The sequence below is a fragment of the Anoxybacillus flavithermus genome (assembly GCF_002742685.1).
Lineage (GTDB): Bacteria > Bacillota > Bacilli > Bacillales > Anoxybacillaceae > Anoxybacillus > Anoxybacillus flavithermus_E.
On record NZ_PEDM01000014.1, the window covers coordinates 1 to 57,671 of the forward strand.

The window sequence follows — 57,671 nt, forward strand, 5'->3', positions numbered from 1 at the left end:
TTGGTATCAAGGGATTAGAGGCATTTTGTTTGCCTAGTCACTGTCGAACTCGGGATTCAGTTTCATCGAATAAACATCAGTATACCGCACGAGTTGCATCATGGATAAGCAAGCTGAGTGCGGGACGACAAAGCCTTCTAAACCGTCGGTCGGGAGTTCGAATCTCTCCTAGGACGCTAAGACCCTTTGTGCAGGCAATTTTCTTTGGTCAAAAAATGTTCAAAAATTTTTACATCTTTTCTTTTCCTTGATATATCAATTATGTAAGCGGATACAAAGTATTTTAACTAATCTAAATAATCAAAAAATTCAATGAAATAGTATTGACTGTTTTGGTAAATGGGCGTATGATAATTTTCAAATAAATCTAACAAAATTCGCAATCAACAGAAGAAGCAAGAGACGGCGAACAGGGGAAGAGGGGAAAAACATTGAGTGAACAGTGGATTTTTCTAAACGATGAATTTGTGACGAAAGAAAACGCAAAAATCTCTGTATATGATCACGGTTTTCTTTATGGGGATGGGGTGTTTGAAGGCATTCGTGTGTACAGCGGCAACGTGTTTCGCATGAAAGAACATATTGACCGCTTATACAATTCAGCGAAATCCATTTTATTAAACATTCCGTACACAAAAGAAGAATTAACAAATATTATCGTTCAAACGGTGCAAAAGAACGGCTTTGAAGATGCGTATATTCGCGTCGTTGTATCGCGTGGAGTTGGCGATCTTGGACTCGATCCGTATAAATGTCCAAAGCCACAAGTCGTTGTTATTGTCGAACCGTTAGCAATCTTCCCAAAACATTTATATGAAACGGGCATTGAAGTGATCACTGTAGCAACACGACGAAACCGTCCGGATGTATTAAGCCCGAAAGTAAAATCATTAAACTACTTAAACAACGTATTAGTGCGAATTGAAGCGCATTTAGCAAACGTCAGTGAAGCGCTTATGCTTAACGACCAAGGTTATGTCGCTGAAGGATCAGCAGATAACGTGTTTATCGTCAAAAATGGCGTGTTATATACACCACCAGGATATGTCGGGGCGCTTGAAGGCATCACGCGCGATGCGATTATCGACATCGCCAAAGAACTCGGCTATGTCGTCAAAGAAGAACCGTTCACTCGTCATGATGTGTACACAGCAGACGAAGTGTTTTTAACAGGAACCGCAGCAGAAGTCATTGCGGTTGTTAAAGTCGATGGTCGTGTGATTGGTGATGGGGTACCAGGTGAACATACGAAACGATTGTTAGAACAGTTTCGAAAACGTGTTGTTTCTGAAGGGGTAAAAGTATACGCTACACAAAATGTAAATGCTGGATAACAAATCAATAAAGAAAAAGCGTTGAAGAGGACAAGTAGCGAGCGGGTTAGGCATCCACAGAGAGCCGGGGGAGCTGGAAACCGGTGATGTCTCCGTTCGTGAACTCCCCTCGGAGCGCCGTCCTGAACGATTTCTAGTAGGGACGGACGGGTGCACGTCACTCGTTATTAAAACGAGCGCTGCGACGATCGTCGCGTGCTCCTGAGGTGGCTTTGCCACGAAAAAGGGTGGTACCGCGGGAAGGATGCAAGCCTTTTCGCCCCTTTGGTCCACGTGGACCGATGGAGGGGTGAGAAGGCTTTTCTTATTTCACATTTCTTTTAGGGGTGAAAAAATGGCAGCGAATATGAAAGTGAAAGAAAGAGTAGCAAAAAAGCAAACGTTATGTGGAGCGCTTATGTTAATTGAAGCGCTCAAAGCAGAAAACGTAAAAGTGATTTTCGGTTATCCAGGAGGTGCTGTGTTACCGATTTACGACAAGCTTTATGAGTCAGGCGTATTCCACGTGCTAACACGTCATGAACAAGGCGCTATTCATGCAGCGGAAGGATATGCCCGCATTTCAGGAAAACCTGGTGTCGTCATTGCCACATCTGGACCGGGTGCCACAAATATTGTGACAGGTTTAACGGATGCGATGATGGACTCCATTCCGCTTGTCGTTTTCACAGGACAAGTAGCATCGAGCGTCATCGGTTCAGATGCCTTTCAAGAGGCGGATGTGTTAGGAATTACAATGCCTATTACAAAACATAGTTACCAAGTACGCGACATACACGAGCTGCCAAAAATCATTAAAGAAGCGTTTCATATTGCAACAACGGGGCGCCCAGGTCCTGTATTAATCGATATTCCAAAAGATATGGCCGTCGCTGAAGCGGAGTTTGATTACGAACAGGACGTACAGTTGCCGGGTTATCAGCCGACAACAAAACCGAACCATTTGCAAATTCGCAAGCTTGTTGAAGCCGTTAGCCAAGCAAAACGCCCGGTCATTTTAGCTGGAGCAGGTGTTCTCCATGCGAATGCCCATGAGCAGTTAAAACAATATGCCGAACAACAAAATATTCCTGTGATTCATACGCTTTTAGGACTTGGTGGATTTCCTGCCGACCATCCGCTATTTCTCGGAATGGCAGGAATGCACGGAACTTACACAGCAAATATGGCATTGTATGAGTGTGATTTGCTCATTAATGTCGGCGCAAGATTCGATGATCGGGTGACTGGAAATTTAGCTCATTTTGCACCAAAAGCAACGGTCGCTCATATCGATATCGATCCAGCAGAGATTGGAAAAAATGTGCCAACAAAAATTCCGATCGTTGGGGATGCGAAAGAAGCACTCATTCAATTAATTGAACAAAATGGAAAGCGACCAGATGTATCAGAGTGGCTGAACAAGTTAAATGAATGGAAAAGAGAATATCCGCTTATGTACAAGCGCGAACCGGGCGTACTAAAACCGCAGCGACTCATTGAAATGATTCATGAATATACAAACGGTGAGGCGGTTGTCACGACCGATGTAGGTCAACATCAAATGTGGGTGGCTCAATATTATAAATTTAAACAGCCGCATCGTTGGGTCACATCAGGCGGACTAGGAACGATGGGATTTGGGTTGCCAGCGGCAATCGGAGCGCAATTGGCACAGCCAGAAGCAACGGTCGTATCGATCGTTGGTGACGGTGGGTTCCAAATGACGTTGCAAGAACTGTCTGTCATTCAAGAGCTGAATTTGCCAATTAAAATCGTCATTGTCAACAATCAAGCGCTCGGTATGGTTCGTCAATGGCAAGAAATTTTTTACGAAAAACGATATTCTCATTCACTCATTCCGAATCAACCGGATTTTGTCCGTTTAGCGGAAGCATACGGCATGAAAGCGATGCGCGCAACGACGGAAGAAGAAGCAGAATACGTATTGAAAGAAGCATTTGCGACAAATGCACCGGTTTTACTTGATTTTCACGTTTGTCCAGGTGAAAACGTATATCCGATGGTGGCGCCCGGAAAAGGGCTACATGAGATGGTGGGGGTGAAATGGTGAAGCGAATTATTACAATGACAGTAAACAACCGTCCGGGTGTATTAAATCGCATTACAGGTTTATTTACGAAGCGACATTACAACATTGAAAGCATTACAGTTGGTCATACCGAAGCGGAAGGCATTTCACGCATGACGTTTGTCGTCAATGTAGATGATGAACGCATTGCCGAACAAATTACAAAACAACTAAACAAACAAATTGACGTGTTAAAAGTAGTTGATATTACCGATCAAGCGATTATCGTTCGAGAGCTGGCTTTAATTAAAGTGGCGGTCACGCCAGCAACGCGCGGGGAAATTTATACGCTTATTGAACCGTTTCGTGCCGCAATTGTCGATGTGGCGCGCGATAGTCTCGTCGTTCAAGTAACAGGGGAGCCGGAAAAAATTGATGCGCTCATCGACTTATTAAAACCATACGGATTAAAGGAAGTTGCAAGAACAGGAACAACAGCGTTTCCGCGCGGTTCACAACGCGCATCATCAACAAATAAATCACTATTCATCATTTAAATTAAGGAGAGGATTTTATTATGGTAAAAGTATATTACAATGGCGATGCAAACGAAGCTTACATTCAAGGGAAGAAAGTAGCGATTATCGGATACGGATCTCAAGGTCATGCCCACGCGCAAAACCTTCGCGATAGCGGCGTTGATGTTATCATTGGATTAAGAAAGGGGAAATCGTGGGAAAAAGCAGAGCAAGATGGATTTGTCGTCTTGCCAGTGGATGAAGCGACAAAGCAAGCGGATATTGTAATGATTTTACTTCCAGACGAACATCAGCCGAAAGTATATAAAGAAGAAATTGCACCAAACTTACAGCCGGGCAATGCGCTCGTGTTTGCACACGGGTTTAATATTCATTTTAACCAAATTGTCCCACCGAGCGATGTGGATGTCTTTTTAGTTGCACCGAAAGGACCAGGTCATTTAGTTCGTCGCACATATACAGAAGGAGCAGGTGTACCAGCGTTAATTGCTATTTATCAAGATGTGACTGGTGAAGCGAAAGAAACAGCACTTGCATATGCGAAAGCGATTGGTTCCGCTCGGGCAGGTGTGATTGAAACGACGTTTAAAGAAGAAACAGAAACCGATTTATTTGGCGAACAAGCGGTTCTTTGCGGTGGGTTAACTGCACTTGTCAAAGCGGGATTTGAAACGCTTGTTGAAGCAGGATACCAACCAGAAATTGCATATTTTGAATGTCTACATGAATTAAAGCTGATCGTTGATTTAATGTACGAAGGCGGTTTGGCAGGTATGCGTTACTCCATTTCTGATACAGCACAATGGGGCGACTTTGTGACAGGGCCACGCATCATTAACGATGCGGTAAAAGCAGAAATGAAAAAAGTGCTCGAAGATATTCAAACAGGAAAGTTTGCGAAAGGTTGGATTTTAGAAAACCAAGCGAATCGCCCAGAGTTTAACGCGATCAATCGTCGGGAAAACGAGCATTTAATTGAAGTGGTTGGTCGAGAATTACGAAAAATGATGCCGTTTGTCAACGCTAAACAGAAAGATGTGGTGACGGTCGGTGCGAAAAATTAACATTTTTGATACGACGTTGCGTGATGGCGAGCAGTCGGCAGGAGTCAACTTAAACTTAAATGAAAAGCTAGAAATTGCCCGGCAGTTAGAACGCCTCGGTGTAGATATCATCGAGGCGGGATTCCCTGCCGCATCAAAAGGTGATTTTCAAGCTGTTCAAGCGATCGCGCAAACGGTTCGTAACTGTTCAGTCACAGGTCTTTCTCGCTCTGTTCAATCCGATATTGATGCAGCATGGGAAGCGTTAAAGGACGGAGCAGAGCCGCGTTTACACGTGTTTATCGCAACATCGCCTATTCATATGCAATATAAATTGCGCATGACACCCGAACAAGTCATTGAAACAGCTGTAGAGTCTGTTCGTTACGCCAAAAAATATTTTCCGATTGTACAATGGTCAGCAGAAGATGCATGTCGGAGTGATCTTCCGTTTCTTGCTACGATTATTGAGAAAGTCATTGAAGCTGGCGCAAACGTCATTAACATCCCAGATACAGTCGGTTATATTACTCCAAAACAATATGGTGACATATTCTCTTTTTTAAAGAAAAATGTTCGTAATATTGAGAAAATTAGTCTGTCTGCTCATTGTCATGATGATTTAGGTATGGCGGTCGCCAACTCGCTCGCGGCCATTGAAGCAGGGGCGACACAAATCGAAGGAACGATTAATGGCATTGGCGAGAGAGCAGGAAATGCTGCAATTGAAGAAGTGGCGGTCGCGCTTTATATTCGTAAAGATTACTACCAAGCTGAGACGCGCTTGAACTTGCAAGAAATTAAACGTACGAGCAATTTAGTAAGCAAGTTAACAGGGATGGTTGTTCCACCAAATAAGGCGATTGTCGGTAAAAACGCTTTTGCCCATGAATCAGGCATTCACCAAGACGGAGTATTAAAAGAAAAAACAACGTATGAAATTATATCTCCGCAACTTGTTGGCGTGCAATCGAATTCGATGGTGCTCGGAAAACATTCGGGACGCCATGCGTTTCGCACGCGCATTCACGAGCTTGGCTATTCGTTGACAGAAGAAGAAGTGAATCGTTTATTTGTTCGTTTTAAAGATTTAGCAGATAAAAAGAAAGACATTACCGACGATGATTTAATTGCGCTCATTTTAGATGAAAGGCTAGATACGTATAAAAACTTTTATCAGTTATGTTCGATTCAAGTACAATACGGTACAAATCAAATTCCAACGGCAGTTGTTGTATTAAAAGATGGAGAAGGAAACGACATTCAAGAAGCAGCGACAGGGGCTGGCAGCGTCGAGGCATTATATAACGCTTTAGAAAAAGCGTTGCAATTGCCGGTGACGTTGCTTGACTATCGCATTGAATCCGTTGGAAGCGGACGTGATGCGTTAGCGCAAGTATATGTGAAAGTATCGCTCGATGGGAAAGAAGCAAGCGGTCGAGGAACAGCACAAGATGTGCTAGAAGCATCAGCAAAAGCATATATTCATGCGGTCAATCGCATGTTTGTCATCGAAAAAATGAGAGAAGAACAAGCGCTTGCCGCGCAATAACGAAGGGGGATGTCTTATGTATCGTATCGCTGTGTTACCTGGCGATGGTATTGGAAAAGAAGTGACAAAAGGAGCGGTAAAAGTTTTGCAAGCAATTGGTGATCGTTTCGGCCATACGTTTCATTTTTCATACGGTTTGATCGGTGGAGAAGCGATCGACCGTGAAGGAACACCGCTTCCAGAACAAACGCTTCAAATGTGCAAACAAAGCGATGCGGTATTGCTTGGTGCTGTTGGTGGACCGAAATGGGACAGTAATCCACCGCACGTCCGTCCAGAAAAAGGATTGTTACAAATTCGAAAAGAAATGAATTTGTTTGCCAATGTTCGCCCCGTTACGTTTTATGAGAGTTTAGCAGCTTCTTCTCCGCTTAAGCCACATGTTATTGAAGGAGCAGATTTTGTCATCGTTCGTGAGTTAACCGGCGGCTTGTATTTTGGAAAACCAAGTGAACGACGAGTAGAGAAGGGAGAAGAAGCTGTTGTTGATACGTTGTTTTATAAACGAGCAGAAATCGAGCGGATCATTACGTTTGCTTTTACACTTGCGCAAAAACGAAAGAAAAAAGTGACGTCGGTCGATAAAGCAAACGTGTTAGAATCAAGCCGCATGTGGCGAGAAGTAGCTGAGCAAGTGGCTAAACGTTTCCCAGACGTTCAACTTGAACATATGCTCGTCGATAATGCTGCGATGCAGCTCGTCCGCTCGCCAAAACAATTTGACGTCATTGTAACAGAAAATATGTTTGGCGATATTTTAAGCGATGAAGCATCGATGTTAACAGGATCGCTCGGCATGCTTCCGTCGGCAAGCTTGTCTGTTGACGGACCGGCATTATACGAACCGATTCACGGTTCGGCTCCAGACATTGCAGGGCAAAACAAAGCGAATCCGCTTGCAACGATTTTATCAGCAGCGATGATGCTTCGTTTATCGTTCGGCCTTACAGAAGAGGCGGATGTCATCGAACGAGCAGTGAAACAAGTGTTAAATGCTGGGTATCGTACCGCAGACATTGCCCAACAAGGTGATTGTGTATTATCGACAACAGAAATGGTCGAAAAAGTAAAAGATGCCATTTTAGACGATGTAGCAATTGAACGAATCATGCAAGTGTATGTGTAGGAGGGATTGAGGTGGCGCCAAAGACGATTATTGAAAAAATTTGGGATGAGCACGTTGTATACCGTGAAGATGGAAAACCGGATTTATTATATATTGACTTACATCTCGTTCATGAAGTGACATCGCCGCAAGCGTTTGAAGGATTGCGTCAAAAAGGAAGAAAAGTGCGCCGCCCAGATTTAACGTTTGCAACGATGGATCATAACGTTCCAACGGTCAATCGGTTTGTCATTGAAGATGAAGTGGCAAGAAATCAAATGACGGCATTGGAGCGGAACTGTCATGAATTTGGCGTTCCGCTTGCCGATTTAAACAGTCCAGAACAAGGCATTGTACATGTCATCGGTCCCGAACTTGGATTGACGCAGCCGGGAAAAACAATCGTGTGCGGGGATAGTCATACGTCGACACATGGTGCTTTTGGGGCGTTAGCGTTTGGCATTGGCACGAGCGAAGTGGAGCATGTGTTGGCGACGCAAACATTATGGCAACATCGTCCGAAGACGATGCAAGTGAACGTCACAGGTGCATTGGCACCGGGTGTATCAGCAAAAGACGTCATTTTAGCGATTATCGGAAAGTTTGGCGTTGATTTCGGAACGGGGTATGTGCTTGAGTTTACGGGTGATGTCATTCGTCGTTTGTCGATGGAAGAGCGGATGACGATTTGCAACATGTCGATTGAAGCGGGCGCGCGCGCGGGGTTAATTGCTCCAGATGATGTGACGTTTGCATATTTGCGCGGGCGAAAATATGCTCCAAAAGGAGAAGCGTTTGAACAGGCAGTTGAAAAGTGGAAACAGTTATGCACAGATGAAGGAGCGGTATATGACCGTGTCGTTCATATTGATGGAAATGAAATTGCTCCAACGGTTACATGGGGCACGACGCCTGCGATGAGTTCTCCGATTGATGGAACCGTGCCTCACCCAGAAGAGTTTGCGACAGAAACGGAGAGAAAGGCAGCTCAGTTAGCGTTGCAATATATGGGGTTAAAGCCAGGAATAAAAATGACAGATATTGCTATTCAACATGTGTTTATCGGATCGTGTACGAACTCACGCATAAGCGATTTAAGAGAAGCGGCACGAATTGTGAAGGGAAAAAAAGTTGCACCGGGCGTGAGGGCGCTCGTCGTTCCGGGCTCACAACAAGTGAAAAAACAAGCGGAAGAAGAAGGAATTGCTCAAATTTTTATTGATGCAGGTTTTGAATGGCGTGATTCTGGCTGTAGCATGTGCCTTGGCATGAATCCGGATACTGTGCCAGCAGGTGAGCATTGTGCTTCAACGTCAAACCGCAATTTTGAAGGGCGGCAAGGAAAAGGAGCGCGCACGCATCTCGTCAGTCCAGCGATGGCAGCTGCGGCTGCGATTTACGGACATTTTGTTGATGTGCGCACATTGTATAAAGAAGCGGTACGATAGGAGGAGAACGCGTTGGAACCATTCATTATTCATAAAGGAAAAGTAGCTGGTCTAGATCGTGCCAATGTGGATACGGATCAAATTATTCCGAAACAATTTTTAAAACGAATTGAGCGCACCGGATTTGGTCAATTTCTTTTTTATGATTGGCGCTATCTTCCAGACGGGACGCCAAACCCGCATTTTGAGTTAAATCGCCCTGAAAATGAAGGAGCAACGATTTTAGTGGCAAATGAAAATTTTGGTTGCGGTTCATCGCGTGAACATGCACCTTGGGCGCTTGCTGATTACGGATTTCGTGCCGTTATTGCTCCTTCTTTTGCGGATATTTTTTATAACAATTGTTTAAAAAATAGTTTACTTCCAATTAAACTTCCAAAAGAAGATGTCGTGTATTTATTAAAACAAGCGGAGCGGCCAGATTATGAACTAACTATTTCTCTTGAACAACAAGTCGTTTTTGACGACGAAGGATTTACAAGCGCGTTTGACATCGACCCGTACCGAAAACAGCTTCTTCTAAAAGGATGGGACGAAATCGACTTAACGTTCGTATATGAACCATATATTATCGCCTATGAAAAAGCACGCTCTTGACGATTTGTCGAGGGCGTTTTTCGTTGAGTTTGTTCAAAAACATTGTTAAACTTAAAGGCAAATGTAAGCGAAGGTGAACGAATATGAAAAAACGAAAAGTCGTTCCACATCCATATGTAAAAGAGCGGTTGTTAACAGAAGGGATGAATGCGTTAAAAGAAAAGCGATATAAAGAAGGGTATACGTATTTAACACAATTAAAAGAGCTGCAACTTCACGATGATGATGTAGAAATGGCACTTGTCGTCTGTTTATTTGAAATGGGACATGTAGGAGAGGCAAAAGAAAGATGTGAACAACTGTTAGAGCGCGGCAAAGGGGATTGGGCAGTATACATTTCTATGCTCGTTCATTTACAACAATACGATGAAGTTGTCGCAGTCATTCATAAACTCCAGCGAAAAGGAATCGATTGCACGCCTTTTTTACCACTTTTACAGTTTAGTGAAAAAATGATTCGGTCTCAGCACGAACAACGGGCAAAACAATACGAATCGATTTTTCAAGGCAATGAATGGGCGAAACAACTTCGTATCCTTCAGCAACTTGATTTTCGTCTCGTTTCACACCTAGTGCCAATATTCGTTCGTTATTTGCGTGATGAAACGAAACACTCGATTGTGAAAACGACAATGTTACACATATTAAAGAAAGAACAAGTGACAGAGCCAATGATCGTTAAAAAATTTGGTCAAACGATGACCGTTATTCCAGCCGAGCTCGATGAACAACAACAAAAGCGTTGGATAGAACAAGTGCTTGACATTGTTGAAAAAACGTGGGCGAAACAAAATCCAACAATGTATGAATGGTGTGAACAAATATGGTTTCGTTACATGTTTGCGATGTATCCATTTCTTCCAACAGAGCCGGTACAACAATGGGCGAATGCGCTATACACATATGTTGAGCAATGTGAAACAGGACAAACGATATGGACAAGTCCGCTCGTTTCCAAACTTTATGAAGCAGAAAAATTATGGCTCTCTGTTGAAAGTATATGATTGTATGGTATAATATAGTGGTTGTATTACACATAAAACCGTGTATGCCTACATATATGTAGTTCATTTACATGAATTTTTGAAGTTGGAGGGAAAGAAGCATGTCGGCGAAATGGGAAAAACTCGAAGGCAACCAAGGCGTTCTTACAGTAGAAGTAGACGCTGAAAAAGTGAATGAAGGATTAGATGAAGCGTTTAAAAAAGTAGTGAAAAAAGTACAAATTCCAGGATTCCGTAAAGGTAAAATTCCTCGCTCTTTATTTGAAAAACGTTTCGGCGTTGAATCATTATACGCAGATGCGTTAGATATTTTATTGCCAGAGGCATACGCAAAAGCTGTTGAAGAAACAGGCATTGAGCCAGTCGATCGTCCAGAAATCGACGTCGAGCAAATGGAAAAAGGAAAAAGCTTAATTTTCACTGCGAAAGTGACTGTGAAGCCAGAAGTAACACTTGGCCAATATAAAGGGCTTGAAGTTGAAAAGTTAGATGACACTGTAACAGACGAAGACGTCGAACAAGAATTAAAACGTTTGCAAGAGCGTCATGCGGAGCTTGTTGTGAAAGAAGAAGGAACAGTAGAAAACGGTGATACAGTTGTCATCGATTTCGAAGGATTCGTTGACGGTGAAGCGTTTGAAGGCGGAAAAGCAGAAAACTATTCTCTTGTTATCGGTTCAGGTACATTCATCCCAGGATTTGAAGAGCAATTAATCGGCATGGCGGCTGGGGAAGAAAAAGACATTGAAGTGACATTCCCAGAAGAATATCATGCAGAGCAATTAGCTGGTAAACCAGCTGTGTTCAAAATTAAATTGCACGAAATTAAAGCAAAACAACTTCCTGCGCTTGATGACGAGTTTGCGAAAGACGTAGATGAAGAAGTCGAAACGTTAGATGCGCTAAAAGAGAAAATTAAAGAGCGTTTAACAAAAGAGAAAAAAGAAGAAGCCGAAGCAGCACTTCGCGATGCGGTTGTTCAAAAAGCAACAGAAAACGCACAAATGGACATCCCAGAAGTGATGGTGAAAAACGAAACAGACCGTATGCTTCGCGAGTTTGAGCAACGTTTACAAATGCAAGGGTTAAACCTTGACTTATACTATCAATTCTCTGGACAAGATGAAGCGGCACTTCGCGAGCAAATGAAAGAAGAAGCCGAAAAACGTGTTCGTGTCACATTGACGCTTGAAGCGATCGTAAAAGCAGAAAACATTGACGTAACAGAAGAAGAAGTAGAAAAAGAACTAGAGGAAATGGCGAACCTATACAGCTTATCGGTCGATAAGTTAAAAGAACTTTTAGGTACATTAGGTGGCTTAAAAGAAGACTTAAAAATGCGTAAAGCAATCGATTTCCTTGTTGAAAACAGCAAAGTTGTTGCATAATGAGAAGAGAAAGAACAAGGTGCATCATGTGCCTTGTTCTTTCCACATATAGTTGCAGTAATAAAAGTTTTCTAACTTTTCGCGCACATTTGCGTTTTTATTGGCATACTTTTAAAGATTTATGATAAAATGACGAATACATAACGTTTTTCTTTTTCGTGTACATATGAACGTAGAGAAATAAGGGGTGAAATCATGTTTAAATTTAATGATGAAAAAGGGCAGTTAAAATGCTCGTTTTGCGGCAAAACGCAAGAACAAGTGCGCAAACTTGTTGCTGGCCCAGGTGTATACATATGCGATGAGTGTATTGAATTGTGTACAGAAATTGTGCAAGAAGAGCTTGGATCGGAAGAGGAAGTGGAGTTCAAAGACGTACCGAAACCAAAGGAAATTCGCGAAATTTTAGATGAGTACGTCATCGGGCAAGACGAAGCGAAAAAAGCGCTTTCTGTAGCGGTATATAACCATTACAAACGCATTAATTCAAACAGCAAAATTGATGATGTCGAGTTAGCGAAAAGTAATATTTTAATGATCGGACCAACGGGAAGTGGAAAAACGTTGCTCGCTCAAACGCTTGCCCGCATTTTAAACGTGCCGTTTGCAATTGCAGACGCAACATCGTTGACAGAAGCAGGGTATGTTGGTGAAGACGTAGAAAACATTTTATTAAAGCTCATTCAAGCTGCCGATTACGACATTGAACGTGCAGAAAAAGGAATTATTTATATCGATGAAATCGATAAAATTGCGCGCAAATCAGAAAACCCTTCCATTACGCGCGATGTATCGGGGGAAGGTGTGCAACAAGCGCTATTGAAAATTTTAGAAGGAACAATTGCAAGCGTGCCACCACAAGGAGGACGAAAACATCCGCATCAAGAGTTCATTCAAATTGATACAACGAACATTTTATTCATTTGTGGTGGGGCGTTTGATGGTTTAGAACCAATTATTAAGCGCCGTCTCGGTAAAAAAGTGATCGGTTTTAGCTCTGATGTGCAAGCCGAAGTCGAAGAAAAAGATTTATTGTCCAAAGTGTTGCCAGAAGACTTATTAAAATTCGGATTAATTCCAGAGTTTGTTGGACGTCTTCCTGTTATTACAAGCTTACAGCCGCTTGACGAAGACGCACTTGTTGATATTTTAGTCAAACCGAAAAATGCGCTAGTGAAGCAATATCAAAAAATGCTCGAACTTGACGATGTCGAACTTGAATTTGAAGAAGAAGCACTTCGAGAAATTGCAAAACGTGCGATTGAACGAAAAACAGGAGCGCGCGGTTTACGCTCGATTATTGAAGGCATTATGCTTGACGTCATGTTTGAATTACCGTCGCGTGAAGATGTGAAAAAATGCGTCATTACGGCAGAGACGGTACGCGGAGAAAAAGCGCCGCTTCTCATTTTACACGACGGAACAGTTATCGAATACGAGAGAAAAACATCAGCGTAAATGGAAAAAGATCGATTTTCCGAATCGGAAAGTCGATCTTTTTTTGTTTATTTCCTTGTTTGCTCGGAGATACTATGCGTACAGTACATATGCAGGAGGAACGGCCATGAATTGGACAAATATTGCACTACTTATTCAGTTGTTTTTCGGGATTATTATCGGCCTATACTTTTTGAATCTATTGAAAAGCCAACGGACGCAAAAAATTTCGATCGATAAAGAAGCGAGAAAAGAGATGGAACAACTTCGGAAAATGCGCTCGATTTCACTCACGGAGCCGCTTGCTGAAAAAGTGCGTCCAAAAACGTTTGATGATATTGTTGGGCAAGAAGATGGCATAAAAGCATTAAAAGCGGCATTGTGTGGACCGAATCCACAACATGTCATTATTTACGGACCACCTGGTGTCGGAAAAACAGCAGCCGCTCGCCTCGTATTAGAAGAGGCGAAAAAAAATCCGTTATCTCCGTTTCGAAAAGATGCTGTTTTTATTGAGTTGGATGCAACAACAGCACGCTTTGATGAGCGAGGTATTGCTGATCCGCTGATTGGTTCTGTGCATGATCCGATTTATCAAGGAGCGGGAGCGATGGGGCAAGCAGGCATCCCGCAACCGAAACAAGGGGCAGTGACGAACGCGCACGGTGGCGTATTATTTATTGACGAAATTGGTGAATTACATCCGATTCAAATGAACAAGTTATTAAAAGTGTTAGAAGACCGAAAAGTGTTTTTTGAAAGCGCATATTATAGCGAAGAAAATCCAAATATTCCAAACCATATTCATGACATTTTCCAAAACGGGTTGCCCGCTGATTTCCGACTTGTTGGTGCCACAACGCGAACACCGAACGAAATACCGCCCGCGATTCGTTCACGTTGCATGGAGGTGTTTTTTAGGGAGTTAGAACAAGAAGAAATTGCTCAAATTGTGAAAAAAGCAGCAGAAAAAATAAACCTTTCGATTGAAGAACAAGCGGTTGATGAACTGGCGATGTATGCTCGCAACGGAAGAGAAGCGGTCAATACGTTACAAATCGCAGCTGGCATTGTGATCTCAGAGAAACGTTCTAAAATTTTACGTCACGATATGGAATGGGTCATTCAATCAAGTCAATTATCGCCACGCTATGAGAAAAAAGTGGGACAGGAACCGAAAGTAGGATTAGTGAACGGATTAGCGGTTTACGGTCCGAATAGCGGAGCGTTGTTAGAAATTGAAGTTGTAGCATTGCCAACAAAAGAAAAAGGGACGATCAACATAACGGGCATTGTCGAAGAGGAACAGATTGGTGGACAAGGAAAGTCGATCCGTCGAAAAAGTATGGCGCGCGGTTCGATCGAAAACGTCATTACTGTTTTACGTTCACTTGGTGTGCCTGCAGATCAATATGATATTCATGTAAACTTTCCAGGTGGTGTCCCGATAGACGGCCCTTCTGCTGGTGTAGCAATGGCGGTTGGTATTTACTCTGCTATTTATCATTTACCAATTGATCCAACAATGGCGATGACAGGGGAAATTGGGGTGCATGGGAATGTGAAACCGGTTGGCGGTATTTTCCCGAAAGTAAAAGCAGCAAAACAAGCTGGAGCGAAAACGGTCATTATTCCACGCAGCAATATGCAGTCGATTTTAAGACAAGTGACAGGCATTGAAATTGTTCCAGTCGATCACATTGGCGACGTCCTTTCTTTTTTATTTCACGAACACGTTCGTTCTGTTCCGATGCGCCATCATTTACCGAAAACAGAACTGATGTAAAAGCAATCGGCTTCAACTGAGCGTTGAAGCCGATTTTTTACGATGAAAGATTTTACAAACGCCATAATGTACTATACAATAGGGCAATAGAAGTATGATGGAGGTGCGGGGTTGTGGCGAGAAAGAAAAATAAAGTCATTCCACTCTTGCCGTTAAGAGGATTACTTGTGTTTCCGACGACAGTATTACACCTAGATGTTGGACGTGAAAAATCCGTACAAGCGTTAGAAAAAGCGATGGTTGAAGAAAATCTCGTGTTATTAACATCGCAAAAAGATGTACAAATTGATGATCCAGAACTTGAAGATGTATACGAAATGGGAACGATTGCACGTGTGAAGCAATTGTTAAAGCTACCGAACGGAACGTTTCGTGTGCTCGTTGAAGGGGTCTCGCGCGGAAAAGTAGTGAAGTGGATAAGCGAAGAGACGTGCTACGTTGTTCAAGTTGAACCGTTCGCCGATCAAGAAAAAGAAGATATTGAATTTGAGGCGTTACGTCGCACGATGCTGGAGTATTTTGAGCAATACATAAAACTGTCGAAAAAATTGTCTGCAGATATTTATACGTCTGTGATGGACATTCAGCAAGCAGGGCGAATGGCGGATATTATCGCTTCCCATTTGCCGTTAAAGCTTGAAGAAAAACAAAAATTGCTTGAAGCGATTGATGTGAAAGAACGCGTTCATCAAATTATTCAAATTCTTCATAACGAAAAAGAAATTTTACATTTAGAAAAACGAATTAGCCAGCGCGTCAAACAATCGATGGAGCGCACCCAAAAAGAATATTATTTGCGCGAACAGATGAAGGCGATTCAAAAAGAACTTGGTGAAAAAGAAGGAAAGGCAAGCGAAATCGAGGTGTTGCGTGAAAAAATTGAGCAAGCAGGCATGCCAGAGCATGTGAAAGCTACGGCGTTAAAAGAACTAGAACGCTATGAAAAAGTGCCTGCTGCTTCGGCAGAAAGCGGGGTCATTCGCAACTATTTGGATTGGTTGCTTGCATTGCCATGGACGAAACAAACAGAAGATATTCACGATATTCATCGGGCAGAAAAAATTTTAAACGAAGAGCATTACGGACTTGAAACGGTAAAAGAGCGCGTGTTGGAATATTTAGCTGTTCAACAATTAACAAATTCGTTACGCGGACCGATTCTTTGTTTAGTTGGGCCACCGGGTGTTGGGAAAACATCGCTTGCTCGTTCGATTGCAAAAACGTTAAACCGACATTTCGTTCGCATTTCGCTCGGTGGGGTGCGAGATGAATCAGAAATTCGTGGTCATCGCCGCACGTACGTCGGTGCTTTGCCAGGTCGTATTATTCAAGGAATGAAAAAAGCAGGAACGATTAACCCTGTATTTTTGCTCGATGAAATTGATAAAATGTCAACCGATTTTCGCGGTGATCCGTCTGCTGCACTATTGGAAGTGTTAGATCCAGAACAAAACCATTCGTTTAGCGATCATTATATTGAGGAGCCATATGACTTATCTAAAGTCATGTTTATTGCAACAGCGAATACGCTCGCGACAATTCCGCGTCCGTTGCTCGACCGAATGGAAGTCATCACGATTCCAAGCTATACAGAAATTGAAAAGTTGCATATCGCAAAAGAACATTTATTACCGAAACAAATGGAAGCACACGGCTTGCAAAAGCGTATGCTTCACATGCGCGATGAGGCGATTATGCAAGTGATTCGCTATTATACACGGGAAGCAGGTGTGCGCAACTTAGAGCGCCAACTTGCATCGATTTGTCGCAAAGCCGCAAAAACGATCGTGTCAGAAGGACGAAAGCGCATCGTAGTCACAGAAAAAAATGTAAGTGAATTTTTAGGAAAACCGAAATATCATTACGGGCAGGCAGAGAACGAAGATCAAGTCGGAGTAGCAACGGGCCTTGCTTATACGGCAGCTGGCGGAGATACACTAGCGATCGAGGTGTCAATTGCCCAAGGAAAAGGAAAACTGACGTTGACGGGTCAATTAGGCGATGTGATGAAAGAATCTGCTCAGGCAGCATTTACATACATTCGCTCAAAAGCAAAAGAACTTGGCATTGATCCAGAGTTTCATGAAAAACTAGACATTCACATTCACGTGCCAGAAGGAGCGGTACCAAAAGACGGTCCATCGGCAGGGATTACGATGGCGACAGCACTTATTTCTGCATTGACAGGAAAACCAGTCAGTCGCTTCGTCGGCATGACAGGAGAAATTACGTTGCGCGGTCGTGTACTTGCGATTGGTGGTGTGAAAGAAAAAGTGTTAAGCGCCCATCGTGCGGGGTTAAAGAAAGTTATTTTACCGAAAGAAAACGAAAAAGATTTAGAAGATATTCCAGAGGTCGTAAAAAAACAATTGCAGTTTGTTCTCGTTTCACATATTGATGATGTACTTGAACATGCTTTGGTAGGTGGAGAAAAATGAAAATTACAAACGTAGAAATGGTCATTAGCGCTGTGAAGCAAGAACAATATCCAGCAGGCCAGCTCCCAGAGTTTGCGCTTGCTGGGCGCTCAAATGTCGGGAAATCATCATTTATTAACAAAATGATTAACCGAAAAAATTTTGCGCGCACATCATCTAAACCGGGAAAAACACAAACATTAAACTTTTATCGAATTAATGATGCGTTATACTTTGTCGACGTACCGGGATATGGATTTGCGAAAGTATCAAAAACCGAACGTGAAGCGTGGGGAAAAATGATTGAAACGTATTTTACGACGCGCGAACAATTGAAAGCGGCATTGTTGATCGTTGATTTGCGTCATCCCCCGACGAAAGATGATGTGATGATGTATGAGTTTTTAAAGCATTACAACATTCCAACGCTCGTCATTGCGACGAAAGCGGATAAAATTCCGCGCGGAAAGTGGCAACAACATGCGAAAGTCGCCAAAGAAACATTGCGTCTTATTTCAGATGACGAACTGATTATTTTTTCGGCTGAAACAGGACAAGGGAAAGATGAAGCATGGGGTGCGTTACAAAAATGGATATAAATAAAAAATGTGGGTGAGTGACCCACATTTTTGTATATTTACCCCTTTTTTACGAACAATAAGTACAATCCAAGCAAAACGAATGCGATCGGCCAAATGTGAATGAGTGAATCAAACGTTACGGATGTAAATACTTGTTGAAGCCGATGTGAAAATAAAAAAATAATGGATAGCGTAAATAATAAAACGGTAGGAAGCAATGCTTGCTTTGTTTTTACATATTGTAACAACAATCCGAGGGCGATAATGAACGTCAATGCGCTTATATCATCTGGCCACGCTGAAAGGTGCGAAGCGAGATGAAAATGAACGCCAATTCCTGTGAACACAACACCGGATAAAATAGCGGAGTAGTCTTTTCCGATGTACGCTTGACCTAAAAAAGCGATTCCAGTAATGAACAACAACGTTGGCCACGTATGGAAAGATGGAAAAAGTGAAAATCGCTCAAGTAAAAAATACATCCCAAAACCGATTAAAATGATGCCAGAAAAAATACCACGTTTTTTCATTGAAAATCCCCCAATTCCATGCGACACTTAAAACAGCATCTGTTCCTAGTTTACTAAATGGACAGCATTTAAGAAAGATCGAAAGTTGTCAAATTGTATTCACAGTTTATAAGGAAAAAACAATATAGACGTGCTATAATGAAATGAGATGACTTTAAACTTCGGGGTGATGGGAAATGTATGTCGTCGTTGTCAGCGTGAACTATCGTACAGCCCCTGTCGAAATTCGTGAGAAATTGACGTTTAATCAAACGGAACTTGCTGAAGCGATGAAAGCGCTACAAAAGCAAAAAAGTATGTTAGAAAACGTCATCGTATCGACGTGTAACCGCACAGAAATTTATGCGGTTGTTGATCAATTGAACACAGGGCGTTATTATATAAAAACATTTTTAGCGGATTGGTTTGGCCTTGATAAAGAACAAATCGCTCCGTATTTACGCATTTATGAAGAACGTGAGGCGATTGAACATTTGTTCCGCGTTGCTTGCGGTCTTGATTCGATGATTTTAGGTGAAACGCAAATTCTTGGGCAAGTGCGCACAAGTTTTCTTTTAGCGCAACAAGAAAACACAATAGGCACGGTGTTTAAACAACTATTCAAACAAGCGATTACATTAGCGAAGCGTGCCCATGCGGAAACAGAAATCGGCGCCAATGCCGTATCTGTCAGCTATGCAGCGGTGGAACTGGCGAAAAAAATTTTTGGTGATTTAAAAAATAAACATGTGCTTATATTAGGTGCTGGAAAAATGGGAGAATTGGCGCTACAAAACTTGTACGGAAGCGGCGTCAAACGCGTGACAGTTGTGAATCGCACGTTTGAAAAAGCGCAACAACTTGCAGAACGATTTAACGGGGATGCTAAGCCGTTATCCCAATTGCAATGTGCGCTGTTAGAAGCGGATATTTTAATTAGTTCGACGGGCGCAAAGCAATACGTCATCACAAAAGAAACGATGGCAGTGATTGAAAAAATGCGCAAAGGTCGTCCATTTTTTATGATTGATATTGCTGTACCACGCGATTTAGACCCGGCGCTTGCTGAATTAGATAGCGTCTTTTTATACGACATTGACGACTTGCAAGATATTGTTGAAGCGAACTTGGCGGAGCGAAAAAAGGCAGCGGAGCAAATTGAGCGCATGATTGCTGAGGAAATGGACGAGTTTCAACAATGGCTGCATATGCTTGGTGTCGTTCCTATTATTGCAGCTTTGCGTGAGAAGGCGATGCTCATTCAAGAAGAAACGATGAAAAGTTTAGAACGAAAATTGCCACATTTATCAGAACGAGATAAAAAAGTATTAAACAAACATACAAAAAGCATCGTCAATCAATTGTTGCGCGATCCGATTTTGCGCGCAAAAGAATTGGCTGCAGAGGACAATGCAGAAGAAGCGCTTCAGTTGTTTATGAAAATTTTCAATATTGAACAACAAGTGAAACAGCAACAAAAAGAGATGAGCTGTGTTCACGAGCGAGCAACAGAACCATCTTTTCAATCGTAAGGAAGGTCATATATGTTTGATATGACGAGATGGTACGAACTCTCGCTTCTTTTACATGCATCGTCCGTTTTATTTTATTTTATCGACTTTCTTCACCACAACCGGAAGGCAAATCGCATTGCTTTCGGGTTGCTTTCTGTTGTTTGGGGGATGCAAACGTTTTTCTTTTTCGCGAGAATGGTCGAGACAGGAAGATTTCCTGTTTTAACGCTTGCGGAGGGGCTGTCGTTTTACGCGTGGCTACTTATCACGTTGTCGCTTGCGATTAACGGATGGCTACGCGTTGACTTTCTCGTCTTTTTCACAAACGTATTAGCGTTTTTTATTCTTTCATTGCATACGTTCGCACCGACGCCGTACACTGTTGGCATCGCGGAGCAATTGATGTCTGAACTGTTGTTTATCCATATTACGATGGCCATTTTATCGTACGGGGCGTTTTCGATTTCATTTATGTTTTCGCTTTTATACTTGCTTCAATACGAGTTATTGAAGAAAAAAAAATGGGGGAAGCGGTTATGGCGGCTTGGCGATTTAGCGAAGCTTGACGATCTTTCCTATGTGTTAAACGGTGTCGGTGTGCCGGTATTATTATTAAGTTTAATTTTAGGTATTGTTTGGGCATACATGAAAGTAGATCATTTCGTTTTATATGACGCAAAAGTACTCGGTTCGTTTACTGTATTTGCAACATACAGTTTTTATTTATATAAGCGAGCTGTCAAAGGAATACAAGGAAAAGAAATGGCGCTTTGGAATATCGGATCGTTTCTAATTTTGCTTATTAATTTCTTTTTGTTTGGCACTTTATCACAATTTCACTTTTAGCGACTGTTGGAGGAAGCATGATGAGAAAAATTATTGTTGGTTCGCGCCGAAGTAAGTTAGCGCTAACTCAAACGAATTGGGTCATTGAACAACTGAAACAACTTGGTGCCCCGTTTGAATTTGAAGTAAAAGAAATTGTCACAAAAGGTGATCAAATTTTACATGTGACGTTATCGAAAGTCGGAGGTAAAGGGCTGTTTGTAAAAGAAATTGAACAGGCGATGTTAGACGGAGAAATTGATTTTGCCGTTCATAGTATGAAAGACATGCCTGCTATTTTGCCTGACGGATTAATGATTGGATGTGTACCGAAGCGTGAAGATCATCGCGATGTGCTTATTTCAAAAGGACATGTTCCGTTTGAACAATTACGAAGTGGAGCGATTGTTGGAACGAGCAGTTTACGCCGCTCGGCACAACTGTTAGCCGTTCGCCCAGACTTGACAATCCAATGGATTCGCGGCAACATTGATACTCGTTTAGCAAAGCTACAAACAGATGAGTACGATGCGATTATATTGGCAGCTGCTGGATTGCATCGCATGGGCTGGGCGAAAGAAGTAGTGACACAATATTTACCGACCGACATATGTGTCCCAGCCGTTGGACAAGGAGCATTGGCTATTGAATGTCGAGAAGATGATGCAGAGTTATTGCACTGGTTAAACAAGTTGACTGACGAGCAGACAGAACGCGCTGTTCGTGCAGAACGCGCATTTTTACAGCGCATTGAAGGTGGTTGCCAAGTTCCTGTGGCTGGGTATGCGTACGTTGATGGGGAGATCGTCGTCCTTACAGCGCTTGTTGCGACGCCGAATGGAACAGAAGTGTTAAAAGAAGTTGTGCGAGGAACAGAACCAGAAGAAGTAGGCATGGAAGCGGCACAGCGATTAATCGAACGAGGAGCGAAACAGCTCATTGAACGTGTGTTAAAGGAGCTGGGGTAAATGCTTCGGGGGAAACGGGTGCTTGTGACGCGCGAGAAAGCGCAAGCAAAAGCGTTATCGCAAACGTTAGAACGATACGGTGCAATTCCTGTGGAACTGCCGTTAATTCGCATCGTACGAGCGGAACAGACGAATCAGGAATTGTTGCATAAGTGGCATACGTTTGATTGGATCGTATTTACGAGTCAAAACGGCGTCAAATACTTTTTCGAGCACATTGGCGAAATGAAGCCGCCAACGTGGCCAAAAGTGGCGGTGGTAGGAGAAAAAACAGCAAAAGCATTGCAAAAACGAAACGTCGTTGTTGATTTGATTCCAAATGAGTTTGTGGCTGAAAGTTTGGCCGAAGCGTTAAAGCCGTTGCTTTCAGCGAATGCGCGCGTTTTGCTTGTGAAAGGAAACTTAGCGCGCGACACGTTGCGCGAGCAATTAAGCAACATAGCGAACGTGACCGATTGGATTGTATACGAAACGACATACAACGAAGAAGCAAAACCACAACTCATTCATTTTCTTCAGCAACGAATGATTGATGCGATCACGTTTACAAGCTCATCGACGGTACATAGTTTTGCACAAGCGATCGCAAGGGAAAACGTTGACTTGTCTTTCGTCACAATCGCATGTATCGGTCCGATTACCAAACAAACTGCACTTCAGCTTGGACTTCCTGTTCACGTTTGTCCACATACATATACAATCGACGAGATGGTTGAACAACTTCATCAATATTTTACAAGGAGTGAATAATATGCAATTTGCACGTCATCGACGTTTGCGCCAAACGGCCAATTTGCGAGCTATGGTACGTGAAACACATCTCCATACGGAAGATTTCATTTATCCGATTTTTGTCATCGAAGGAGAAAAAATAAAAAATGAAGTGCCATCCATGCCTGGTGTGTATCAGCAGTCGCTCGATTATGCGCTTGAAGATGTGCGCGAAGCTGTTGACTTAGGCATTCGTTCCATTATCGTGTTTGGTGTACCAAATGAAAAAAATGACATCGCTTCGCAAGCATATTGTGAGCACGGCATCGTTCAACATGCTATTCGTGCGATAAAGGATGCGTTTCCTGAACTTGTTGTTATTGCTGATACGTGCTTATGCCATTATACAAGCCATGGCCATTGTGGTATCGTAGAAAACGGGACGATTATTAATGACGATACGCTCGAATTGTTAGCGAAAACAGCAGTAAGTCAAGCGAAAGCCGGAGCGGACATCATCGCACCGTCCAATATGATGGATGGGTTTGTCACAGCGATTCGGCAAGCGTTAGATGAAGAAGGATTTACATATGTCCCGATTATGTCTTATGCGGTCAAATATGCTTCTGCATTTTACGGACCGTTTCGTGATGCCGCGCATAGCGCACCACAATTCGGGGATCGTAAAACGTACCAAATGGATCCTGCCAATCGTCTAGAAGCGTTTCGTGAAGCGCAAGCAGATGTGGACCAAGGAGCCGACTTTTTAATGGTGAAACCGGCACTGTCTTATTTAGACATTATTCGCGACTTGAAAAACCATTTCCATTTGCCGATCGTCGCTTACAACGTGAGCGGGGAATATGCGATGGTGAAAGCAGCGGCACAAAACGGTTGGATCGATGAAAAAGCAGTTGTACTTGAAATGTTAACGAGCATGAAGCGAGCCGGAGCGGACTTAATTTTAACGTATTTTGCGAAAGATGTTGCTCGTTGGCTAAAGGGGGAAAAGTGATGCGTAGCTATGAACGTTCCAAAGCGGCATATGCTGAAGCAGTGAAACTGATGCCTGGTGGGGTAAATAGCCCGGTGCGCGCATTTAAATCGGTGAAAATGGATCCGATTTTTATGGCGCGAGGAAAAGGATCAAAAATTTACGACATTGATGGAAACGAATATATTGATTACGTTTTATCGTGGGGACCGCTTATTTTAGGTCATGCGAACGACCAAGTAGTCGAGGCGTTAAAACGAGTAGCAGAAACAGGAACAAGTTTCGGGGCCCCAACGTTAATCGAAAATGAACTCGCTAAACTTGTGATGGAGCGCATGCCGTCCATTGAAATCATTCGCATGGTTAGCTCAGGAACGGAAGCGACGATGAGCGCTCTTCGTTTAGCGCGGGGGTATACAGGACGAAATAAAATTGTGAAATTTGAAGGGTGTTATCATGGACATGGTGATTCGCTTTTAATTAAAGCCGGATCAGGTGTCGCGACGCTCGGCTTGCCAGATAGCCCGGGAGTGCCAGAAACGATTGCTCAACATACGATTACCGTCCCGTACAACGACTTACAAAGCGTACGTTATGCGTTTGAAAAGTTTGGAGAAGATATCGCAGCTGTCATTGTAGAACCTGTCGCTGGAAACATGGGAGTTGTTCCACCAGAGCCTGGTTTCTTACAAGGATTGCGCGATGTGACGAACGAATACGGTGCACTTCTTATTTTTGATGAAGTGATGACGGGTTTCCGTGTAGACTATTATAGCGGTCAAGGATATTACGGTGTCACTCCTGATTTAACATGTCTTGGAAAAGTCATCGGTGGTGGACTACCAGTTGGCGCATACGGTGGTCGTGCCGATGTTATGGAGAAAATTGCGCCAAGCGGTCCAATTTATCAAGCGGGCACGTTATCGGGAAATCCGATGGCGATGACAGCAGGTTATGAAACGTTGCGTCAATTGACGCCAGAGACATACGAAACGTTCAAGAAAAAAGCGAATCGGTTAGCGGAAGGACTAAGCGAAGCGGCAAAAGCGTATGGCATTCCACATACAATTAACCAAGCGGGCTCGATGATCGGCATTTTCTTTACGAATGAGCGTGTCATCAATTACGAAACAGCGAAAACATCCGATTTAGACTTGTTTGCTCGCTATTATCAAGAAATGGCGAACGAAGGCATTTTCTTGCCACCATCGCAGTTTGAAGGCATGTTTTTATCGACTGCACATACCGATGAAGACATTGAAAAAACCATTGAAGCAGCACGCCGTGCGTTTGCGAAAATGAGCGATTGCCTATAAGGCGTCGCTTTTTTTATGCATACTTCTTTTTTCCTTCTCATACTCATAGTAATGTGAAATGACTTGGACGTTGAAGGAGAGATGAGCATGTTGCGTTTTTCAATTGAAGAAGCGATTGCCTTTCGACGTGAACATCACGTTGATCAATTATTATCCATTTCGCTACAGCCGACGATTACGATTGAGGAACAAGAAGATTATGTGTATATTCGCGGTGTGCTAGAGTTATCAGGAGAATATACGAAACGAGAAGAAGATGGAGAGGACGATCAACCGTTTGAAGCGGTTCGCTATGTGGAACATGTACGTATAAATGATGAACAAATTGGTGAATTTTTGCATCAATTCCCGATCGACGTCACTGTACCGAAAGAGCGAATTGATGACATTGAACAAGTATATGTAATGATTGAATCGTTCGATTATGATTTAAGGCAGCATGAATTACGTTTAATTGCAGAAGTAGCGATTCACGGCATTCAAATGGATCATGATCGCGAAGATGACGAATGGGAGGCGTACAACGTAGACGATTTCGAGCCGTTTGAAGCTGTTGCTCGGGAAGAAGTATATCAACAGGAAGAAACAGAAGAAGAACAAGGGAGTATCGTCAACGTTCCGAAATTTTATATGTTTCATGAAGAAAGCGAACAAGTAGAAGAACCGTCTTTTCAACATGAGCAAGTAGAAGATGACGGTGAAGTCGAACGGGCGGAAGAACAAAAAGAAGAAAAACAATCGTTTCAACTTGAAATGAAAGGGAGAGATACAAACGAAAAACGAAATGAAAACGCCTTATACTTAACAAAGCTATTCGGCAAAAATGAAGAACAGGCGTTTGCTCGTTTGAAAATTTGTATCGTCCAACAAGGAGATTCGTTGGACAAGATTGCCGAGCGCTATGATGTATCTGTCCAACAGTTGTTGCGTACAAACCATTTGGAGAGCGGTGCGGATATACACGAAGGACAGTTGTTATACATTCCAACGCCAAGTAAAGTATAAAAGGGCGGCATGGTAATGAAAACGGTACAAAAACAGAATGGTGTTGAAAAATGGAAAACAATAAAAGGAACATATGCCCTTAAACGAATGAAATCTTTGGCACATTGGCAGGCGATTGAGCAAGCTTATCGCTTACGCATACCGCTTGCCATTCCGATTTATGAAACGAAACAAAGAGATGGCCAATGGTACTATATCATGCCGTGGTTAAAAGAAAAAACGAATCCAGCGGCATCGTTTTTCCATGATTTGGCCCGATGGCATAAACATTCGATAAAAGACATTGAAACGACGGAAGCGGAAATTGAGCGGTATTATGAGGAACGAAAACATTCTCTTGAACAGGCGAAAAAAACGCTCACTCACTATATCGAAACATGCGAAAAACAATGGTATATGTCTCCGTTTCAACTACAATGTTGCACGCATTTTCCTGACGTTATCCGCGCCATTTCGTTTTCTGAACATACATTAAATGAATGGCGCGAGCGCATGCGAGAAAAAAAGACGGTGCGCATTTGCTATATTCATGGTCGACCATCATTTCAACATTATGTCGAACGGAATGATGGCACATCGTATTTTATTAGTTTTGAACGAGCACGTTGGGCACCACCGTTTCATGATTTGCTTTTCTTTTTCCGTCAATATTTGCATACGTATCCGATTGTATGTGATGAAGCAGTACAATGGCTCTCACAGTATGAACAAACATTGTCGCTTGAAGAAGATGAACGGTTATTATTTTTTCATTTACTTGTTGATCCACATCGGTTTGTTGATCTCATTCATCGGTACGAACAACAGCGACATCATCGACAAATGACAGCTGCTTGGCAACGGGCATATTGGCAAATGAAAAACATCGAATATGTCATCGGAAAGTGGGGAGAAAAGGAAACAAATCAAATCCAATCGTAATGTAAGGCGAATGAAAGAAAAATAAAAATAGCGAGTAAAATAACGTCGATTGTTGTTGGAAATAAAATGGTGCGAATCGCTTGAACAACGGTAATCGGAATGATGCATTGTTCAGCAATAAAGCGAAGTTTTCTTAACCACGGTGGCCAAGCGTACGGATTGTAACGTTTACGCATATGCTCACTTCCTTTTCAAATAGTTAGCTCCACATGTTGGAGCTTTTCTTTTTATCATATGTATAAAGAAGTGAAAATGTGGCAAACCTTATTGACGATTCATATGATTTTTATATAGTATTATGTATGAATAGAAAAAAGCGAAGAAAGGGAAGAGTACGGCGTAACCCGCCTGGCAGAGAGGGAAATCAATAGCTGCGAGATTTCCTAGGTTTGTGGTCGTCGGAAGGTCGCCCTAGAGCTGCTTCTTTGAACGAAAGTAGGAGAAGCCGGTGCATCGCCGTTATCGATTTGAGTGCTTAAGCGTCGCTTAAGAAAAAAGGTGGTACCGCGAAAGAGTCTCCTTTCGTCCTTTTCGGATGAAAGGAGTTTTTTATTTTAGTGAAGGAGGGATTTTTATGTTACCGCCGAAGTACGACCACCGTACTGTTGAGGCAAACCGTTATGAATGGTGGTTAAAAGGAAAGTTTTTCGAAGCAACAAGTGACGAAAGGAAGAAACCATTTACGATCGTCATTCCACCACCAAACGTGACAGGGAAACTTCATTTAGGACATGCGTGGGATACGACGTTGCAAGATATCATTACGCGCATGAAGCGCATGCAAGGATATGACGTCTTATGGCTTCCGGGCATGGACCATGCGGGTATTGCTACGCAAGCAAAAGTAGAAGAAAAGCTCCGCAACGAAGGAAAAACACGCTACGATTTAGGGCGTGAAAAATTTGTCGAAGAGACGTGGAAATGGAAAGAAGAATATGCAGGTCACATTCGTTCTCAATGGGCGAAGCTTGGGCTTGGGCTCGATTATACGCGGGAGCGCTTTACGCTTGATGAAGGGTTATCAAAAGCGGTGCGCGAAGTATTTGTATCGTTATATAAAAAGGGACTTATTTATCGTGGCGAGTACATTATTAACTGGGATCCAGTAACAAAAACAGCATTATCGGACATTGAAGTCGTATATAAAGATGTGCAAGGTGCTCTATATCATATGCGCTATCCGCTTGCAGATGGCTCAGGCTATATCGAAGTGGCAACGACTCGTCCAGAAACGATGCTTGGCGATACAGCCGTTGCCGTTCATCCAGAAGATGAGCGTTACAAACATCTTATCGGAAAAACAGTCATTTTACCGATCGTTGGTCGTGAAATTCCGATTATTGGTGATGAGTATGTCGATATGTCGTTCGGTTCCGGAGCGGTGAAAATTACGCCAGCACACGATCCAAACGACTTTGAAATCGGAAACCGTCATCACTTGCCACGCATTCTTGTCATGAACGAAGACGGTACGATGAACGATAACGCTCTTCAATATAAGGGGCTCGACCGCTTCGAATGTCGCAAACAAATTGTGAAAGATTTACAAGAAAAAGGCGTGCTATTTAAAATCGAAGAACATATGCATGCAGTCGGTCATAGTGAGCGGAGCGGTGCCGTCGTTGAACCGTATTTATCGACGCAATGGTTTGTGAAAATGAAGCCGCTTGCTGAAGCTGCGATTGAACTACAAAAAACAGAAGGAAAAGTGAATTTCGTCCCAGAGCGATTTGAAAAAACGTATTTACATTGGATGGAAAACATCCGCGATTGGTGCATTTCTCGCCAACTTTGGTGGGGACATCGCATTCCAGCATGGTATCATAAAGAAACGGGCGAAGTGTATGTAGATCATGAGCCACCAGCAGACATTGAAAATTGGGAACAAGATCCAGATGTATTAGATACGTGGTTTAGCTCTGCGCTTTGGCCGTTTTCAACAATGGGGTGGCCAGATGAAACATCGGCAGACTATAACCGTTATTACCCAACAGATGTGCTTGTTACAGGCTATGACATCATTTTTTTCTGGGTATCGCGCATGATTTTCCAAGCGCTTGAATTTACAGGAAAACGTCCGTTTAAAGATGTTCTCATTCACGGACTAGTGCGCGATGCGCAAGGACGAAAAATGAGTAAGTCGCTTGGCAACGGCGTCGATCCGATGGATGTCATTGATCAGTACGGTGCCGATTCGCTTCGTTACTTTTTAGCGACAGGAAGCGCACCTGGTCAAGACTTGCGCTTTAGCACAGAAAAAGTTGAAGCGACATGGAACTTCGTCAATAAAATTTGGAACGCTTCTCGTTTTGCGCTTATGAACATGGAAGGATTTACGTACGAGGGCATCGACTTATATGGCGAAAAATCGGTTGCTGATCATTGGATTTTAACACGCTTAAACGAAACGATTGAGACGGTGACAAAACTCGCAGATAAATACGAGTTTGGTGAAGTCGGTCGGGTGTTATATAACTTCATTTGGGATGACTTATGCGATTGGTATATTGAGATGGCGAAGTTACCGTTATACGGCGACGATGAACAAGCGAAGAAAACGACGCGCTCTGTTCTTGCTTATGTGCTTGATCAAACGATGCGTCTCCTTCATCCGTTTATGCCGTTTGTAACCGAAGAAATTTGGCAACAACTTCCGCATGAAGGAGAGTCGATTACAGTTGCTCCGTGGCCGCAAGTTCGTCCTGAACTAAGCAATCATAAAGCTGCTGAGCAAATGCGTTTGCTTGTTGATATTATTCGCGCAGTGCGTAACATTCGCGCTGAAGTGAATACGCCGTTAAGCAAGTCAATTACGTTGCACATTAAAGCAAAAGACGAGCAAATTGCGAATACCCTTCAGAAAAACCGCTCATATATCGAGCGTTTCTGCAATCCGAGTGAACTTGTGATTGGCACAGCGATTCCAACGGTCGAGAAAGCGATGACTGCAGTTGTGACAGGCGCAGAACTAAGCTTGCCGCTTGAAGGACTAATCAACATAGAAGAAGAAGTGAAACGTCTCGAAAAAGAATTGCAAAAACTTGATCAAGAAGTCGAGCGTGTGCAAAAGAAATTAAGTAACGAAGGCTTTTTAGCGAAAGCGCCAGCGCACGTTGTCGAAGAGGAACGAAAAAAAGAGCGCGACTACATCGAAAAACGTGAAGCGGTCCGCGCCCGTCTTGCACAATTAAAGCAATAGTTTTATGATGAAGACGAATCCATTTCGGATTCGTCTTTCACTTTAGTAGAAGGGGGATTTTTCATGGTTTGTACATATAAAGAAGCAGTTGAATGGATTCATGGACGGTTAAAGTTAGGGGTCAAACCAGGATTAAGACGAATGGAATGGATGATGGAAAAGCTCGATCATCCAGAGCGTCGCATCAAAGCGATTCATGTCGGTGGGACGAACGGAAAAGGATCAACCGTTTGCTTTTTACGTCATATATTACAAGAAGCAGGGTATCGTGTCGGAACGTTTACATCGCCGTACGTTGAACAATTTAATGAACGCATTAGTATAAACGGGCAGCCGATTAGCGATATTGATCTGATCAAACTTGTGCAAGTCATTCAACCTTTGGCAGAAGAGTTAGAACAGACGGAATTAGGTGGTCCGACTGAATTTGAAGTCATTACGGCTATGGCGCTTTATTACTTTGGAAAAGTGAACGTACAAGACGTCGTCATTTTTGAAGTAGGACTTGGTGGTCGCTTAGATTCGACGAACGTCATTTATCCGCTCTTATCGGTGATTACAAATGTCGGTTACGATCATATACATATATTAGGGAATACACTTGAACAAATCGCATTTGAAAAAGCGGGAATTATAAAAGCAGGGATCCCTGTTGTAACTGCGATCGACCAGCCTGAAGCTGTACGGGTCGTAGAGGAAAAAGCGGCATCTGTACGTTCGAAAGTATATGCGCTCGGTCGCGATTTTACCGTTTTCGCTCATGAACCGACGAGCGATGGGGAACGTTTTTCATTACAAACACCGTTTACGACATATCATGATGTCACGACGGCGATGTTTGGCGGGCATCAAGTGAAAAACGCAGCACTTGCGCTAATGGCGGCTGATTATTTACGCATTTATTATTCGTTTTTAATTGAGCGAGAACATATGTATAACGGCGTTCGGAAAGCCGAGTGGCTCGGACGATTTGAAAAGATGAACGATCGCCCACTTATTATTATTGATGGGGCGCATAACGAAGAAGGAATCGATAGCCTCGTGGCGACAATGAACGCTCATTATCCGAACCATCGTGTGCATGTCCTTTTTACAGCGTTAGGCGATAAACCGGTCACAGCGATGATTCGAAAACTAGAAACGATTGCACATACGCTGACGTTTACAACATTTGATTTTCCACGCGCTCTTTCCGCCGAACAACTAGCCGAACAAGCGACACATCCAAACGTTCAATGCACGAACGATTGGAAACAATGGCTAAAAGAAAAGCGCACACAAGTGGAAAAAGACGACATCATTTTAATTACAGGTTCGCTTTATTTCATCTCAAACGTACGAAATTTTATAAAAAATAAATATAAATAATGGCAAGATTACTGGTATAATAGATAAAAAATAGGACTTTTGAAAGGGGGAGAGGTAGGTGAAAAGAGCTGTTTCGATGTTTCTTGTGCTGCTTTTGTGGTCATCGTTCTTCTTTCCTGCTGTCAACAGCAAAGCAGCAAGCAATAAGCAGACAGGCGAGAAATATGAAATATTAGAGATTGTCAGCCATGCTTCATCAGGTTCATCTTTGACTACAAACTATTTAAACAACACAAAGGATCTTAATATTACAACAATGACGATGAAACGATTTGTCGCTTTGCGCGATGAATTAGACGGTAAATATGATGCAATTGTTATTTCACAAGGTGATTATAATCCTCAAACTATAGGCGGATCAGATGATGCACCGACTGCGAGTGCTAGTCAAAGAGATCAACAGCACGATACAAAGAACGTACTAAATGACATTACGAACTTAAAAGCCAAGCAAATAAAAGATTTTTATATCGAAAAAGGACTCCCTGTATTTATTTATAAAAAGGATGGTAGCAACGAAAACGCATTGCGGTATACAAATAGCAAATTATATAAAAACTTTTCTCCGTATTTAACAAATAAAAAAGATAACGTCATTTTCTTCAATGATAAACTTCAAGATGATTTTGCGAGGTTTGGACTAAACGGTTCACTCGAAAGTTATAAAACACGTCCACGCTTTTTCTTAACATCCGCTCCTTCGAGTGAGCAAGTGATGAGAAAAGGAGATACGCTTTCGTTTACGTACAATATCATCAATTACCAACATTTCAAAAATAAGCTGTTAACAGTTAACCTATACATTGACTCTGATTTTAACGACAAATATACGAGCGAAGAAATTGTCGCGTCAAAACAAGTACAAGGAGCAACAGGAACGATTTCGTACACGCTTCCAGCAGGTTATTCTGGTCCGCGTTATTGGAAAGTAGAAATTGTTGATGAAACAAGTGCATTAAAAGATTATGACAAAGGATTTGTAAAGTTCCGAGATGCAGTTCCAGAAATTAACGTTCTTCAAATTATGAACGTAAGTGGTGATGCTAGTTCGCTTTTGAAAGAGACGAATATGAAGCAACGATACTTACAAACAGATGATTATAAAATTTCTATAAAAACGACGATGTTGACAGATTTTCAAAAAAGTATACAAACATTGTTGCAAGAAAGAAAAGATCCGAGCGTTTCTCACGAGGCAATTAACGGATTGTACAACATGCTTATTTTTGGTTTTGGCGACTCATATACACGCGGAGGAAATGGAAGTGCTGCTGTTACTGATTTAAACGACAATGCAATTAATTCGGTTCTCCGCTTTATTGAAACAGGACAGAGCGTGATGTTCACGCATGATACGTTTTTCCGACATGATGATAAAACGAATAAATGGGTGACACAATTTGGTGATATTGTCGGACAAATTGTACCAAAAACAAACTTAGGGAGATCAGGAATTAACCAAACGGAAAAAACAGTAAAAGTAAACAGTGGGCTCATGACTGATTACCCTTTTGCATTAGATGATAGTATAGCAGTTGCGACTACCCATAACCAATACTACACATTAAACTTAGAAGATGAGTCAATTATCCCTTGGTATAACTTAGAAAGTAAAGACAGTGCTACGTATAAAAGAGATATTTATGACAGCTGGAATCACTACTATACGTATTCCAAAGGAAATGTCACTTATTCTGGAACGGGTCATACGATTGGTTTTCCAGACGAAGAACAAAAGCTATTCGTCAATACAATGTATCGTGCGTTTTTCGGTTCGAACCATGCACCGCAATTGACGGTCATTACGCCGCAAGAAAACGAAAAAATTCCGAGCAATCAGCCAATTGAACTATCATATAAAGTGGAAGATTTAGATTTAGTCGACCGAACGTTTTCTACGAAAGTGTGGATAAACGATCAAGAAGTGTACGCACAAAACGATGTGCCAAATGGCACGACGATTATTCAGTCGCTTCCGCACAATATGCCAAACGGTGGAACAGCGAAAATAAAAATTGAAGCAACCGACGCAAGGGGAGCGAAAGTAACGAAAGAATTTCAAGTGATTATTGAAAAAGTATCGGCAAACATGGAAGTGAGTCGAACGATTTCAAAAACGCTCGCTCCAGTCGATGAATCGATTGCGATACAGTATACAATCACACCAAAACCATTATCGTTATTGACGAATACGTTGTTAAAAGTCACAAACGTTGCATTTGAAGAAAAATTGCCGGCAGGCATTGAAGTCGTCTCTTTACCGAGTGGATTTACAAAACAAGGAACAATTACAGAAGGATATACAATTAAAGGGGTATTGCCAGACATTTCGTTTATCAAATCAGGAACGACGTATATCGCTGAACCACAAACGTTCGCGATTCAAGTGAAACCAACAAAAAAAGGAACGTTTTCGTTATCGCAAGCAAAACTGACGTATAAAGATGTAAATACGCAAGTTGTCCATTTAGCATTTAATGCTGTATCGTTTGTTTCCGATTATAAAATTACAGATGTGACATTACCAAGCACTATTTTCGTGAACCGCGGCGTGCCGAAAAATGCGCGGTTATTGTTAAACGTCTTGCCGCAAGAAGCAACGATCGCTTCAGTAGAGTGGAGCGAAAATAGCAATGGACAAATCATTTCTATTGACCAAAATGGTGTCATTACGGCAATACAAGAAGGAACTGCACAAGTGACAGCAAAAGTAAAAGATATATTCGGTAACGTAAAAACAACAACGATGACAGTCATCGTACGCATTCCAGTCGATTCGATCACAATAAACGACTTTACCGTTCACGTCGGTGAAACCATTTCAATTCCGATTACCGTATCACCAGCAGATGCGAAAAAAGCTATATCTTATTCACTAGGAAATAGTTTTTATGCGGAAGTGAATGGAACAAACGGAACGATTACCGGATTAAAAGAAGGGGTTACAACGTTAACTGTTCAAGCATTTAACAGAAACGATGAACTCATTCAAAGAACGGTTACTGTCACCGTTCAAGCGATCCCAGTTACTGCGGTTGTCGTATCGCCAACAGTTGTCAATATAAATATCGGTGAAACAGCTGCTCTCACAGCAACGGTTGCACCAAACAATGCAACGTATAAAACAATTGAATGGCGCTCATCCAATCCGAATATCGCTTCTGTCGATGAAAACGGTCGCGTCACAGGATTAAGCACAGGGCAAGTGACGATTACGGCGCAAGCCCATAACGGTGTCGTTGGTACAGCGATCGTTCACGTTGGCTCGCCGCTGACGGGGATTTCGCTTCCATCCACATTAGTTGTACAAAAAGGAAAAACGATCAATGTATTACCGTATATTGCGCCAATTCCAGCAAATGCGACGACAAAAATTGTGAGCCGTTCATTTACGATCGAAAACAGCTATTATGCCGTTGTTGATCAAAATGGAGAGGTGACTGCGAAACGTCTCGGTGAAACGCCGTTAACGGTAAAATTGATTGATGAAAACGGGAAAACGTGGACGGCATCAACGATCATTCGCGTCGTTGAACATGCGACAGATCCAACGAAAGGCGGAAATAAAGACGGCTGGTTGTACTAACGAAGGATGTGAACACGTATGAAAAAAGTGATGACGCTATTTGTCATCATCAGCTTGCTAAGCGGATGTTTTTCATCGAAAGAAGAAAAACAACAACGATTCATACAAGCGATTGAGCAAGGAAACGTTCAAGCGGTGCGCGACTATATGGAAAAAGAAAAAAATATTAACTTCACAATAAAACATGAAACACCGCTTGATGTGGCGATGCGTACCGGTCAGCGCGATATTGCAGCACAACTATTAAAAGCTGGAGGAAAGTCGGCTGTTATGCCGCTTCCTCCCCTTCATTTTGCGCTCGCTTCTTCCATAGCTCAAGGGGATGAAGAAAATATAGAAATAGTAAAACAAATCGTAAATGAACAGACGGTGCGAGAGAAAGATAAAGAAAATAATACTCCCTTGCATATTGCGGCGGGGAGTGGGAATGTTGATCTTGTGCAACTTGTTTGCCAATATGATGTGGACATCAATGCGGTAAATAAACATGGCGAAACTCCATTATTACTTGCGGTGCAAGCGGGAAATGTCGATGTTGTTCGTTTTTTATATGAGCGAGGGGCAAATGTAGAGATCTCAAATGAAGCGGGTGAAACGCCGTTATATAAAGCGGTGGAACGAAACTTTATTGATGTAGCCACATATTTATTGGAAAAAGGTGCTGATGTCAATACAAAAACGAACATTGGAAAAACACCGTTAATGGTTGCATCAGAGTACGGATACGATCAGCTTGTGGCCCTTTTACTTCGTTACGGTGCCGATGTGCACGTTAAGGATGATACCGACAACACCGCCCTTTCCCTTGCGCAATATTGGAAACACGAAACCATTATAAAGCAGCTAAAAGAAAAAGGAGCCAAGTAGCTCCTTTTTTCATTGTACCCGTATTTCATCGACAATAACGGCGAGCTGCTTAACAAGCGGCAAACCAAGCCCACGGTTAATAAACACCTCCTTATTATGTTTTACAACAAAGCGAGCATATTGCTTTTGTTCTTCTTCTGATGAGATAGGCGTTTGAAACGAAAGATTTGTTCCGTTATCATTCGTTTCACCACGATACGTATTCACAATCAACCCGTTTTCATCTGTGTACGGAATAATGGAGCTATTCCCCTGAGCAAATAGCCCACCTTCAATGTTTATATATGAACCGACTGCGTAAAGGACGGCATTGCTGTCTGTATAGAAAAATCCTTTTAAGTTTGGTGTTGTTAATGAAAAATTGTTTGTAAATTCATTAACACGAGCAATTTCTAGCTCGCCTTTTGTTAATAGCACCACTTCTTTTCCATTTAAACCGCTAATTGTCGTATTGTAAATGGACGTATTTCCATTGACGTATACGGTAGAATCGAACGCCACTTGTCCTGTAATCGTTAAATTGCCGAGTACAATCATGTTTCCTTTTATTTGTAAAGAGGAACTTCCTGCATTTTCTAAAGTCAAATCGCCGTTTACAATGAGCCATTGCTCATCATTTAAAGTTAACGACGTAATATCGACATACGGAACGGTACTTGTATCAAGGAAAATGGATTTTCCACTGGCAATCGCACCTTCTAATGCGGTTGGTAAATCGCTTGGGTCATTCACAACAACAGTCACAAACGACGATTTTATTTGTTCGACAAGCTCGGATAACGATAAAGAAATAAGACTTTGATATTGCGCTTGTTTGCTCGGATCAAATCCATCAATGCCAGCCGCTGATAGCAGTTTATCTTTTAAGGTAAAATCAAAATTTACATCAATAAAGTCATCTTGTTCTTTTTGAATGATCGGTCCTTGGTGTTGAAACGACAGTGAACCTAAGGAAAAATCGTTTATGTTTTTTGTAAATTGTGTGGATGTGCTATAACAGCTCTTTGCCCCATTTCCGTGGTCGCACGCATAACGGTTGCCTTCAACAAACAATATACTTTTTTCGCTAGTCGTCGGAAAGCTCGTTTGTACGGAATAAAGCGTTGAGTTGTAAATATAGTTCGCGACGTTTGTGACGTATATATCTTTTCCTGTATATATATTGCCGTCAATATATGCTCCGCCATTTAACGTCACGTTTTCACGCGAACCAAGGGCATATTTTAAAAAGCTCGGCGCATTCGTGATAATCACTTCACGTGTGACAGTTTTGTTTCCATATGGGGCGGATATACGAAAAACACGTGTAAATAGTTTATTGCGCGCGATTCCTTTTGCATCGGTCATATCTTCAATTGTGACGTTATGACGGCTCATAAGTTCATTCAAAAAACCAAATTGTGTATTTCCTAAATCGAGATCAAGCTGCATCGGAGTTGATAACGACAATTGTTCAACTTTCACTTTTAATTCAGCAACCGTTTCCTCTACCGCTTTTACAGCATCGTGAAGCGATGTGACATCTTCGACGCGCACTTGGGTAAATTTCGCTTGATATATGCTGACAGATAAAATGGTAAGCCCAATGATAAAAAAGATGGTGACTGTTAACATAACGAGCACAAGGCTATATCCTTTCTCGTTCACCTCTTTCCCCCCTAAAAGCCAAATTGTGATTGCAACGTAAACGGTTCAATGTATAATGGATCGTCTAGGTTGCGATGGTCATTGTCTTGAACAGATAAACGAATCGAAATGACCCCGCTTTTACATACATTTTGTTGTTCTTGTACACACGTATAAGTAAACGTTGATTGTTCAGGAACGATACGTAAATTACTTGATGTGATTGCTTTACCGTTTATTTGTAATGTTTCCGTCGCTTCATCTATTTTGATTTGTAACGTTTGACCCTCTTTTTCTTTTTCTTCGACAAGGCCTGTATTTGTATCAATTTCTTTTTTTATGTTATTGACAAATGTCAGTGTACGCTCGTTTGATTCATTTTTGTTTAAACCGTCTGGTGCAAGGGCATATAGCTCGTTAAAAATCGTTGTCATCAATATATCTGCTTCGCTTCTTAGCTGATTTTCAATGCCAATCCGTTTATACGCCTTCGTTCCCGCTGTAAATACGCCATATGCAGAAGCGGCAATAATCGATGCGATCGCTAAGCCGACAAGTAGTTCAATCAGCGTTAGTCCTCGTTCATTAGCGAATACTTTCATTGGCGATCACCCCTTTTAAGACGATCACTTTGTTATTTGAACGGACGGTAACATATAAACGAAGTAAATAATCACTTACATTTTCTTTTATTTCTTTCTCATTTTGAATCGTTTGTTTTAAAGAGTCAGGAAACTCGTTTGGCGGGTTTGTTTTTATGTTTGACCATATCGTTTGATTGTATGGAATTAACCAAGCTTGTACGTCTTCTTCATCGTATGTTACGTTGTTAACTGTTGGTGCAAAAACAGCTTGACATACGTCTTCATTAGGAAATAACGAAGTGTTTGAACATGCTGAAGCATCGAAGCGTATAAACGGTGTTTGTTCTGTAATATGCTCATCGACATACGCTTTCATCGTTTGAAAGTCGAGACGTTCCATGTAGTGAATCACTCCGCGAGCGATATTGACAGCAACCGTTTTTGATTGATTATACGCAGTGTATGTCATCGCATTTGTAAAAAACATAAACATGCCGCTCACAACAAACGATAAAATAACAATCGATAATAGTACTTCAATTAACGTAAAAGCACGTTTGTCATAAAAAATATTCATTTTCTTTTGACACATTTTCCTTCCCCTTCTTTTAAAATACATAACTTTATTATACAATATGTTAGAGTTAGGTGTTGTATTATGTTGAATGGGGGGAGCGATTTGCCGTATTTATTTTTTGCGATTTTTTTTCTCATCTTAATCCCCATCTATATTCGGTTGCCTTTTGGGTGGACAAAAAAAGGGATTGCTCTTGTATTAACGGTCGCTTGTTTATTAAGCGCCTTTGGCATGATTGCCGTAGAACAATTTCCACTTTGGCAAGCGGTATTATTTCTTTTACTTTTAGTAATTGCTAGCACATATTTACTTGAACAAAAGCTCGGTCATTTATTTTATGCACGTGTTCATGAGCATGATTTGATCGTCGAGAATGACGAAATAGATGAGCCAAAAGACGAACGACCGTCTTCTACAAAAGAAACGATCAAAGAACAACAAGGGGAGGAGATTCGGCAAGAAGTCGAAACCATCAATGAAGAATGGCTTGAGACAGCATGGACGGAAGAAGTTGAACAACAAGTGTCCATTGAGCCGCTTCGAGAAGCCGACTATGATCATATGATTAAGCCGATAACAAACATGGACGATGTCATTGAACCGCTACATATGATAGATAGTGATGTCTCAAATATAAATGAAGCGACAGAAGACATCATACAAGAACGATGGGACGACTTGTTAAGTGAAGAAAACAACGTGATACATGAAAGAAAGATGGAAGAAGAAAGTGACTTACTTGACATTGAATCGCTTACTGTCGCAGAAGAAACGATCGATCATGTGATAGATGAGTCATATGACCTCGAATCGATCGCAGAAGATGACGCCATATATACAGTTGATGAGCAACAAAACGAAGATATGTCTGTCATCGATATTGTTGAACAACAACCTTCAAATGAAGAAACGATTGGTTATGTTGCTGAAGAACGGGGAATACAGGAAAAGAAAATCGAGACAGTAACAACACAAGAAAACCATGAAGCATTACGTACGCTCCCAAAACCGTTCATGAAAAATTTACTTGCTTCTTTATCCGCCATGCGTCCGTTGTTATCGGACGAGGAATATGAACAGTTGATTTATAAGCATTTACATCCTCGTTTGCACGAACAAGATTATTATACATTTGCGAATGTATTAATGGAGCATTACGTTGCTTCGAAACAATATGAAAAGCTATATGATGTTGCGAAACAATTGTACGGGCAATATGAACTTTACCCGATGATCCAACAACAATTAGCACATATGATACATTATGCTGAACAAAAAATGGGGTGGAAAAAATGAAAAGTAGTGCACAAGTGATTGGTCTTCCAGTCATTAGCATTCAAAACGGAGTACAACTCGGACAAGTGAAGTCTCTTGTGGTAAATCCAGAAAAAGGAACGGTTGATTTTTTAATCGTTGACCAAGAAAATTGGGAAATTAGTATGAAAGCGATCCCGTTTCGACATGTGATCGGAATTGGGGAATTTGCGGTAACGGTTGAAGAAGAGCGAGCTGTGCTCGACTTAAATGTCATTCCTATTGCGAATGAGCTTGTTAATAAAAAAATTGCGATTAAACAAGCAAAAGTGATGACAAGAAAAGGTCAGTTGCTCGGGGAAGCAACAGAATTTTATATCGACGAAGAAACGGGACAAATTACGGGTATTGAAGTACAAATCGGAAACGACTCTCGCGTCGTTCGCGCCGATCACGTCATTACATATGGAAAAGATTTGTTGATTGTTTATGAAGATGCGCAACAAACGCTCGTTTCAAACGTTGATGCTTTGGTGACATTAAAAGGGACACAAGTAGAACCGCTTATTGAACAAATTGTTCCAAAAAAAGTGGACAACGAACTTGATGAACTGCGCCAAAAACAAATTGACATGTTAACAGGAAAACGAGTATTAAAAGATATTGTTGATGCCAATGGTCAAGTGCTCATTTCAAAAGATACAATTTTAACGAAAGAACATATTATTCGTGCACAAGAAGAAGGGCCAGACGTTGTTATTGAGCTATCTATGAATGTCGAGTAAGGAGGCGTATGTTGTGCGCCAAACTGTTTCGCTAAAGTTGTTTTTTACAATGCTTTTAACCGTCGCATATTTACTGGCAACTACAAAAGTGGCGACATGGGCGTACGAATCGTTTGTTAGCAATGACACATTTGCCGAAGGAACGATGATCGGTCCCATGGACATATCAAATCGTTCATATGAAGAAGCGCATGAACAAATCAATGAAAAAGTGAATGAGTGGAAACAATCCGCAACAATAAAACTCGTGCTAGAAGAAAAAGAAGCAGCGGTACAAACAAATCATTTTACATTTCATATCGAGGAGAGCATGAAACAGGCGGTGAGCGGAAAGCAAACCCCTCTCCTCGTTTCTGTTGACGGACAAGCGTTGCAAGATGCCATTTCTTCTATTGGTGCATCAAGTGATTGGATTGATGTAGAAAAAGTAAAAACGCAATTAGAGCAGGTAGCGGCTTCGCTTACATCTGCTCAACTATCGCTTCATCAATACGTTCGGGAAGACATGCAAAAGGAAACGATTTTATCGCAAGCAACGATTCCATTGCACGACGAGCTTCGTGGAATGTCGCAAACAACAGTTACAATTGAACCGAAGCAAATATTTTCTGTTTTGGACTTTTTCAAAAAGCAAGGAATGAGTGCATCAAAAGAAGCGATGACGTTATTTGCATCCGCATTGTATGCAGCGATTATACCAACAAATTTTGAAGTCGTTGAACGGCATACGAGTACTGTATTGCCAAACGGAATCAAGGCAGGATTTGAAGCGGCCGTTGAACAAGACAAAAAAGATTTTATTTTCTTTAATCCAAACGATCAAGCGTACACTTTTGAGTTAGTGATCGAAGGGAATGACATGCGAGCGTCTTTGGTCGGTGCGCCATTTATATATCAATACGTATTAAAAACAGATCCTATTGAGTATTATGATCCGAAAACAATTGTACAATATAGTGCGTTGCTGAAGCCGAATGAAAAGCGAATAAAAGAAGAAGGAAAAAAAGGAATGCTTATTCGCTTATATAAAGAAGTGTACGATCGAAACCGCACATTAGTTGAAACGGTGCTCGTTTCGGAAGATTTTTATCCACCCGTTCATCGCGTCGAATTGCGCGGATTACAAGCGGGAGCCAATAACGGAGCAAGTGAGATGCCAACCCCAAGCCCAAGTGAGACACCTTCAGTACAGCCACCACAACAAGATGACATATGGGGAAATGAAAACGAGCAAATAAAAGGAAATGAGGATGAGACCTCATGAAAAAGCAAGAGCGAAAACGATTAGGAGATTTGTTAATTGAAGCAGGGCTCATTACGAAAGAACAGCTTGAAGAAACGTTAAAAGAAAAAGCCCCTGGGCAAAAATTAGGCGATGCGTTATTGCAACGTGGTTATATTACGGAACAACAATTAATTGAAGTATTAGAGTTCCAACTCGGTATTCCACACGTCAGCTTATATCGGTATCCGATTGATCCGAAACTAACAAATCTTGTGCCGAAAGAATTTGCGAAACGAAATATGCTTATTCCTTTAAAGCAAGAAGGGGATCGGCTATTTGTCGCTATGGCAGATCCGATGGATTTTTTTGCGATTGATGATTTGCGTTTATCGACAGGTTTTCACATTGAAGTGGCCATTGCATCAAAAGACGATATTTTACGGGCAATTAATAAATATTACGATATTGATGATTCGGTTGAAGAGTTTTTAAACATCGCACCCGCACAAGAGCCTCGCGAGCAAGAGAAACTTGTTGAAGATGACTCGCCGATCGTAAAGCTCGTCAATCAAATTTTACAAATGGCAGTCGAACAACGAGCGAGCGACATTCATATTGATCCGCATGAGACGAAAGTCGTCATTCGTTATCGCATTGATGGGATTTTACGTACAGAGCGTGCGCTACCGAAACATATGCAAGGAATGTTAACCGCGCGCATAAAAATTTTAGCGAATATGGACATTACAGAACATCGTGTTCCACAAGATGGGCGCATTAAAATGAATATTGATTTTCATCCGATTGATTTACGTGTATCGACGTTGCCGACGATTTACGGTGAAAAAATCGTTATGCGCGTGCTTGATTTAGGAGCAGCTTTAAATGATTTAAATAAGCTTGGTTTTAACAAGGTGAATTTGCAGCGGTTTATTCAACTTATTGAACAACCGACAGGTATCGTATTAATTACAGGACCGACTGGTTCAGGAAAATCGTCGACGCTTTATGCCGCGTTAAATCGACTGAACGGCGAACATGTGAACATTATTACAATTGAAGACCCTGTTGAATATCAGCTTGAAGGGGTGAACCAAATTCAAGTCAATCCAAACGTCGGAATGACATTTGCGGAGGGGTTACGTTCCATTTTACGCCAAGACCCAAACATTATTATGGTAGGGGAAATTCGTGATCGTGAAACAGCGGAAGTCGCGATTCGTGCGTCTTTAACGGGGCATCTTGTGTTAAGTACGCTGCACACAAACGATGCATTAAGCACGGTCGCTCGTTTAATTGATATGGGCGTCGAGCCGTTTTTAGTTGCGACATCGCTTTCAGGGGTTGTTTCTCAACGTCTCGTGCGCCGCGTTTGTCGCGATTGTCAAGCAGAACACGAACCGACAAAGCGAGAAATAGACATTTTTGCACGCCGTGGTTTGAAAATTGAGAAAGTGGTGCGCGGTCGAGGCTGTCCGACGTGCAATATGACAGGATATAAAGGACGTATTGCCCTACATGAATTAATGGTCATGTCCGATGACATGAGAAAAGTCATTTTAAATGGGGAACCACTTTCGAAATTACGTGAAATCGCGATAAAAAATAAAATGATTTTTTTAATTGATGATGGTCTATTAAAAGTAAAGCAAGGGCTGACGACAACAGAAGAAGTGTTGCGTGTAAGTATTGGCTAGGGTGATGAAGATGAAACAAAAAGTAGATGCGATGTTGCGTGCCGCATTTGAGTTAAAAGCATCCGATATTCATTTGACAGTCGGTATTCCTCCGATTTTTCGCATTAACGGAGATTTGAAACGATATGGGCAAGATGTGTTGTCATCAACCGACACGGAACAAATGGCAAAAGCGATCGTGCCTGAAAAGATGTGGTCCCATTTTGAAGAACACGGGGAGCTAGATTTGTCGTATAGCCTCGCGGGCGTGTCACGCTTTCGCGTTAATGTGTTTAAACAGCGTGGATGCATATCGCTTGCTATCCGTATTGTGCCGACAAAAATTCCGACGCTTGACGAATTGCAACTACCAGATGTATTGAAAAAGTTAGTGACAAAACCACAAGGTCTTATTCTCGTAACAGGACCGACGGGAAGCGGAAAATCGACGACGTTAGCTGCGATGATTGACTATATGAATAAAACGATGCGCAAACATATTATTACGCTTGAAGATCCGATTGAATATGTGCATAAACATGGTGGATGTGTCATTGATCAACGCGAAGTTGGAACGGACACAAACAATTTCGCAAACGGACTTCGGGCAGCACTTCGGCAAGATCCGGACGTCATTTTAGTTGGGGAGATGCGCGATTTAGAAACGATTCAAACAGCCATTACCGCCGCAGAAACAGGACACCTTGTATTCGGTACGCTTCATACGTCAAGTGCGCCCGCAACGATTGATCGAATCATTGACGTGTTTCAACCAGAACAGCAAGCACAAATTCGGATTCAGTTGGCGACAGTTTTAGTTGCGATTATTTCACAACGATTATTCCCGCGCGCACAAAAAAACGGAAGAATTGCAGCGACCGAGATTTTAATCAACAATGCAGCGATTGCCAATTTAATTCGCAATGGGAAAATTCATCAAATTCCGAGCGTCATGCAAACGAATCGCGCGCTTGGTATGCATACGCTTGAGGCGAGCATTAAAGAGCTTGTCCAGCAAGGATTGATTGCTAGAGAAACGGTTGAGCCGTACTTGCAGGAAGGGTGAAATAGATGGCGCAATTTCGCTATGAAGCGCGCGACGTGCGCGGGCGAGTGAAAAAAGGAACGATCGTTGCTTCATCGCGGCGTGACGTGATGATGAAACTTCGTGAACAACGGTTGAAAGTCATTGATGTACGCGAAGTACCACAAACGTTATTAACAAAAGAAATTACGTTTGGTAATCCTGTAAAACTGCAACATTTCGTTATTTATTTGCGGCAGTTTGCAACGCTCTTAAAAGCGGGAGTAACGATTGTGGACGCCACTCGTATTTTAGCGGAACAAACGGAAAGCAAAGCGTTAAAAAAAGCGCTTGTTCACATTGAAGAACAATTAAGAAGCGGTCAACCGTTATCTACAGCGATGACTGATCACCCGAACATTTTTCCACCGCTCGTCATCAATATGATTCGAGCTGGAGAAGCGAGCGGAAGTATGGAAGAAACGCTTGAAAGGCTTGCCGATCATTTTGAAAAAGTGCATCGGACACGCCAAAAAATTGTTTCCGCTTTGGCTTATCCCGTCGTTGTTGGGATTATTGCGGTCATCGTTGTCATCTTTTTGCTCGTTCAAGTCGTTCCGACGTTTGTTTCGATGTTTGCGGATTTCGGAGCGGAGTTGCCAGCGATTACGAAGTTTGTGCTACGTGCAAGTGAAGTGATGCAAACGTACTGGTGGGGCGTTATTTTACTCATGTTTAGTCTATACGGATTACTTTTATTATTAAAAAAACAAAAAGTGACGAAATATTATTTAGATGTCATTATGCTACGCATGCCGATTTTCGGTAGCATGATGCAAAAAGCTGTACTTGCCCGTATGACACGCACATTAAGTTCCCTTTTTTCAAGCGCTGTCCCTATTTTACAGGCGCTTTCCATTGTTGAAGCGGTCGTTGAAAACGAAGTCATCGCTCGCGTCATTCGCACATCGCGTGATGCGCTAGAACGCGGGGAATCGTTAACAGAGCCGATGAAGCGACATTGGGCATTTCCGCCACTTGTCACACAAATGATTGCGATTGGAGAGCAAACGGGCTCACTAGATGCCATGCTTACAAAAGTTGCTGACTTTTACGAAGCGGAAGTCGAAGCAGCGACCGACCGGTTGAAATCATTAATTGAACCGCTCATGATTGTGTTGCTCGCTAGCGTCGTCGGGACAATTGTCACATCCATTTTAGTACCGATGTTTGATATATTTAATCATATTCAACAATAAAACTAGTACTTTTCAACTAGACTGTGATCGTGTAAAATGATGAGAGAAAACAGAAAATTGCAAAGGAGAGGAATTATGTTAAAACGATTTATTCGTAACGAAAAAGGTTTAACGTTAATTGAGTTGTTGGCAGTCATCGTTATTTTAGGGATTATTGCTGCCATTGCGATTCCGAGTGTAGGGGCACTTATTGACAATTCAAAGAAAGATGCCCACATTTCGAACGCTAAACAACTTGTAAATGCAACGAGATTAGCGATTACGGCAGATACGTCAAATACGAATAAAGCTACATTCACTATGACTGAACTTGTCAACGGTGGCTATTTAGAAAAAGTACCAAAATCACCTGGAGATGCAGGAGCTTATGATGGAGCAAAAAGTTTTGTTACTGTAACTAAAGATGCGAACGGTAATTTAAGCTATAAAGTCACTCTCGCTACTGCTGATCCTAACTTGCATAAATATATTGATGACAAAGATCCAGAGAATCTAACTAGAAGCGATGTCAAACTAAAACCGTAGTGTGATTTTATATGATTGTATTGATGTATGTGTACATTTTCCTCCTCGGTCTTCTTCTCGGTTCTTTTTATAACGTTGTTGGGTTAAGGGTGCCGAAGGGGGAGTCGATTGTTGCGCCGCGTTCGCATTGTCCACATTGTAAGCGAACGTTGACGGCGTTAGAGTTAATTCCAGTTGTTTCGTATGTGTTGCAAAAAGGGAAATGTCGCGCATGTTCGGCGCGCATTTCCTTTGTTTATCCGTTAATTGAGCTGTCCGCGGCTATATTGTTTACGCTTGCCCCGCTTTTTGTCGGTTGGTCAGCGGAAGTAGCCGTTAGTTGGACGCTCATTTCTTTATTCGTTATTATTTTTGTTTCTGATGTGCATTATATGGTTATCCCAAACCGTGTTTTATTATTTTTCACTCCACTTCTTCTTGTTGAACGTTTATGGATTGCTCCGCTTACTCCTTGGTGGGATAGTTTGCTCGGTAGTGTTGTTGGGTTTATGATATTGTTTGTAATAGCGGTTGTGAGTAAAGGTGGCATGGGCGGTGGAGATATTAAGTTATTTGCGTTAATTGGTTTGGCGCTTGGCGCAAAGCTTACCGTTTTAGCGTTCTTTTTATCGACGCTCGTCGGGACGATATTCGGACTGATTGGCATGGCGCTCGGGCGTGTGAAACGAGGCGAACCGATGCCGTTTGGACCAGCTATTGTTGTCGGTACGCTGATTGCCTATTTTTTTGGTGAAACGATGATCGATATGTATGTAAAGGTTATGATGTAAGGAGAACAAACTATGCGGCTTTTTTCGATGAAAAATAGGGTGGGCAACATTGTCATAAAAGATCACGTGATTCGCTACGTAGAACTCAAACAACAAAAACCGCTTGTTTTGCATATGTGCGAGGAATGGCCACTTCCAGAAGGAATTGTGCGCGATGGGAAAATTGTCGATGAAGAACAGCTTACTTATATTATGGAACAATGTGTCGATATGTGGAAAATGAAACATCGTCGCGTCCGTTTTCTCGTTCCTGATCCGCTTATTGTTATTCGTAAAATCCCATTGCCGACAGAAATCGAACATGATGATATACGTAGCTATTTATTTATGGAAATCGGGGCAACCATTCCACTTCCGTTTGACGATGCGGTATTTGATTATGCGGTGCTTGAAAAGACGAAAGAAGCGCTTCACGTTTTATTGTTTGCGGCGCCAGAAGCGAGCGTCATGCAATATGCGGAGCTGTTTGAAGCGGTTAAATTAAAACCAATTGTAGCAGATATTTCTCCACTTAGTTTATATCGCTTGTTTTATACGTTTGATTTAGCGAACGATGTTGACCACTTTTTGTTTGTTCAATTCGATTTATCATCGTTGAATGTCAGTGTATTTCATCAGCACCGTCCGATATTTACTCGTCAGTTAGCGTTTGATTCACAATGGACATATTGGGAAAAAACGAATAACGGATGGAAGTGGTTAAAAGAAGGTGAACCAGAGCGACAGCTTGAAGACGTATATAAAGAACTTGAGCGCGTCATGAACTTTTATCGTTTTTCATTACAACAAGGCAAGGCGCAAATTACGCGCATCGTTATGACTGGCGATCATCCGCTCGCTCATACGTTTTCGAATTTATTACAAGAACGTCTCGATGTCACGGTTGAAATGTTAACGTTGCCATTTTCGATCGACTCTGCTTACTATTTACCAATTGGACTCGGATTAAAAGAGGGTAATGCACATGTTAGTAGAAATTAACTTACTGCCGAAACGTGAACAAAAATCCCGACTTATTCCACTTTTATCCATTGTGTTTGCTGTTTTATTGATCGTTGGCGCGACAACATTTTATGTCATTGTACAGCGTATGGAACAACAAATCGCGCAATTAAAAACGGAGCTCGATCAAACGAAAGCATTGCGTATTGCTGAAGAAGAAAAACAAAAAACGGCAACGAACGCATCTGTCGGAGCCCAGTTACAAGAAGCGATTCAATGGGCGGAACAATATCCGATTCATACGGTTGCGCTGTTACACGAATTGATTGAACGTTTGCCTGAGCGCGGCTTTTTAATGAACGTTTCGTATGCCCGTGATGGTGCGATTCAACTAACGGCCCAATTTGATACAACGCGTGAAAGCGCCGCCTATTTACAAGCGTTAAAAGACGCATCGTTTATCGCAGATGTGAAACTGACGAGTTTAACTGCATCAGAAGGAAAGGCGGAAGAAGAAGGAACAATGCCGCGGTATATCGGACAATTTTCTATTCAGTTAAATATGGAAGAATGGAAAAAACAGCAACAAGGAGGGGAAACATGAGGAAAGGACTTATCGTGACGCTCTCTCTCTTGTTGCTTACGTTGCTTTCGTTTGCGCTTTATATGTATGTGTATAAGCCGCTCGATGATCGTAGAGAGCAGCTAAAAACAGAGTTGCAAACCGAAAAAAAGCTATTGCAAACATTGCAAGCGAAACAAACACCAAATGAGTTGCGCACGAGCATCATCGAACTACAAAAACGCATTCCTGTCCAACCGTTTGTTGAACAATTTTTGTTAGACATTGAAAAAGCGGAAGTTGTATCAAATAGTGAAGTATTGTCGCTTACATTTCAAGAAGGAGAAAACGTGGAAGGACCTCCTACTCCGATTCAAAAATTGACGGTCAATGTATCTGTTCGCTCCCCTTCCTATTTTGCACTCGAACAATTTATTGATGTGTTAGAGCGCTCAAAGCGCATCGTTTCCGTTGATTCTTTATCGTTTGCAGGATATGAAGAATGGACGACAGTGATGGATGAAGTGCCAGAATTGTCTTATTCCTTGACTGTGTCAACGTTTTATGCACCAGATTTGCGCCAATGGATTGAGCAATTGCCACCTCTTGATTTACCGCAACCGAGCGAAAAGCGCAATCCGTTTCCTTCATTAACGGAACAATAAAGGGGTCGGTCGGATGCGAGATGAACGTGGAATGACGTTAATCGAACTGTTAGCTGTCATCGTCATTTTAAGTATTTTATTGATGATTGCGACTATTTCTGTCGTTGAGGTCATTAAAAAGTCGCGTGATCGAGCGTTTGTTGCGACAGCGTATACGCTCTATGAAGCGGCACGTCTTCATGTTGGTGCGCAAAAAGTAGAATTTTTAACGCCAAATGAAAGCGAGATATTGACGTATGAACAATTAGTTGATGATGGGGTTCTTGAAGGGATTATCGATCCATACACATCGAAACGTTTGCCGCCAAATGATGATTCGTATGTCATTGTAACAAAGCAAAGTGACGGTACGATCACATATGCTGTTTGCTTAAAAGGGGAAACGAAGCAAATTTGTAAAGAAAACGGTGTGCCTGTCGATCAATTGTCGGTCAATGACATTCAAGAGCGATAGTGCGAAATTTGACGAAAACCTTCCACGACGAGACGACAAATGTCTCGTTTTTTTTTTCTTTTTTTATGTTACGATGGGCGAAGAATGGCAGCGGGAGGGAAAAAAATGGACAAGCCAGCGAAAAAAGCGATCGTGATTAAAGTGAACGGAAAAGAACAACCGTACACGTCAGTAACAAATACGTTACCCCAATGGTCGAGTGAGGAAAGCAATGAGCAAAGTGAAAAACAAGATGAGTTTATACCATTTGAAACGAGTAAACGATATGAAAAACGATCACCTTGGCGCTCCTTTTTGTTTGCGATCGCTTTAGCCGTCGTTCTTGGGACAAGCTTTGGCTTACTTGTATTAAAAGTCATTCCGGCAACAGAAAGCAAACCGACTTCAACAGCGCCGTTACAACAAGAACAAAAAGAAGAATTGCCAACTGCAAAACGAACAGAGACGATTTTTGTCATTCAAGGTGGAGTGTTTCAAGATGAAAAAGCAGCAAATGTATATGTACAAAAAATAAAGACACAACAACGTCCAAGTGTAATGATTGGAAAACAGCCTGTTTATGTATTTTTAGGCATGGCATTGACAAAAGAGGAGGCAAAACAAATGGCAAGCTTATATGAACCGCTCGGAATTGACACATATGTGAAAGCGTGGAATATATCCATCGACGAAAAAGAAAGTGAACCTTTTGTGATGATCTTGTTCGTTATTAGTCGATTGTTGAATGGACAACAACTTCAAAATGAACAATGGAAACAGCTACAATCGTACTCCCCTCATAATGAACAGATGAAAAAAGCGTATGAAGCGCTTTTCGCTTTCCGGCAAACAAACGATCAAGCACAATTATGGGCCGCACAACAACATATATTAAATGTTTTACAATAAGAAGCGCACAGCTTCTTTTTTTCTTTGTCGAACCATTGTATATTGTGTATAAATTTGGTACGATACAAGTGTATCTTCCTTGAAACAAACGCTCATGACAGAAAGGTGATGACGATGCAACTTGTGTTAGCTTCTAGTTCTCCTCGTCGAAAACAACTTCTTCGTATGCTTGGACTTCCGTTTGACATCCTCGTCAGCGATGTCGATGAATTATTCGATGCTGAGTTATCCCCAAGTGAAATTGTACAGCAGCTCGCACATAAAAAAGCAAATGCGGTATGGCAACAAAAAAAAGACGCGTGCGTCATCGGGGCTGATACGATCGTTGTGTGTGAAGGAGAGGTGCTTGGGAAGCCGACGAGCGAACAAGACGCCTTTCGTATGTTAAAACGTTTATCCGGAACGACACATGAAGTATGGACAGGTGTCGCCATTTGTACAGAAAAAGAGTGCGTCACTTTTGCAGAAAAAACGGACGTCACGTTTTGGCCGCTTACAGATGAAGACATTTGGGCGTATATTGCGACAAAAGAACCGCTCGATAAAGCGGGCGCGTACGGCATTCAAGAACGGGGAGCGCTTTTTGTAAAAAAGATTGACGGCGACTATTTTTCCGTTGTTGGTTTGCCGATTGCAAGGATCGCTCGCGAATTAAAAAAATTCGGATTTTATCCATTTCGTTAAAAAAAGGTTAAAATAGAGGGGGGAACGTATGCTTATTCGTCATGTTCCACCCGATGAACGCCCGCGTGAACGCTTGCTTTCTGAAGGACCGCAAAGTTTATCCAATCAAGAATTGTTAGCCATTTTGCTTCGCACGGGGACGAAACAATATTCCGTTCTTACGCTTGCGCAACATTTACTTACCCATTTTGAAGGACTTCGTCAGTTAAAAGATGCAACGATTGAAGAAATGACAAGCATTAAAGGGATCGGAAAAACAAAAGCGATCCAAATTATTGCAGCGCTTGAGCTTGGCCGACGCGTGCATCAAATTCAATACGATGATCGTTACGTCATTCGTTCTCCGGAAGATGGTGCACGTTACGTCATGGAAGATATGCGTTTTTTAAGCCAAGAACATTTCGTTGTGTTATATTTAAATACGAAAAACCAAGTGATGCATAAAAAGACTGTATTTATCGGTAGTTTAAATGCATCGATTGTCCATCCGCGAGAAGTGTACAAAGAAGCCATTAAACGTTCAGCAGCATCCATTATTTGTATTCATAATCATCCGTCAGGAGATCCGACACCGAGCCGCGAAGATATTGAAGTGACGCGCAGGCTCGCAGAGTGCGGTCGTCTCGTTGGCATTGAGTTGCTTGACCATTTAATTATTGGCGACAAAACATATGTAAGCTTAAAAGAAAAAGGATATGTGTAAATCATTCTCTTTTCATTGCAATTGCGTTATAATAAATGTCATGAGTTTTTGAAAGCATTTTGTTTCAGAAAGGAAGATACGAATATGTTTGGCATTGGATCAAGAGATCTCGGAATAGATTTAGGCACTGCAAATACGCTTGTATACGTCAAAGGAAAAGGAATTGTTTTGCGCGAGCCTTCTGTCGTCGCGCTTCAAAAAGATACGAAGCAAATTGTAGCGGTTGGAAATGAAGCAAAACAAATGATTGGACGTACGCCAGGAAATGTTGTTGCGCTTCGTCCAATGAAAGACGGGGTAATTGCAGATTACGAAACGACAGCGATTATGATGAAGTACTACATTAAACAAGCAACAAAAAATAGTGGACTGTTTGCTGGAAAACCATACGTCATGGTGTGCGTACCGTCAGGGATTACGGCGGTAGAAGAGCGTGCAGTCATCGATGCGACGAGACAAGCAGGGGCTCGCGATGCTTATACGATTGAAGAGCCGTTTGCAGCGGCAATCGGAGCAAACTTACCTGTATGGGAGCCAACAGGAAGCATGGTCGTCGACATCGGGGGTGGCACAACGGAAGTCGCTGTTATTTCTTTAGGTGGTATTGTGACAAGCCAATCTATTCGCGTTGCTGGTGATGAAATGGATGAAGCAATTATCCAATATATTCGCAAAACGTATAATTTAATGATCGGAGAGCGTACAGCGGAAGCGATTAAAGTTGAGATTGGTTCAGCAGGAAATCCAGAAGGAATCGGAAGTATGGAAATTCGCGGTCGCGACTTATTAACAGGCTTGCCAAAAACGATTGAAATTCATGCCGAGGAAATTGCTGAAGCGCTGCGCGATACGGTATATGCCATTGTAGATTCCGTAAAAAATACGCTCGAAAAAACGCCACCGGAACTTGCGGCCGATATTATGGATCGCGGAATTGTTTTAACAGGTGGAGGAGCGTTATTGCGCAATTTAGATAAAGTCATTAGCCAAGAAACGAACATGCCAGTCATTATTGCTGAAAATCCGCTCGACTGCGTCGCGATCGGTACGGGAAAAGCGCTTGATCATATTCATTTATTTAAAAATAAAGCGCGAGATCATCGCTAATGCGTAAGAAGGTGTCAGCATGCCGAAGTTTTTCTTAAATAAACGGCTCATTATATTGCTTGTCAGCATCATGGTTCTCATCGCCCTGATCGGCTTTTCACTGAAAGAGCGAGATGAATTAAGTTGGATGGAAAAATTCACAAAAGACACCGTTGTTTTTATGCAATCGATCGTGCATAAGCCCGCACAGTTTGTTGCGGGCTTCTTTGAAAATGTGAATGATTTGCGCTATACATACGAAGAAAACAAGCGTTTAAAAGAACATTTAGAGCAATACGTTCTTTTGGAATCAGAAGTGGAGTCGCTAAAAAAAGAGAACGAACGTTTGCGTGAGCTTTTGAATAAAAAAGAAAGTTTACGTGACTTTGTTGCCATTCAAGCGACAGTCATTGGGCGCAATCCAGATCGTTGGGAAGAGACGTTAATTGTCAATAAAGGGTCGCAGCACGGTGTGAAAAAAGATATGGCTGTTATTACACCTCAAGGGTTAATCGGCAAAGTGCGTAGCGTTTCCCCATTTAGCGCAACAGTGCAACTGTTGAGCGCAAAAGATCGGCAAAACCGCATTTCCGCATTTATTCAAGGAGATGAAAACGTATTCGGCTTAATAGAAGGATACGATGAAGAGAGAGAAGCGTTGCTGCTAAAGCGCATTCCGTATGATGCAAAAATCGAAAAAGGGCAGCGCGTATTTACATCAGGACTTGGTGGGATTTTTCCAAAAGGATTGTTTATCGGAGAAGTGGAAGAAGTCGTTGCGGATGAGTACGGGCTTACACAAATTGCCTATATCAAGCCAGCAGCGAATTTTTATGACATTGATGATGTGATCATTGTGAAAAGAAAAATTGAAATGTCGCAAGAGGAGGAAAGACAATGAGCCGCTTGTTTCTTCCTTTCCTTGTGACCGTTATGTTTTTATTAGAAAGCATTATTGTTCAATTGCTTTCACAGCCATTATTTGATGTTTATTTGCTCGTTCCGCGTATGTTGATCGTTTTTATTACGTTTATTACGATTTTTATTGGACAAACAGAAGGAATGACGTACGGATTCGTCTTTGGGCTACTATACGATGTAGTATATACGGAACTATTAGGTGCTTATGCCTTTGCCTTTTCGCTCATTGCTTATTTAATTGCAAAAGCGATGAACGTTTTGCATAAAAACGCATGGACAGCTTCTTTTTTTGCCATTGTGGCGATTACATGTGTCGAATGGTACGCATACGCCATTCAACTTGTTATTGGTGGAACGACCATGTCTGTTCGAACGTTTTTTCAGGCACGCTTTTTGCCAACGTTGTTTATTCATACAATTGTCATTTTAATCATCGCCTATCCACTGAAGCAAATGTTGTTAAAGTGGCATGAGAAGCGGAGCGAATCGTCGCCAGTGTGAAGGAATACAAAAAAAATGCGGAGAAATATTCATTGAGGTGAAAGTCGTGGCTGGCAAGGAGAAAAGAGCATATGTGTCGATGAAAGGAACGAAAGAAGGGTTGACGTTGCATCTCGATGATACGTGCGCCTATGACGAATTATTAAAACAAGTGGACGAGTTGTTGATGACGACAACTCGTGACGAGGAAGGTCCGCTTGTTGCGGTGCATGTACATGTGGGCAACAGATATTTGACGCGTGAACAAGAAGAACGACTGCGCGATGTCATTCGAATGAAAAAAAATTTAATCGTTCACTCGATTGTAAGCAATGTCATGACGAAACAAGAAGCGTTGGAATGGAAAAAGAAAAATGAAGTTGTATCTGTTGCAAAAATTATTCGTTCCGGACAAGTGCTACATGTCGATGGAGATTTGCTTTTAATCGGTGATGTGAATCCTGGTGGAACCGTCATTGCGACAGGAAATATTTTTGTGTTAGGGGCGTTACGTGGTATTGCTCATGCAGGATATGATGGAAATCGTCAAGCGATTATTGCTGCTTCGATCATGAAGCCCACACAGTTGCGTATTAGCGATGTCATGAATCGAGCGCCAGATTACCGTACCGACGAAGGAAATGAAATGGAGTGCGCTTATATTGATGAACATGATCAAATTGTTGTTGACCGGCTCCAGTTATTGATGCATTTACGTCCGAATTTAACCCGGTTAGAAAGGAGTTTTTGACAGTGGGAGAAGCGATTGTTATTACTTCTGGTAAAGGCGGCGTTGGCAAAACAACAACGACGGCAAATCTCGGAACGGCGCTAGCCCTATTAGGAAAGCGTGTTTGTCTTGTGGACACCGATATTGGTTTGCGCAATCTTGACGTTATTATGGGGTTAGAAAATCGCATCATTTATGATCTTGTCGATGTTATCGAAGGACGTTGCACGGTTCAAAAAGCGCTCGTGAAAGATAAGCGGTTTGAAGATCGTCTGTACTTATTACCGGCTGCCCAAACGAGCGACAAGTCTGCGGTTACGCCGGAACAAATGAAACAGCTCATTGATGATTTAAGACAAGATTACGATTATATTTTAATTGATTGTCCTGCAGGTATTGAACAAGGATATAAAAATGCTGTCGCAGGAGCAGATGAAGCGATTGTTGTTACAACGCCAGACATTTCGGCTGTCCGCGATGCCGATCGAATTATCGGTTTGCTTGAAAAAGAAGAGCATATGAGACGTCCTCGTTTAATTATTAACCGCATTCGCAGCCATATGTTAAAAAATCATGATATGTTAGATATTGATGAAATCGTCATGCACTTATCTATTGATTTACTTGGTATTATTGTTGATGACGAACACGTGATTAAAGCGTCAAACAATGGTGAGCCGATTGTTCTCGATCCAAACAGCAAAGCATCGTTAGCATATCGCAACATCGCTCGGCGTCTTCTCGGGGAATCCGTACCGCTCATGTCGCTTGATGATGAAGAACAAAAAGGCTTTTTCTCGAAAATTAAAAAACTGTTTAGCGCTCGTTAGCACTTCCGATTGGAGGTGCTTTTTTCATTCATATGTTCCCGACCTCCCCCATACATATAATACAAATCGGACGAGAGGGGTGGGAGTGTGAGCGATCGAATTGAACATATTCGAAAACGAATCGCCAAGCGGAAAAAGGAGCGTGAACGTTACGTTCAAACGATGTTGACGAATTGGAATGAAGATGAAAAATATGGAAACCCAACAGTCGTGACGTATGAAGGGGGGCGTGAATCGTCCCTATTTCGCAAAGATATATTTTTATTTAAAAGCTTCCTAGCAGCACTTTTATTTTTTAGTGTTGCCATTTTATTTCAATACGATTCCCCGAAAATGGAAGGCGCTCGTACATTCGTCAAACATGCATTGGAAAAAGATTTTCAATTTGCGACCGTTGCTCAATGGTATGAAAAAACATTCGGAAAGCCTCTTGCGTTTTTTTCTGTAAAAAAACAAAAACAACAAGAGGCAACAACAGTAGCATATGCCTTTCCTGCTTCAGCGCGCGTTGTAGAAACGTTCAAACATAATGGACAAGGCGTTGTCATTGAAACTGATGAAACGATTAAAGCAGTCGAAGAAGGGATTGTCGTATTTGCAGGAGTGAAAGAACCGTATGGAAAAACAGTCATTGTTCAACATGCAGACGGAAGTGAAACGTGGTATGGAAAATTATCAGCTATTTCTGTAAAGTTATATGATTTTATTGAAGCGGGAAAAGAAGTAGGAAAAGCGGAGGAGAATGATCAAAAACGTATATTTTATTTTGCCATTAAAAAAGGGGATCACTTCATTGATCCGGTTCAGGTGATTTCCTTTGAATAAATGGCTATCTATTTTCGTCAACATTCATATCCACCCGCTTTTTTGGCTCATTGCGCTCATCGCAATTATGACTGCACAATTTCAGATGCTTCTTTTACTGTTTTGGATCGTGCTTTGGCACGAACTTGGGCACGTTGTAGCTGCACATTTGTTTTCATGGCGTGTGAAACGCATCTTGATTTTACCATTTGGTGGGGTAGCTGAAATGGATGAGCATGGGAATCGTCCGTTTCATGAAGAATTAATCGTCATATTGGCAGGTCCATTTCAGCATATTGTTATTTTTTTTGTTGCATATATAGCACATAGCGCCAACATATTATCCGATGAGTGGTATAAACAATTGCTTGAGTATAATGTATCCATTTTACTCATTAACTTATTGCCGATTTGGCCCCTCGATGGGGGAAAGTTATTGTTTCTTTACCGCACGGTGCGTACATCGTTTCGACGTGCGCATGAACAAACCCTTTACGCATCATCCTTTTTTTTAATCGTATGTTTTATTGCTTTATTGATTATTGCACCGATGCAAATAAATTTATGGATCATCGTTCTTTTTTTAGCGCAT

53 protein-coding genes and 2 other annotated features (1 of these 55 running past the window's edge) are annotated in these 57,671 nt (G+C 41.9%); of the genes, 48 read left to right on the plus strand and 5 right to left on the minus strand.

Features of this window, described 5'->3' with window-relative positions:
- Positions 1-431 precede the first annotated feature (431 nt).
- The 14 genes from ilvE to yihA all read left to right on the plus strand — a co-directional run bounded on the left by ilvE (position 432) and on the right by yihA (position 18,260).
- Positions 432-1,334: a branched-chain-amino-acid transaminase gene (ilvE, locus tag CS060_RS07865; protein ID WP_032100254.1), complete on the plus strand. Its 903-nt coding sequence runs from the start codon at positions 432-434 to the stop codon at positions 1,332-1,334.
- Positions 1,335-1,346: 12 nt separating this feature from the next.
- Positions 1,347-1,601: a binding site (T-box leader), on the plus strand.
- Between the two features lie 67 nt (positions 1,602-1,668).
- The gene (ilvB, locus tag CS060_RS07870) at positions 1,669-3,387 is read left to right on the plus strand and encodes an acetolactate synthase large subunit (RefSeq protein WP_035048719.1); all 1,719 of its coding nucleotides are present in this window, start codon (positions 1,669-1,671) and stop codon (positions 3,385-3,387) included.
- Positions 3,384-3,902, plus strand: a complete 519-nt coding sequence (ilvN, locus tag CS060_RS07875; protein WP_035020006.1) for an acetolactate synthase small subunit — start codon at positions 3,384-3,386, stop codon at positions 3,900-3,902. The genes ilvB and ilvN overlap by 4 nt, the downstream gene beginning before the upstream one ends.
- Before the next feature lie 20 nt (positions 3,903-3,922).
- The gene (ilvC, locus tag CS060_RS07880) at positions 3,923-4,948 is read left to right on the plus strand and encodes a ketol-acid reductoisomerase (RefSeq protein WP_035048715.1); all 1,026 of its coding nucleotides are present in this window, start codon (positions 3,923-3,925) and stop codon (positions 4,946-4,948) included.
- Positions 4,935-6,479, plus strand: coding sequence for a 2-isopropylmalate synthase (locus CS060_RS07885; protein ID WP_035048713.1), 1,545 nt, complete (start codon positions 4,935-4,937; stop codon positions 6,477-6,479). Before ilvC ends, CS060_RS07885 begins: the two co-directional genes overlap by 14 nt.
- Positions 6,480-6,495: 16 nt before the next feature.
- Positions 6,496-7,605, plus strand: a complete 1,110-nt coding sequence (leuB, locus tag CS060_RS07890; protein ID WP_099668852.1) for a 3-isopropylmalate dehydrogenase — start codon at positions 6,496-6,498, stop codon at positions 7,603-7,605.
- 11 nt (positions 7,606-7,616) lie between these two features.
- The gene (leuC, locus tag CS060_RS07895; RefSeq protein WP_035048712.1) at positions 7,617-9,032 is read left to right on the plus strand and encodes a 3-isopropylmalate dehydratase large subunit; all 1,416 of its coding nucleotides are present in this window, start codon (positions 7,617-7,619) and stop codon (positions 9,030-9,032) included.
- Positions 9,033-9,044: 12 nt separating this feature from the next.
- Positions 9,045-9,629, plus strand: coding sequence for a 3-isopropylmalate dehydratase small subunit (gene leuD, locus CS060_RS07900; RefSeq protein WP_099668853.1), 585 nt, complete (start codon positions 9,045-9,047; stop codon positions 9,627-9,629).
- An 83-nt stretch (positions 9,630-9,712) separates the two neighbouring features.
- A complete protein-coding gene (locus CS060_RS07905; RefSeq protein ID WP_099668854.1) occupies positions 9,713-10,633 on the plus strand; it encodes a DUF3196 family protein in 921 nt (306 codons plus the stop codon).
- A 101-nt stretch (positions 10,634-10,734) separates the two neighbouring features.
- Positions 10,735-12,021 carry a trigger factor gene (tig, locus tag CS060_RS07910; protein WP_099668855.1) on the plus strand — a complete coding sequence of 429 codons (1,287 nt, stop codon included), beginning with the start codon at positions 10,735-10,737 and terminating at the stop codon, positions 12,019-12,021.
- 195 nt (positions 12,022-12,216) lie between these two features.
- Positions 12,217-13,479 (plus strand): ATP-dependent protease ATP-binding subunit ClpX, encoded by a 1,263-nt coding sequence (gene clpX / locus CS060_RS07915; protein WP_035050639.1) that lies wholly within the window; start codon positions 12,217-12,219, stop codon positions 13,477-13,479.
- A gap of 106 nt (positions 13,480-13,585) precedes the next feature.
- Entirely contained in the window at positions 13,586-15,244 is a 1,659-nt protein-coding gene (gene lonB, locus CS060_RS07920; protein ID WP_099668856.1) for an ATP-dependent protease LonB, read from the plus strand.
- Between the two features lie 113 nt (positions 15,245-15,357).
- On the plus strand, positions 15,358-17,682 hold the full coding sequence (gene lon, locus CS060_RS07925; RefSeq protein WP_035050637.1) for an endopeptidase La: 2,325 nt from the start codon (positions 15,358-15,360) through the stop codon (positions 17,680-17,682).
- Positions 17,679-18,260 (plus strand): ribosome biogenesis GTP-binding protein YihA/YsxC, encoded by a 582-nt coding sequence (gene yihA, locus CS060_RS07930; protein WP_035050636.1) that lies wholly within the window; start codon positions 17,679-17,681, stop codon positions 18,258-18,260. The genes lon and yihA overlap by 4 nt, the downstream gene beginning before the upstream one ends.
- A gap of 38 nt (positions 18,261-18,298) precedes the next feature.
- On the opposite strand, the gene CS060_RS07935 is transcribed toward yihA, so the two are convergent.
- Entirely contained in the window at positions 18,299-18,772 is a 474-nt protein-coding gene (locus CS060_RS07935) for a LiaI-LiaF-like domain-containing protein (RefSeq protein WP_099668857.1), read from the minus strand.
- Between the two features lie 176 nt (positions 18,773-18,948).
- Here CS060_RS07935 and hemA point away from each other — a divergent pair, with 176 nt between their 5' ends.
- The 8 genes from hemA to CS060_RS07975 all read left to right on the plus strand — a co-directional run bounded on the left by hemA (position 18,949) and on the right by CS060_RS07975 (position 27,005).
- Positions 18,949-20,283 carry a glutamyl-tRNA reductase gene (gene hemA / locus CS060_RS07940; protein ID WP_035050757.1) on the plus strand — a complete coding sequence of 445 codons (1,335 nt, stop codon included), beginning with the start codon at positions 18,949-18,951 and terminating at the stop codon, positions 20,281-20,283.
- 12 nt (positions 20,284-20,295) lie between these two features.
- Complete coding sequence (locus CS060_RS07945) at positions 20,296-21,111, plus strand: cytochrome C assembly family protein (protein WP_035050756.1); 816 nt, start codon at positions 20,296-20,298, stop codon at positions 21,109-21,111.
- 20 nt (positions 21,112-21,131) lie between these two features.
- Positions 21,132-22,058: a hydroxymethylbilane synthase gene (gene hemC / locus CS060_RS07950; protein ID WP_035050755.1), complete on the plus strand. Its 927-nt coding sequence runs from the start codon at positions 21,132-21,134 to the stop codon at positions 22,056-22,058.
- Positions 22,059-22,808, plus strand: coding sequence for a uroporphyrinogen-III synthase (locus tag CS060_RS07955; RefSeq protein ID WP_035050754.1), 750 nt, complete (start codon positions 22,059-22,061; stop codon positions 22,806-22,808). It begins immediately after the preceding gene.
- Entirely contained in the window at positions 22,801-23,784 is a 984-nt protein-coding gene (gene hemB / locus CS060_RS07960) for a porphobilinogen synthase (protein WP_099668858.1), read from the plus strand. The genes CS060_RS07955 and hemB overlap by 8 nt, the downstream gene beginning before the upstream one ends.
- Positions 23,784-25,079, plus strand: coding sequence for a glutamate-1-semialdehyde 2,1-aminomutase (hemL, locus tag CS060_RS07965; protein WP_099668859.1), 1,296 nt, complete (start codon positions 23,784-23,786; stop codon positions 25,077-25,079). The genes hemB and hemL overlap by 1 nt, the downstream gene beginning before the upstream one ends.
- 87 nt (positions 25,080-25,166) lie before the next feature.
- The gene (locus CS060_RS07970; RefSeq protein WP_035049077.1) at positions 25,167-26,084 is read left to right on the plus strand and encodes a LysM peptidoglycan-binding domain-containing protein; all 918 of its coding nucleotides are present in this window, start codon (positions 25,167-25,169) and stop codon (positions 26,082-26,084) included.
- Positions 26,085-26,099: 15 nt separating this feature from the next.
- The gene (locus CS060_RS07975) at positions 26,100-27,005 is read left to right on the plus strand and encodes a protein kinase family protein (protein WP_257211129.1); all 906 of its coding nucleotides are present in this window, start codon (positions 26,100-26,102) and stop codon (positions 27,003-27,005) included.
- Here the strand turns inward: CS060_RS07975 and CS060_RS07980 are convergent.
- Entirely contained in the window at positions 26,990-27,181 is a 192-nt protein-coding gene (locus CS060_RS07980; RefSeq protein WP_009361757.1) for a YszA family small membrane protein, read from the minus strand. The two genes, CS060_RS07975 and CS060_RS07980, sit on opposite strands and share 16 nt — an antisense overlap.
- A 134-nt stretch (positions 27,182-27,315) precedes the next feature.
- Positions 27,316-27,538 (plus strand) — a binding site (T-box leader).
- A 41-nt stretch (positions 27,539-27,579) separates the two neighbouring features.
- On the opposite strand from CS060_RS07980, the gene CS060_RS07985 reads away from it, so the two are divergent.
- The 4 genes from CS060_RS07985 to CS060_RS08000 all read left to right on the plus strand — a co-directional run bounded on the left by CS060_RS07985 (position 27,580) and on the right by CS060_RS08000 (position 36,025).
- Entirely contained in the window at positions 27,580-30,204 is a 2,625-nt protein-coding gene (locus tag CS060_RS07985) for a valine--tRNA ligase (protein WP_035049079.1), read from the plus strand.
- A 63-nt stretch (positions 30,205-30,267) separates the two neighbouring features.
- Positions 30,268-31,572: a bifunctional folylpolyglutamate synthase/dihydrofolate synthase gene (locus CS060_RS07990; RefSeq protein WP_035049080.1), complete on the plus strand. Its 1,305-nt coding sequence runs from the start codon at positions 30,268-30,270 to the stop codon at positions 31,570-31,572.
- A gap of 58 nt (positions 31,573-31,630) precedes the next feature.
- Positions 31,631-35,158 carry an Ig-like domain-containing protein gene (locus CS060_RS07995; protein ID WP_099668861.1) on the plus strand — a complete coding sequence of 1,176 codons (3,528 nt, stop codon included), beginning with the start codon at positions 31,631-31,633 and terminating at the stop codon, positions 35,156-35,158.
- Between the two features lie 18 nt (positions 35,159-35,176).
- Positions 35,177-36,025: an ankyrin repeat domain-containing protein gene (locus tag CS060_RS08000; RefSeq protein WP_035049189.1), complete on the plus strand. Its 849-nt coding sequence runs from the start codon at positions 35,177-35,179 to the stop codon at positions 36,023-36,025.
- Positions 36,026-36,034: 9 nt separating this feature from the next.
- Here the strand turns inward: CS060_RS08000 and CS060_RS08005 are convergent, their stop codons facing one another.
- The 3 genes from CS060_RS08005 to CS060_RS08015 are packed head-to-tail and all read right to left on the minus strand — an operon-like array spanning position 36,035 to position 38,827.
- Positions 36,035-37,672 (minus strand): hypothetical protein, encoded by a 1,638-nt coding sequence (locus tag CS060_RS08005; protein WP_035049188.1) that lies wholly within the window; start codon positions 37,670-37,672, stop codon positions 36,035-36,037.
- Between the two features lie 11 nt (positions 37,673-37,683).
- On the minus strand, positions 37,684-38,253 hold the full coding sequence (locus CS060_RS08010; protein ID WP_035049186.1) for a prepilin-type N-terminal cleavage/methylation domain-containing protein: 570 nt from the start codon (positions 38,251-38,253) through the stop codon (positions 37,684-37,686).
- Positions 38,237-38,827, minus strand: a complete 591-nt coding sequence (locus CS060_RS08015; RefSeq protein ID WP_099668862.1) for a type IV pilus modification PilV family protein — start codon at positions 38,825-38,827, stop codon at positions 38,237-38,239. Before CS060_RS08015 ends, CS060_RS08010 begins: the two co-directional genes overlap by 17 nt.
- Before the next feature lie 87 nt (positions 38,828-38,914).
- Between CS060_RS08015 and CS060_RS08020 the strand changes: the two genes are divergently transcribed.
- The 22 genes from CS060_RS08020 to CS060_RS08125 all read left to right on the plus strand — a co-directional run.
- The gene (locus CS060_RS08020; protein WP_035049183.1) at positions 38,915-40,108 is read left to right on the plus strand and encodes a hypothetical protein; all 1,194 of its coding nucleotides are present in this window, start codon (positions 38,915-38,917) and stop codon (positions 40,106-40,108) included.
- Complete coding sequence (locus tag CS060_RS08025) at positions 40,105-40,851, plus strand: PRC-barrel domain-containing protein (protein WP_035049181.1); 747 nt, start codon at positions 40,105-40,107, stop codon at positions 40,849-40,851. Before CS060_RS08020 ends, CS060_RS08025 begins: the two co-directional genes overlap by 4 nt.
- A gap of 13 nt (positions 40,852-40,864) precedes the next feature.
- Positions 40,865-42,115, plus strand: a complete 1,251-nt coding sequence (locus CS060_RS08030) for a VanW family protein (RefSeq protein WP_099668863.1) — start codon at positions 40,865-40,867, stop codon at positions 42,113-42,115.
- Positions 42,112-43,773 (plus strand): GspE/PulE family protein, encoded by a 1,662-nt coding sequence (locus CS060_RS08035; protein WP_035049179.1) that lies wholly within the window; start codon positions 42,112-42,114, stop codon positions 43,771-43,773. Before CS060_RS08030 ends, CS060_RS08035 begins: the two co-directional genes overlap by 4 nt.
- A 10-nt stretch (positions 43,774-43,783) precedes the next feature.
- The gene (locus CS060_RS08040; RefSeq protein ID WP_035049177.1) at positions 43,784-44,818 is read left to right on the plus strand and encodes a type IV pilus twitching motility protein PilT; all 1,035 of its coding nucleotides are present in this window, start codon (positions 43,784-43,786) and stop codon (positions 44,816-44,818) included.
- A gap of 5 nt (positions 44,819-44,823) precedes the next feature.
- Positions 44,824-46,035, plus strand: a complete 1,212-nt coding sequence (locus tag CS060_RS08045) for a type II secretion system F family protein (protein ID WP_035049176.1) — start codon at positions 44,824-44,826, stop codon at positions 46,033-46,035.
- 75 nt (positions 46,036-46,110) lie between these two features.
- Positions 46,111-46,560: a prepilin-type N-terminal cleavage/methylation domain-containing protein gene (locus tag CS060_RS08050; protein WP_035049174.1), complete on the plus strand. Its 450-nt coding sequence runs from the start codon at positions 46,111-46,113 to the stop codon at positions 46,558-46,560.
- 11 nt (positions 46,561-46,571) lie between these two features.
- Entirely contained in the window at positions 46,572-47,330 is a 759-nt protein-coding gene (locus tag CS060_RS08055) for a prepilin peptidase (RefSeq protein ID WP_231563657.1), read from the plus strand.
- A gap of 12 nt (positions 47,331-47,342) precedes the next feature.
- Complete coding sequence (gene pilM / locus CS060_RS08060) at positions 47,343-48,311, plus strand: type IV pilus biogenesis protein PilM (RefSeq protein ID WP_035049172.1); 969 nt, start codon at positions 47,343-47,345, stop codon at positions 48,309-48,311.
- A complete protein-coding gene (locus tag CS060_RS08065) occupies positions 48,295-48,876 on the plus strand; it encodes a PilN domain-containing protein (protein WP_035049170.1) in 582 nt (193 codons plus the stop codon). Before pilM ends, CS060_RS08065 begins: the two co-directional genes overlap by 17 nt.
- On the plus strand, positions 48,873-49,499 hold the full coding sequence (locus CS060_RS08070; RefSeq protein WP_035049168.1) for a type 4a pilus biogenesis protein PilO: 627 nt from the start codon (positions 48,873-48,875) through the stop codon (positions 49,497-49,499). The genes CS060_RS08065 and CS060_RS08070 overlap by 4 nt, the downstream gene beginning before the upstream one ends.
- A 13-nt stretch (positions 49,500-49,512) precedes the next feature.
- Positions 49,513-49,953, plus strand: a complete 441-nt coding sequence (locus tag CS060_RS08075) for a type II secretion system protein (RefSeq protein ID WP_035049167.1) — start codon at positions 49,513-49,515, stop codon at positions 49,951-49,953.
- A 105-nt stretch (positions 49,954-50,058) separates the two neighbouring features.
- Positions 50,059-50,841: an SPOR domain-containing protein gene (locus CS060_RS08080; protein ID WP_035049166.1), complete on the plus strand. Its 783-nt coding sequence runs from the start codon at positions 50,059-50,061 to the stop codon at positions 50,839-50,841.
- 114 nt (positions 50,842-50,955) lie between these two features.
- Positions 50,956-51,525 (plus strand): Maf family protein, encoded by a 570-nt coding sequence (locus tag CS060_RS08085; protein WP_099668864.1) that lies wholly within the window; start codon positions 50,956-50,958, stop codon positions 51,523-51,525.
- 28 nt (positions 51,526-51,553) lie between these two features.
- On the plus strand, positions 51,554-52,228 hold the full coding sequence (gene radC, locus CS060_RS08090) for a RadC family protein (protein ID WP_035049165.1): 675 nt from the start codon (positions 51,554-51,556) through the stop codon (positions 52,226-52,228).
- 84 nt (positions 52,229-52,312) lie between these two features.
- On the plus strand, positions 52,313-53,335 hold the full coding sequence (locus tag CS060_RS08095) for a rod shape-determining protein (protein WP_006320433.1): 1,023 nt from the start codon (positions 52,313-52,315) through the stop codon (positions 53,333-53,335).
- A gap of 19 nt (positions 53,336-53,354) precedes the next feature.
- Complete coding sequence (mreC, locus tag CS060_RS08100; RefSeq protein WP_099668865.1) at positions 53,355-54,215, plus strand: rod shape-determining protein MreC; 861 nt, start codon at positions 53,355-53,357, stop codon at positions 54,213-54,215.
- On the plus strand, positions 54,212-54,736 hold the full coding sequence (gene mreD / locus CS060_RS08105; protein WP_035049164.1) for a rod shape-determining protein MreD: 525 nt from the start codon (positions 54,212-54,214) through the stop codon (positions 54,734-54,736). Before mreC ends, mreD begins: the two co-directional genes overlap by 4 nt.
- Positions 54,737-54,815: 79 nt before the next feature.
- Positions 54,816-55,466 carry a septum site-determining protein MinC gene (minC, locus tag CS060_RS08110; protein ID WP_218963483.1) on the plus strand — a complete coding sequence of 217 codons (651 nt, stop codon included), beginning with the start codon at positions 54,816-54,818 and terminating at the stop codon, positions 55,464-55,466.
- A 2-nt stretch (positions 55,467-55,468) separates the two neighbouring features.
- Entirely contained in the window at positions 55,469-56,275 is an 807-nt protein-coding gene (gene minD / locus CS060_RS08115) for a septum site-determining protein MinD (protein WP_099668867.1), read from the plus strand.
- A gap of 87 nt (positions 56,276-56,362) precedes the next feature.
- The gene (locus CS060_RS08120) at positions 56,363-57,100 is read left to right on the plus strand and encodes a M23 family metallopeptidase (protein ID WP_099668868.1); all 738 of its coding nucleotides are present in this window, start codon (positions 56,363-56,365) and stop codon (positions 57,098-57,100) included.
- Positions 57,093-57,671: the 5' portion of a M50 family metallopeptidase gene (locus tag CS060_RS08125; protein WP_099668869.1), read on the plus strand. The gene runs 285 nt beyond the window's last position; only the first 579 of its 864 coding nucleotides appear in the window; its start codon is at positions 57,093-57,095; its stop codon lies beyond the right edge, outside the window. Before CS060_RS08120 ends, CS060_RS08125 begins: the two co-directional genes overlap by 8 nt.

Coding starts and splice junctions, on each gene's coding strand:
- ilvB (WP_035048719.1), top strand. CDS start 1,669: ATGGCAGCGAATATGAAAGTGAAAGAAAGAGTAGCAAAAAAGCAAACG.
- ilvC (WP_035048715.1), top strand. CDS start 3,923: ATGGTAAAAGTATATTACAATGGCGATGCAAACGAAGCTTACATTCAA.
- leuB (WP_099668852.1), top strand. CDS start 6,496: ATGTATCGTATCGCTGTGTTACCTGGCGATGGTATTGGAAAAGAAGTG.
- CS060_RS07905 (WP_099668854.1), top strand. CDS start 9,713: ATGAAAAAACGAAAAGTCGTTCCACATCCATATGTAAAAGAGCGGTTG.
- tig (WP_099668855.1), top strand. CDS start 10,735: ATGTCGGCGAAATGGGAAAAACTCGAAGGCAACCAAGGCGTTCTTACA.
- clpX (WP_035050639.1), top strand. CDS start 12,217: ATGTTTAAATTTAATGATGAAAAAGGGCAGTTAAAATGCTCGTTTTGC.
- lonB (WP_099668856.1), top strand. CDS start 13,586: ATGAATTGGACAAATATTGCACTACTTATTCAGTTGTTTTTCGGGATT.
- yihA (WP_035050636.1), top strand. CDS start 17,679: ATGAAAATTACAAACGTAGAAATGGTCATTAGCGCTGTGAAGCAAGAA.
- CS060_RS07935 (WP_099668857.1), bottom strand. CDS start 18,772: ATGAAAAAACGTGGTATTTTTTCTGGCATCATTTTAATCGGTTTTGGG.
- hemA (WP_035050757.1), top strand. CDS start 18,949: ATGTATGTCGTCGTTGTCAGCGTGAACTATCGTACAGCCCCTGTCGAA.
- CS060_RS07945 (WP_035050756.1), top strand. CDS start 20,296: ATGTTTGATATGACGAGATGGTACGAACTCTCGCTTCTTTTACATGCA.
- hemC (WP_035050755.1), top strand. CDS start 21,132: ATGAGAAAAATTATTGTTGGTTCGCGCCGAAGTAAGTTAGCGCTAACT.
- CS060_RS07955 (WP_035050754.1), top strand. CDS start 22,059: ATGCTTCGGGGGAAACGGGTGCTTGTGACGCGCGAGAAAGCGCAAGCA.
- hemL (WP_099668859.1), top strand. CDS start 23,784: ATGCGTAGCTATGAACGTTCCAAAGCGGCATATGCTGAAGCAGTGAAA.
- CS060_RS07970 (WP_035049077.1), top strand. CDS start 25,167: ATGTTGCGTTTTTCAATTGAAGAAGCGATTGCCTTTCGACGTGAACAT.
- CS060_RS07975 (WP_257211129.1), top strand. CDS start 26,100: ATGAAAACGGTACAAAAACAGAATGGTGTTGAAAAATGGAAAACAATA.
- CS060_RS07980 (WP_009361757.1), bottom strand. CDS start 27,181: ATGCGTAAACGTTACAATCCGTACGCTTGGCCACCGTGGTTAAGAAAA.
- CS060_RS07985 (WP_035049079.1), top strand. CDS start 27,580: ATGTTACCGCCGAAGTACGACCACCGTACTGTTGAGGCAAACCGTTAT.
- CS060_RS07990 (WP_035049080.1), top strand. CDS start 30,268: ATGGTTTGTACATATAAAGAAGCAGTTGAATGGATTCATGGACGGTTA.
- CS060_RS08000 (WP_035049189.1), top strand. CDS start 35,177: ATGAAAAAAGTGATGACGCTATTTGTCATCATCAGCTTGCTAAGCGGA.
- CS060_RS08010 (WP_035049186.1), bottom strand. CDS start 38,253: ATGAAAGTATTCGCTAATGAACGAGGACTAACGCTGATTGAACTACTT.
- CS060_RS08015 (WP_099668862.1), bottom strand. CDS start 38,827: ATGTGTCAAAAGAAAATGAATATTTTTTATGACAAACGTGCTTTTACG.
- CS060_RS08025 (WP_035049181.1), top strand. CDS start 40,105: ATGAAAAGTAGTGCACAAGTGATTGGTCTTCCAGTCATTAGCATTCAA.
- CS060_RS08035 (WP_035049179.1), top strand. CDS start 42,112: ATGAAAAAGCAAGAGCGAAAACGATTAGGAGATTTGTTAATTGAAGCA.
- CS060_RS08040 (WP_035049177.1), top strand. CDS start 43,784: ATGAAACAAAAAGTAGATGCGATGTTGCGTGCCGCATTTGAGTTAAAA.
- CS060_RS08045 (WP_035049176.1), top strand. CDS start 44,824: ATGGCGCAATTTCGCTATGAAGCGCGCGACGTGCGCGGGCGAGTGAAA.
- CS060_RS08050 (WP_035049174.1), top strand. CDS start 46,111: ATGTTAAAACGATTTATTCGTAACGAAAAAGGTTTAACGTTAATTGAG.
- CS060_RS08055 (WP_231563657.1), top strand. CDS start 46,572: ATGATTGTATTGATGTATGTGTACATTTTCCTCCTCGGTCTTCTTCTC.
- pilM (WP_035049172.1), top strand. CDS start 47,343: ATGCGGCTTTTTTCGATGAAAAATAGGGTGGGCAACATTGTCATAAAA.
- CS060_RS08065 (WP_035049170.1), top strand. CDS start 48,295: ATGTTAGTAGAAATTAACTTACTGCCGAAACGTGAACAAAAATCCCGA.
- CS060_RS08070 (WP_035049168.1), top strand. CDS start 48,873: ATGAGGAAAGGACTTATCGTGACGCTCTCTCTCTTGTTGCTTACGTTG.
- CS060_RS08075 (WP_035049167.1), top strand. CDS start 49,513: ATGCGAGATGAACGTGGAATGACGTTAATCGAACTGTTAGCTGTCATC.
- CS060_RS08080 (WP_035049166.1), top strand. CDS start 50,059: ATGGACAAGCCAGCGAAAAAAGCGATCGTGATTAAAGTGAACGGAAAA.
- CS060_RS08085 (WP_099668864.1), top strand. CDS start 50,956: ATGCAACTTGTGTTAGCTTCTAGTTCTCCTCGTCGAAAACAACTTCTT.
- radC (WP_035049165.1), top strand. CDS start 51,554: ATGCTTATTCGTCATGTTCCACCCGATGAACGCCCGCGTGAACGCTTG.
- CS060_RS08095 (WP_006320433.1), top strand. CDS start 52,313: ATGTTTGGCATTGGATCAAGAGATCTCGGAATAGATTTAGGCACTGCA.
- mreC (WP_099668865.1), top strand. CDS start 53,355: ATGCCGAAGTTTTTCTTAAATAAACGGCTCATTATATTGCTTGTCAGC.
- mreD (WP_035049164.1), top strand. CDS start 54,212: ATGAGCCGCTTGTTTCTTCCTTTCCTTGTGACCGTTATGTTTTTATTA.
- minC (WP_218963483.1), top strand. CDS start 54,816: ATGAAAGGAACGAAAGAAGGGTTGACGTTGCATCTCGATGATACGTGC.